Source organism: Ruegeria sp. BH6 (genome assembly GCF_056538105.1).
The window spans coordinates 679,694-737,364 of the sequence record NZ_JBQFSR010000001.1 but is presented as its reverse complement, the minus strand read 5'-3'; the positions used below and the strand labels follow the sequence as shown (position 1 = coordinate 737,364).

The window sequence follows — 57,671 nt, the reverse complement described above, 5'->3', positions numbered from 1 at the left end:
TGCAGCGGGCCACCGGACGAAGTCTGAGCGACTGGCAGGCTGAGACACCGCCGCCCGTTCTGAATTTGACTGACACGGTTCCGATCGTTTTTGACGTGGATAAACAATGGCTTCTTGATCGCATCACCCGGCGGTTCGATCTGATGCTGGACTCTGGCGCGCTGCAAGAGGTCGAAGCGATGCGAGACCTCTATGATCCGACGTTGCCCGCCTTCAAAGCCATCGGCGTTCCTGAATTGCTTGCCTATCTTGACGGTCATCTTACGCTGGACGCCGCCAAAGAGCGTGCAACGATTGCCACCCGCCGATTCGCCAAACGTCAGCGCACCTGGTTTCGCGCACGGATGAAGAATTGGAATCAGATAGATTTCTCAAAACGATACAAGCCGTAGTTCAAACTTCATCTCCGAGAATCCTTTCCAGCGATTCCCAAAAACGCCAATTGTTTCGGTTCACGACAGTATACATCGCTTGAATTAAGACGCTGCGGGCCCAAGACAACAGCAAACACTCCCAGCCATGTCGTTTTTGTGCTATCTACGTCGATTTCGAACATTGACCTCATTTGAATTCTAGGGCGGAATAGCCCCATGGGGATGATGAAAATCCAACGAGTATTCCGAGAACCTGCTGTTCGCCTCAATATGGTCTGAACGGTTCCAACCTTCTTCAATAAAAAGAACATGTCACAGGGAGAGACATCGATGAATAAGCAAACCTTTACCGGAGCACCGATTCACTGGGCGGCAGAGATGCATGCTCAGGAATATCGGGACGGCAAATTAAGCCGGCGCGAGTTTCTGACCCGCGCCACGGGTCTGGGTGTTACTGCTGTAGGTGCCTACGGCATGATCGGCTTGGCAGCGCCTGCCCGCGCCGCGGGCGAAGATACCAGACAAGAAGGCGGCACCCTGCGCGTCCAGATGAGCGTTCGTGCCCTGAAAGACCCACGCACGTATGACTGGTCGGAAATGGGCAACCAAACCCGCGGCACAATGGAATACCTGGTCGAATACAACTCGGACGGTACATTCCGCGGAATGTTGCTGGAAGGTTGGGAAATCAATGATGACGCCACTGTCTACACACTGAAACTGCGCCCGGGTGTGAAGTGGACCAACGGCGATGATTTCACTGCAGATGACGTGGCACGCAATATTGCGCGTTGGTGTGACAAAAGCTCGGAAACCAATTCGATGGCAGGTCGCTTTGCGACACTGATCGACGCGGACACCGGCCAGGCTATCGAAGGCTCGATCGAAGTTGTTGATCCGACGACGGTGAAACTGAACCTGCCAAGCTCGGATATTTCATTGATTGCCGGCATGTCCGACTATCCGTCGGCCATCGTGCATAGTTCGTTCAATGAAAACGACCTACTCAACAACGTCGGAACCGGTCCCTACATCCTTGAAGAGCTGGAAGTCGGGGTCAAATGCACATTGGTGCGCGCACCTGACCACACCTGGTGGGGTGAAGAAGTGTTTGGTCCTGCGACATTGGATCGTATCGAATATATCGACTACGGCACCGATCCGTCGGCATGGCTGGCAGCCCTGGAATCGGACGAAGTCGATATGCTGCACGAATCCGTGGGTGAATTCATCGATGTGATGGACGGCCTCGGCTATGAGAAATCCGAAGTGATCACCATGGGAACCCTCGTGATCCGTCCCAATCAGCTGGCCGAAGTTGACGGCAAACAGGTTTATGCCGACAAGCGCGTGCGCAAAGCTCTGCAAATGGCGGTGGACAACAGCGTTCTGCTTGAATTGGGCTATGGCGGCCGCGGCACGCTGGCTGAAAACCACCATGTCGGGCCTATCCATCCGGACTATGCAGAACTGCCCAAGCAAACGGTCGATCCGGCTGGGGCGAAAAAGCTCATGGAAGAAGCTGGCATGGCTGATTTCGAGCACGAACTGCTGTCGATTGACGACGACTGGCGCCGTAACACAACCGACGCTGTTGCCGCGCAGCTGCGGGACGCGGGCATCAATGTAAAACGCACGGTTCTGCCGGGGAACACCTTCTGGAACGACTGGACGAAATACCCCTACAGTTCAACCAACTGGAACCACCGCCCTCTGGGCGTACAGATCTGGGCATTGGCGTATAAATCCGGTGAAGCTTGGAACGAGTTCGGTTGGGCCAACTCCGAATTCGACGCCATCCTGACCGAAGCCCTGGCCATTGCCGACGCCGACAAACGGCGCGAAGTGGTCGCCAAAGGCGAGGCGCTGATTCAGGAAGAAGGCGTGACCATCCAACCCTACTGGCGCGCGCTGTATCGCCATATGAAAGATGGTCTGGTCGGAACCGATATGCATATCGCTTTCGAACATCACCACTACAAGTGGGGCTGGTCGGCCTAAAACCTGTCAGACAATCAACGGGGGCGCCTGATCCAGGCGCCCCTTTCCAGCCGCAGACAACCCGGCGTCAAGTCGGAAGTCCGAGGCCAGAAAATGGTCCAAAGATCTGCGGAACACCCGAAAAACAGGGGCCATCATGGGACTATTCATCCTCCGACGGTTTGGCGTCATGCTATTGACAGCATTGTGCCTGACGTTCGTGGTCTTCTTTCTGACCAACCTATACCCAAACTTGGAAAAGCTGGCCAAAACCCAGGGCAACCAACGGATGTCCGACGAACAGGTCGAGGCCTGGCTGGGTAATCGTGGCTACCTGCAACCCACGTTGGTCAAATATGGCCAATGGCTGGGCGTGGCACCGGGGTTTTCCAAAACTCTGGATGACGGCACATTCGTGGGCACCTGCACCCGACCCGGATTGACCGAGGAAACCACGCCCCGGTTTTGCGGCATCCTTCAGGGGGACTGGGGCTATTCCACTGTTTTCAAGGATGAGGTCGGTACCATTGTCGCCAAGCGATTGGGCAATACCGGCTACTTGATGATGTGGGTTTTGATCCTGATGGTTCCATCAGCTCTGTTGGTGGGCGTACTGGCCGGGATGCGCGAAGGCTCAGCGCTGGATCGGTCTCTGTCTACGTTCTCAATCATAACGACGGCGACGCCAGAATATGTGTCGGGCGTGATCTTCATTGCCATCTTCACCTCATCCACCGTTGGTCTGAAATGGTTCAAAGGCACTGCAACGCAGGCGATGGACAATCCGACCTTCGAGAACTTTTTCCTGCCGGTACTGACCATTGCGTTGTATGGCATGGGTTATATCGCCCGAATGACCCGCGCCTCGATGACCGAGGTGATGACAGCGCAGTACATCCGCACCGCGCGGCTGAAAGGCGTATCCTTCCCCAACATCGTCATGAAACACGCGCTGCGCAATGCGCTGATCGCGCCCTTTACCGTCATTATGCTGCAGTTCCCATGGCTGCTGAACGGCGTGGTGATTGTTGAGACGCTGTTCAACTACAAGGGCTTCGGTTGGGCACTGGTGCAGGCGGCTGGCAACAACGACATCCAGTTGCTGTTGGCGATTTCGGTCGTGTCGGTCTTTGTGGTGCTGTTGACCCAGCTGATCTCGGATATCGGCTATGTCTACCTCAACCCGCGCATTCGCATTTCTTAAGGAGGGTTAGAACATGGAACCACTTACCTGGACCGGCTCTATCGCCTTCCTGAACCCGCTGTTGATGATCGCAATCGCAGCCCTTCTGGTCTCCATCGTGACTTGGATAGTTGGCAGTATCGTACTGCCCGAGGCGCCGATGAGTGTGAATCTGGACGGCACGCTTAGCTCAGGATCGGGCATGCGTGGGTTGACGCAAAAGGCGCTGCGCTACAGCTTTGCTGCCTGTGTCGCGCTTGCCGTGGCCTATATCGTGCTGGGCATCGTGTTGGGTACCAGCGCGGGGATCATCGGTGCGATCTCACAGCAGTTTCTACCTGTCTGGCTGTCGCTGATCATCCTGTACGCCATGTCGATCGCGTTTAAGCGGCGTCTGGGCCTTTATGGCAAACTGTTCGACAGCCCCATCGGCATGATCGGCTTCGGCCTTGTGATGTTCTGGGTTTTCACCGGCATCTTTGGGGCATTGGACCTGATCGTTACCCATGACCCGCTGTCACAGATTTCTGGGATGAAAAACAAAGTTCCCGGAACACCTCTGCCCAGCCCGGAAGAGGGGGAATACACCTGGTATCTGTTGGGGGGTGACAACCTTGCCCGCGACGTCTTCAGCCGCATGGTCAAAGGTGCCTGGATCGTGGTGCAGATTGCGCCGCTGGCAACATTGTTTGCCTTTATGGTCGGGATCACTCTGGGTCTGCCCGCGGGTTACTATGGCGGTCGGTTGGATACGTTCCTGTCCTTCCTGGCCAACCTTATCCTGGCCTTCCCGGTGATCTTGCTGTTCTACCTGCTGGTGACACCGGAAATCGTAGCGACGGGCGTGCCGAACTATATGGCAGCTGTGTTGTTCGTCTTTCCGATCCTATTCATAGGCGTTCTGCTGAATTCACGCTATTACACGCGACCGAATTTCCGCACACCGCTGCTGATCGGGGTTTTGGGCGTTGCGATCTGGTTCTACCTGTCGCTGATCTCGACCGGTGGTTACATCATCAATACAGATAGCTATCGCATCTGGGGACTGCCGACTTATCTGGACCTGTTCGATATTCCTGGCGGCATCCTGGTGGTGTTCGTATCCGTTGTGTTCGTGAATTCACCCACCGTGTTCCGCATCGTGCGTGGTTTGGCGTTGGACATTAAGACGCGAGATTATGTGGCGGCGGCGCAAACCCGTGGAGAAGGTCCATGGTACATCATGCTGTGGGAAATTCTGCCAAACGCGCGCGGTCCGCTGATCGTCGATTTCTGCCTGCGGATTGGCTACACCACCATCCTTTTAGGAACCTTGGGTTTCTTCGGGCTGGGGCTGCCACCGGAAAGTCCAGACTGGGGTTCGACGATCAACGAGGGGCGCAAGCTGTTGTCGATCTATCTGCACCCTGCCCTTCCGCCTGCGCTGGCCCTGTTGTCACTGGTTCTTGGATTGAACCTGCTGGCGGACGGCCTGCGTGAGGAAAGTCTGAAGGACTGATGTGATCGAGGCCGGGGGCCCTGCCCCCGGACCCCAGAAGTATTTTCGAAAAGATGAAAATGGTCGCTTGATCGATTTCATCAGGGAGTAGGAAACGATGAACAAACTGGCGGAATATGACGGCCCGATCCTCGAGATCGACAAGCTGTCGATTTCCTTCTTTACCCGTCTGCGGGAAATTCCGGCCGTGATGGATTTCTCGGTCAGTGTGCAACCGGGTGAAGCTGTAGGATTGGTTGGTGAGTCAGGCTGCGGCAAATCCACAGTGGCACTGGGTGTCATGCAGGACTTGGGCAAAAACGGTCGGATCGTCGGCGGCACCATCAAGTTCAAGGGGCGTGATCTGTCCGAGATGACCTCGGACGAGTTGCGCGACATTCGTGGCAATGAAATCGCGATGATCTATCAGGAGCCGATGGCCTCGCTGAACCCGGCGATGAAGATCGGCAAACAGTTGATGGAAGTACCCATGATCCACGAAGGCGTCGGCGCGGAAGAGGCCTATGCGCGCGCGCTTGAGGTAGTCACCGATGTACGCCTGCCCGACCCCGAGCGTATGCTGAATTCCTTCCCCCATCAGTTGTCGGGTGGTCAACAGCAGCGGATCGTCATCGCCATGGCGTTGATGTCAAAGCCAGCGCTGCTGATCCTGGACGAACCAACCACCGCGTTGGATGTGACGGTTGAGGCCGCCGTGGTAGAGTTGGTCAAGGATCTAGGAAAGAAATACGGCACCTCGATGCTTTTCATCTCGCACAACCTGGGTCTAGTGCTTGAGACCTGTGACCGGCTGTGCGTGATGTATTCGGGTGAAGCGGTCGAGCGTGGCTCGATTCATGATGTGTTTGACGAGATGCAGCATCCTTACACGCAGGCGCTGTTCCGCTCGATCCCCTTGCCGGGCGCTGACAAGAACGCACGCCCGCTGGTGGCCATTCCGGGGAACTTCCCTCTGCCGCATGAACGCCCGTCGGGCTGTAACTTTGGTCCGCGCTGCGACTATTTTGAGGAAGGCCGTTGCGACACGCAAAACATTCTGATGGAGCCGGTGCCGGGCAATGATCGGCACCACACGCGCTGTCTGAAGTTCCAGGAAATCGATTGGAACGCACCGATCACCATGGCTGAACAGAAGGAAAAGGGCGAAATCGGGCGCACAATTCTGAAGATGGACAATCTCAAGAAATACTATGAGGTGGCCGCGAATGCCCTGTTCGGGGGTGGAGAGACCAAGGTTGTAAAAGCCAATGAAACGTTGAGCTTCGAGGCCCACGAGTCCGAGACACTGGCCATTGTGGGTGAATCCGGTTGCGGCAAATCCACCTTCGCCAAGGTGTTGATGGGGCTGGAAACGGCCACCGACGGTCAGATCCTGCTGGACAACCGCAATATCGAAGCTGTCCCGATTGAGGAGCGCGACACCAAGACCGTGGGCGAGGTTCAGATGGTGTTCCAGAACCCGTTCGATACGCTGAACCCATCGATGACTGTGGGCCGTCAGATCATTCGCGCGTTGGAAATTTTCGGCGTCGGTAATTCCGAGGCTGAACGTAAGCAACGTATGCTGGAACTGCTGGACCTGGTGAAGCTACCCCGCGCCTTTGCGGATCGAATGCCGCGCCAGTTGTCGGGCGGACAGAAGCAACGTGTCGGTATCGCCCGCGCCTTTGCAGGGGACGCCCGCATTGTGGTGGCGGATGAGCCCGTCTCGGCCCTGGATGTGTCCGTTCAGGCGGCGGTGACTGATCTGCTGATGGAGATTCAGCGCGAGCACAAGACCACGCTGCTGTTCATCAGCCACGACCTGTCCATTGTGCGTTACCTCAGCGACCGGGTGATGGTGATGTATCTGGGTCATGTGGTCGAACTGGGCACCACCGATCAGGTCTTTGCGCCGCCCTACCACCCCTATACCGAAGCCCTGCTGAGCGCTGTTCCCATTGCGGATACGTCGATCGAGAAGCAGCACATCGTGCTTGAGGGCGATATTCCGTCAGCTATGAATCCACCGCCGGGTTGCCCGTTCCAGACCCGGTGCCGTTGGAAATCCGAAGTTCCGGGCGGGTTGTGTGAACGCGACGTACCGCCAGTGAAAACTCTGGCCGATGGTCATCAGGTGAAATGTCATCTGGCCGAAGATATTCTGGCCCGTATGGAGCCGGTCATCAAAATCGCCGCGGAATAGGCTTCAAAATTGGTGCAAAGGGCGTCGGTTTCTGATCGGCGCCCTTTGGCATTACTTGAACAAATTTTCCCATAAGCATTTTAGCTAAATGTACCTGGTCAAAAGAGACCTAAGCATCGAATTTAGCTCACCCGCCCCAGATAACCTTCACGTAGTTCTGGGTTTCCTTGTAAGGTGGTACGCCGCCATGTTTCTCAACCGCCTGAGGTCCGGCATTGTAGGCCGCCAGCGCCAGACGCCAGGATTTGAACTTGCGGTATTGCCAGGATAGATACCGCGCGCCACCTTCCAGGTTCTGCTGTGGATCATGCGGATTCACACCCAAAAGCTGCGCCGTACCGGGCATCAGCTGTGCCAGTCCCAAAGCGCCTTTGTGTGATACTGCACGTGGATTCCAACCGCTTTCTTGTTGAACCAAGCGCAGGAAAAGCTCTTCCGGGACGTTATGTTTGCGTGCCGCCTGACGCGCCAGTGTCATATACTGACCGCGATACTTCCCGGTATAGCGTTTGTTAAACTTCGGTTGAGCAGTCTTGGGTTTAAGCCGTTCGGAATCCCGATACTGGGTTGCGGCGCGCGTGTCCAAAATCTTGGATTGTTTAAGGAAAATGTCCTTCCGGCTTTTGGTCGACAACGTTTGTGCGGCCACCGGAACCGAGACCAGAGCAACACATAAACCAACAAAACAACCAACCAGAAAACGCATTAAAGCCAATCTCGCTTAGTCAGGAACCTTATGGAGTATAGATATCTCAGTTTATAATGAAAGCATGGTTAACCGAACCTGAGTAATTTCTTGCTCAGTGTTGCATGCAGTAACTGTGTTTCAACCTAGACGCAGGCCGTATAGGGTCGCTGGGAAACACTGCGCCAGATTCGGCGCGCATACGTCAATTCAGAACGGGGAAATACATGGCGGGTTCAGTCAACAAGGTCATTCTGGTCGGAAATCTTGGCCGCGATCCCGAGGTCCGAACATTCCAGAACGGTGGCAAGGTTTGCAATCTGCGCATCGCCACATCCGAGACCTGGAAAGACCGCAACACAGGTGAGCGTCGCGAACGTACCGAGTGGCACTCCGTCGCGATCTTCAACGAGGGGCTTGTCCGCGTGGCCGAGCAATACCTGCGCAAAGGGTCCAAGGTTTATCTTGAAGGCCAACTGCAGACCCGCAAATGGCAGGATCAATCCGGACAGGATCGGTATTCGACCGAGGTTGTTCTACAGGGCTTTGGCTCTACCCTTGTGATGTTGGATGGCCGCGGTGAAGGCGGCGGCGGTGGCGGCCAGTCGGGCGGTTACGGCGGCGGTCAGGCCGGGGGTGGATACGGCGATCCCTATGGCGGCCAATCCAGTGCCCCTGCCCCGGCATCTGGTGGAATCGACGATGACGAGATTCCGTTCTAAGCGTAGCGGAGGCAAATCATGACATGGTCCTTCTCACTCGGCCGGTTTCTGGGGTCCGAGTTGAGGGTCCATGTCACCTTTTTCCTGCTGCTGGCTTGGGTCGGTTTCGCCGCCTATTCCCGCGGCGGGCTGCCAGCCGCCATCGAAAACCTGATCTTTGTGCTGGCTTTGTTTGCCTGCGTCGTCGCGCATGAATTCGGCCATGCGCTGATGGCACGGCGATACGGCATCAAAACCCCAGACATAACCTTGCTGCCAATTGGCGGTTTGGCGCGGTTGGAACGGATGCCCGAAAAGCCGATGCAAGAGGTTTGGGTGGCCCTTGCCGGTCCGGCGGTGAATATCGTCATCTGGATCATTCTGGTCGCGCTGGGGGCTGGTATGCCACTTGAGACAATGGCGCAGATCGACACCACTGTTCCGGGTCTGTTGAACCGTCTGGCATATGTGAATTTGCTGCTGGCCGCCTTCAATATGATACCAGCTTTCCCAATGGACGGCGGGCGGGTGTTCCGCGCCTTGTTATGTCTCAAAATGGATCGGGTGAAGGCAACAAGGATCGCGGCAATCGCAGGACAGATCGTGGCTGTCGCCTTTGGCTTTTGGGGGCTGAGTACCGGCAACGCCATTCTGGTCCTGATTGCGGTTTTCGTTTTTGTCGCCGCCAATTCCGAAAGTCAGGACGTGGCCATGCGTTCGGTCGCGCGGCGGGTTCTGGCGCGTGATGCGATGATCACTGAATTCCACGCTCTGTCCCCGTCCGATACGCTGGCGACGGCAGCGCAGGCCGTCATCCACACCACTCAGCACGAATTTCCCGTTTTGGATGGTGACGGCGCATTGCTTGGCTTTGTCACCCGCGGTCGTCTTTTTGCAGCCCTAGCCGGGGAAACTCCGCGGTCCGACCCCGCCACGTCGGTCATGGAAACCAATATCCCAAGGGTGCAACTGACCAGCGGGCTTGAGATGGTTCTGGAAACGCTCCACAAGGGCGCACCGGCTATCGCCGTCTGCACGCAGACTGGTAAAATGGTCGGCTATATCACCCGGGAAAACATTGGTGAGTTGATGGTGATCCGGGGGCGCTGATCAGGCCGTCGCCAGGGCGTCTTCCAGCACGGATATTACCGTCTCACGCGGGACGTCCGATGTCACGAAAGCTTCACCGATCCCACGTGCCAGGATGAACCGCAATTGACCGTCGATGACCTTTTTGTCCTGCGCCATCAGATCGACCAAGGCTTCGGCCCCAGGCAGGTCGCCGGGGATGTCATTCAGATCGGTTTTCATGCCCATAGCGCGCAAATGTGCCCGCACGCGGCTGGGGTCTTCCTGTGAACACAGACCCAGGCGCGCCGACAGTTCGAACGCCAGCGCGCAGCCAATGGCGACGCCCTCGCCATGCAGCAGACGGTCGGAATAACCAGTGGCAGCCTCAAGCGCGTGACAGAAGGTATGGCCAAGGTTCAACAGCGCGCGGTCGCCCTGCTCGGTCTCATCCCGCGCCACGATATCGGCCTTCATCTGCACCGAACGGGTTACGGCCTGCACCCGTGCGGCCATGTCGCCACCAGAAACGGCCATTCCGTTGGTTTCCAGCCACTCAAAGAACGCTGCGTCTCCCAGCAGGCCGTATTTCACCACCTCGCCATAGCCTGAAAGGAAATCGCGCTGGGTCATCGACCACAACACCGAAGTATCCGCCAGCACCAGCGACGGCTGATGGAATGCCCCGATCAAATTTTTGCCCTGCGGCGCGTTGATCCCGGTTTTGCCCCCCACCGAACTGTCGACCTGCGCCAGCAGCGAGGTCGGGATTTGCACAAACCGTACTCCGCGTCGCAAAGCCGCAGCAGCGAACCCCACCAAATCGCCAATCACACCGCCACCAAAGGCAACGACGATATCGCGGCGTTCAATTTTCTCAGCCAGCAACCACTCTACAGTGCGTTCGAAATGCGGCCAGCTTTTGGTCGCCTCACCAGCGGGCAAAGTCAGCGATGTCATCTCGATCCCGGCTTGGGCTAAACCGTCACGCAAAGCGTCCAGATGCTGCGCGCCCACGTTCTCGTCCGTCACAACCGCCACTTTGGGCCGGTGCAACAACGGTGCGATCCGTGTACCGGCCTGAGCCAGCAATTCCGGGCCGATTTCTACATCATACGAGCGCTCGCCCAGCTCTACATGTACGGTTTGATGCATTACTTCCGTTCCAAAACATCGGGGCGTGTTGCCAGCGCATCCACCACCCGGTTCACCATATTCTCGATCGAGGTCTCGCCGTCGGACTCGGCGATCAAATCCGCCTTCGCATAAACCGGGACACGCTGTTCATACAAGCCGCGCAAAGTCGCATAAGGATCAGAGGTACGCAGCAAGGGGCGCGTGTCTTTGTGTTTGACGCGATTCCACAAAACTTCGAGATCGGCCCGCAGCCAGACCGAGACCCCGCGTTCCGTGATCATTGTGCGGTTCTGGTCCGCCAGAAACGCGCCGCCACCGGTCGATAGGATGCCTTTTTCCTCATCCAGCAAACGCCCGATAACCTGAGATTCCTTAGCGCGGAAAAACGGTTCTCCGTCACGTTCGAAAATCTCGGGGATGGTCATATTGGCTGCCGATTCGATCTCGGCGTCGCTGTCGAGAAAGGGAACGCCCAGCCGCGCGGCGAGCGCACGGCCCACCGCCGTCTTTCCCGCCCCCATCATGCCTACAAGTACAACCGTTTTGTGCAGTGCAAAGCCCGCATCTGTGTCCGAGCTGTGGGTGTTATGCTTAATTTCGCTCATTTCACTGTGAATGACGTGATCTTAGGAAAAATGCTAGCTATAACTATGACAAAAGAGAAAATTGGGGCAGCGTTGAGCAATGGGCCGTCTAATCAAGTTCCTGTTATATCTGATTTGCCTGGGTTTTATCGGGCTGGTGGCATATGCCTATCTTGGGCCGTTTTTCGGTGCGGATTTCTCGGCGCCGCAAGACGAGATACGAGAGCCGGTAATCCTGAATGTCGAATAAGGCCGCAGTGCTCGCACTGTGTTTGGCCGGTTCGGCGCAAGCGCAGCAGGAACCTCTTTCTGTCATTGATTGGTTGAGCAACCCGCCAGAAAACCTGCCGGGAACCGTTTTGCTGGAACCGCCCGTGACACAGACCGGTGTGCGGCCGGATGTCGAAGTCACACCGCTTGAGGCGCTGTCGCAACCGCTGGGGTTGGTGTCGTCCTCTGTAACGGGCCTGCCTGTGAGCCTATGGCAGAACAGTGATCCCGACCGGTTGGCGCAGCTGATCGCTCGGGTTCCTGTTAAGTACAACCCAGCAATGCAGCGGCTGTTATTCACTCTGCTATTGTCCGAAGCGCGGGCCCCTGCCGGGCCGAGTGCGGAGGAAACCCTCTTGTTAGCTCGCCTCGACCGCTTGATGCAGTTGGGTGCCGCCGATCCGACGCAATCGCTGGTGCAACTGGCCGGACCCACCGACAGCCGCGCGCGGTTTCAGCGCTGGTTTGATGCAACGCTACTGACCGGGGATGAGGATCGCAGCTGCACAGCGCTCATCGCGCAACCGCACCTATCGCTGGATTATGCAGCCCAGATTTTTTGCAAGGCGCGCCGAGGCGATTGGAACTCTGCCGCGCTAACGCTTGAGGCGGCCCATGCGCTGCAAGTCCTGCCCCCCGAGGATCTGGATGTGCTGGACCGCTTCCTGAGCCCCGAGCTGTTTGAGGATGCCGATTACCTTCCCCAGCCCGACAATCCCGATCCGCTGACTTTTCGATTGTTTGAAGCGATTGGCGAACGTTTGCCCTCGGCCCCTCTGCCGCGGGCTTTTGCCAACGCCGACCTGCGCGATGTGGCGGGCTGGAAAGCCCAGATCGAAGCGGCCGAACGCCTGACGCGGATTGGTGCGCTGACCCCTAACCAGCTATTGGGCTTGTATACCGAGCGTGCCCCGGCGGCGTCAGGTGCGGTCTGGGACCGGGTGTCAGCCATTCAGAAATTCGAAAACGCGCTGGAAACCGGTAAACTCGAAGCCATCGCCATGGCATTGCCCCTTGTGTGGGTCCAGATGCGCAGTGTCGGGCTTGAGGTTCCCTTCGCCGATTTATTTGCTGGTCGCCTGTCACAAGTCTCTCTGCCGGATGACAAAGCCGAAAACCTGCGGTGGCGTATCCTGCTGCTGTCCGATCTCTATGAAACCGCAGCCGAGTCTCCGCCGGACAAATCAGAAGATGCGCTTTTTCTAACCGCTTTGGCGCAAGGTGATCCGGGGCGTGCGCGCAGCCCTTCACCTTTGGCCGATGCGGTGGCTCAAGGCTTTGCCTGGGCGGCGCCGATCCCATCGGACATTCAGGCGATGCTGAACAACAACCAGCTGGGCGAAGCTATTCTTGAAACGATGGAAATGTTTGCTCATGGCGCCAGGGGCAATCTGGTCGATCTGACGGCTGCCATTGCGACCCTACGCCAGGTGGGCCTTGAGGATACGGCGCGGCGTGCGGCCCTGAACCTTTTGATCCTGCAGGGCACATGATCATGGCGTCCCCGGCAACTTCTGAGCTTTGGATTTCCTCCTTCCTGCAAGCGCAGGCGGCCGAGCTTGGGGCAGCCAACAATACCCTGTTGGCCTATGGCCGCGACCTAAAGGATTTCGCCGCCTGGCTGCAGCGCCGCAAAACCAACTTTGCCGAGGCAGAGCGGGATCAGATCGAGGCATATCTGATCGACTGCGACACCCAAGGTCTGGCGCAGTCCACCCGGGCCCGACGATTGTCAGCGATCAAACAAATCTACCGTTTCGCGTTCGAGGAAGGCTGGCGCGACGCCAACCCCGCCATTCAGATCAAAGGGCCCGGACGCCAAAAACGCCTGCCCAAAACGCTGGACGTGCCCGAGGTGGACCGGCTGCTGCAAGCCGCCCGCCAGACCGGGCGCACTAAGGCAGACCGGGTGCGGAATACCTGCCTGATGGAAGTTCTCTATGCCACCGGTATGCGGGTGACCGAACTGGTCTCATTACCTGTGTCGTCAGCCCGCGGCGATCCGCGCATGTTGCTGGTGCTGGGCAAAGGCGGAAAAGAGCGGATGGTACCCCTATCTCCGCCTGCACGTGACGCACTGGCGGTCTGGCTAAAGGTGCGGGATGAAGCCGAGGATCAAGTGGTTGCCGATGGCGGCCAGCGATCCAAGTTCCTGTTCCCCTCACGCGGCAAATCCGGGCATCTAACTCGGCATATGTTCTTTCTGCTGGTCAAGGAATTGGCCGTTCAGGGCGGCGTGTCACCGGAAAAAGTCACGCCGCACACGCTGCGCCACGCATTTGCGACGCATCTACTGGCCAACGGTGCCGATTTGCGGTCGATCCAGACCCTGCTGGGGCACGCGGATGTGGCGACCACCGAGATTTACACTCATGTTCTCGACGAACGTCTGGCCGAGCTGGTGTTAGAGCATCACCCACTGGCGAAAGACCCCGACAACAAGGGCTAACCCCTTGATCCGCAGGGGGCGCACCCCCATAACGGATGCAGCAACACCAACAACCAAGGACCAATGGAACCCTCTTCTTCTCTGATCGACGGCGCATTCTGGTTTACCACAGGCGCCATTCTGCTTTTGCTCGTCCTGTCGGGCTTTTTCTCGGGTTCTGAAACGGCATTGACCGCATCTTCACGCGGCAAGTTGCGGGCGCAGGCCGACAAAGGCTCACGCGGGGCGCAAAAGGCGCTGGACATCACCGATGACAATGAACGGCTGATCGGCTCGGTCCTGCTGGGCAATAACCTTGTGAATATCCTTGCCGCCTCGCTGGCCACGGCCTTGTTCACTCGGTTGTTTGGCGAAAGCGGCGTGGCGCTGGCAACGCTTGTCATGACTTTGCTGGTACTGGTTTTCGCCGAAGTTCTACCCAAGACCTATGCCATTACCAACGCGGAAAAAGCGGCAGCATTGGTCGCGCCGATCATCAGTATTGTGGTGACGGTTTTCTCACCCATGGTCGCAGCCGTACGCCTGCTGGTGCGCGGTGTCTTGCGTTTGTTCGGTGTTCGGATCGACCCGGACAGCAACATTCTTGCCGTACGCGAAGAAATCGCGGGCGCGCTGCAGCTAGGCCATTCCGAAGGTGTGGTAGAAAAAGAAGACCGCGACCGCATCCTTGGCGCGCTGGATCTGGGTGATCGGACGGTGGAAGAGATCATGCTTCACCGCTCGAACATCGAGATGATCGATGCCGACGACGCGCCCGAGGCCATTCTGCAACAATGTCTGAAAAGCCCGCACACCCGTCTGCCCGTTTTCCGGGATGAGCCGGAGAACATTGTGGGAGTCGTTCACGCTAAGGACCTGTTTCGCGCCATGTATGCCCATGCAGGTGCCAGTGAAAGTGACACCAACCGGCTAAAAGAATTCGATATCTCCAAAGTGGCAAACGACCCGTACTTTGTGCCGGAAACCACGACGCTGGACGACCAAATGCGGGAATTCCTGCGGATGCACAGCCATTTTGCACTGGTGGTCGACGAATACGGATCATTGCGCGGTTTGATCACGCTGGAAGATATCCTGGAAGAAATCGTGGGGGAAATCGCCGACGAGTTCGATATCGAAGAAGACGTTCCGGTAACCCGCACCGAAGACGGGCAGTTTCTGGTCGAAGGCGCAATGACAATCCGCGACGCGAACCGCGCGATGGACTGGTCATTGCCGGATGATGAGGCCAACACAGTCGCCGGGCTTGTCATACATGAGGCACAGATGATCCCGGTGGTAGGTCAGGTCTTCTCATTCCACGGGTTTCGGTTCGAAGTCACCGCGAAGGACGGCAACCGGGTGACCGAGTTGAAAATCCGACCGCTATAACTCGGCTAAAGAAAAAACCGGCGCCCACCATCGGGCGCCGGTTTCATTTCCGGGGTTACGCGAACCAGGTACGGCTGGCGACATAGCCATCCATCAGGTCACCGTTCGCATGTGCGGACCAACCCGTCACCTTGTCCGAATATCCGTCGATGAACTGATTGAACATCGGGTTGATCAGACCGCCCTCTTCCCAGACGATGCGCGCCATCTGGGCGTAGATGTCTTTGCGCTTGGTTGCGTCCAGCTCAGCACGGGCTTTCAATACCAGCGCGTCGAACTCTTCGTTCTTAAAGTTGGTGTCGTTCCAGTCTGCGGTCGACAGATAGCCAACCGACCACATCTGATCCTGCACCGGACGCCCACCCCAGTAGGATGCACAGAACGGTTTGTTGTTCCAGACTTCCGACCAATAGCCGTCCGCCGGCTCACGCTGAATCTCAAGCGGGATACCAGCCGCTTGTGCCGACAGCTGGAACAATTGCGCCGCGTCAAGTGCACCGGCAAACGCGGCGTCAGACACATGCAGAACGATGGGCGAGCCGTCATGACCCGACGCTTTGTAATGCTCAGCTGCCTTGGCCAGATCGAACTGGCGCTGCTCCATCGACGCATCGAACAGCGGATAGGCTTCGTTGATCGGAATATCGTTCCCGACCGAGCCAAAACCACGCAGAACCTTGTCGACCAGCTCCTCGCGATTGATGGCGTATTTCAACGCCAGACGCAGGTCTTTGTTGTCAAACGGCGCGGTGTCGGTGTGCATGACAAAGATGTAATGCCCCCGGCCCGAGGTCGCGTTGATGGTGACACCCGGCGCGCGGCCAAACAGCTTGGCGGTACGCGGTGGCACCACGTTAATGGCGTGTACCTGACCGGCCTGCAATGCTGCCGAACGTGCAGTGTCATCGTTCAGAACAAGGATTTCGTGGCTGTCATAATGGCCAACGCTTTCATCCCAGTGGTTGGCGAACTTCTCGAACGCATAGCGCACTCCAGGTTCATCTGCGGTCACCTTGTAAGCACCGGTCGAAACCCCATCGCCGGGGTTATCGATCCCGCCACCCGGCTGCATGACCAGATGATAATCCGACATCAGATACGGCAGGTCTGCGTTGGGTGTGGTCAGCGTGATCACCACATAGTCACCGTCGACCCGCACATCCTCGATCCCGCGCATGATGCCCAAAGCACCCGACTGCGAATCTTCGTTCGAGTGGCGCGCCAGGGTCTGCTGTACATCTTCAGGCGTCAGTGTCTTGCCATTGTGGAATTCGACGCCTTTGCGGATCAGGAAAGTCCAGACCTTACCGTCCTCATTCGCTTCCCAGCTTTCCGCCAGGCTGGGTGCGATCCCACCATCAGTAGTCACCACGGTCAGGGTGTTTCCATAGGCCCGCAACGCCTTGGCCGTCACATGCGACGCCGACAGCGCCGGGTCCAGCGAGTTGGTGCTTTCACCACCCGTCAGCCCCAAAACGAAATGGCCCCCTTTTTGGGGCGTCTCGGCCAGACCGGCCTCGGCCCAGATCAGGTTCGCAGCAGTGGCTGTCAGGCCAAGTGCCGCGGCTTTGGCCATGAATTCTCGGCGGCTCAGCGCTTGGGGTTGGGGATCAAACTTGCTCATCTTATGTCCTTGTAGAGTAGTTACACAGGTTCCTTCCCGGACGCCTGGTAGATCGATTCCGTAACAGAACCGCGACACCCTTTAGCGGATGTTTTCCGCAGATGCGATTTGCTGCGGCGACACGTTTTGTCGCATTCGGAATTGCATCCTGATCCCCACTGATCAGACTGACAAAAACACTGACGGAGGCCTTCATGAAACTTGAAACCCGCGTAGCAGTTATTGGCGGTGGCGTCGTCGGTTGTTCCGTGCTGTACCACCTGACCAAACTGGGGTGGTCCGACGTCATGCTGCTGGAACGCTCAGAACTCACCAGCGGCTCAACCTGGCACGCGGCGGGCGGGTTCCACACGTTGAACGGTGACACCAACATGGCCGCGCTGCAGGGGTACACAATCCGCCTGTATAAAGAGCTGGAAGAGATCACCGGTATGTCTTGCGGTTTGCACCACGTAGGAGGCGTGACTTTAGCCGACAACCAGGACCGGTTCGACATGTTACTGGCCGAGCGCGCCAAGCATCGGTTCATGGGATTGGAGACCGAGATCGTCGGGCCGGACGAGATCAAGATGATCGCGCCCATCACCAATACAGACGGCATCATCGGTGCGCTGTATGATCCGCTGGACGGGCATCTGGACCCATCGGGCACCACTCATGCTTATGCCAAGGCAGCTCGGATGGGTGGGGCCACAATCGAAACGCATTGCATGGTGCGCGAGACCAACCAGCGCCCCGATGGCACCTGGGATGTGGTCACCGACAAGGGCACCATTCACGCCGAACATGTAGTCAACGCCGGTGGCCTCTGGGCGCGCGAGGTTGGCGCGATGGCCGGTGTCTACTTCCCGCTGCACCCAATGGAACATCAGTATCTGGTGACAGATTCGATTCAGCAGATCGAAGCGATCATCGACGCTGGCGGAGAACACCCGCATGTCATGGATCCAGCCGGGGAAAGTTATCTGCGGCAAGAAGGGCGCGGGCTGTGCATCGGGTTCTATGAACAGCCCTGCAAGCCGTGGGCCGTCGACGGCACACCGTGGGAGTTCGGGCATGAACTGCTGCCAGACGATTATGACAAGATCACCGATAGTATCGAATTCGCCTATCGTCGCTTTCCTGTTCTGGCCGAAGCCGGGGTGAAATCGGTGATCCACGGACCGTTTACCTTTGCACCGGACGGGAACCCTCTGGTCGGGCCGGTACCGGGGATGCGCAACTACTGGTCAGCCTGCGGCGTGATGGCCGGATTCAGCCAAGGTGGCGGAGTTGGCCTGACGCTGGCGCAATGGATGATCGAGGGCGAACCGGAACGTGATGTCTTTGCGATGGACGTCGCCCGGTTCGGAGATTGGATCAGCCCCGGGTACACCCGCCCGAAAGTGATCGAAAATTATCAGAAACGCTTCAGCGTCGCCTACCCGAATGAGGAACTGCCCGCCGCGCGCCCGAACCGAACAACCCCGATGTACGATATTTTCAGCGATCTGGGCGCTGTCTGGGGTCAGCAATACGGATTGGAAGTCCCGAACTATTTCGCCCAAGGGGACGAGCCGGGCTATGAAACTCCCTCATTCCGTCGCTCGGACGCGTTTGACGCGACGGGGCGCGAAGTGCGCGCCGTTCGCAACAGTGTCGGCATCAACGAGGTCCACAATTTCGGCAAGTACCGCATTACCGGCCCTACGGCCCGCGCGTGGCTGGATCGGATTATGGCCGGGCGCATTCCACAACCTGGCCGAGTGTCTCTGACCCCGATGCTATCACCCAGGGGAAAACTGATCGGGGACTTTACCGTTTCGTGCCTGGCTGAAGGCGAATTTCAACTGACTGCGTCATACGGCAGTCAGGCGTTCCACATGCGCTGGTTCCTGACACATCAGCAGGACGGCGTACAAATAGATAACATCAGCGACCGGTTGAACGGGTTTCAGATCGCAGGTCCAAAAGCAAAGCAAGTCCTGGACGCCTGCACCCGCGACAGTGTTTCGGACCTCAGCTTTCTAGACGTGCGGCGTATGACCGTTGGCATGACCGACTGTATCGTGCAGCGGGTCAGCTATACCGGCGATCTGGGGTACGAGATTTATTGCGATCCGATGGCACAAAGACAGCTCTGGTGGGTTCTATGGCAGGCTGGGCAACCGCACGGGATGGTGCCGTTTGGAATGCGTGCGATGATGAGCCTGCGTCTGGACAAGTTCTTTGGCTCATGGATGAGGGAATTCTCACCTGACTATACCGCCGCGGAAACAGGTCTGGATCGGTTCATATCATTCTCGAAAAACGCCGATTTCATCGGCCGAACTGCCGCCGAGCAAGACCGATCGCAGGGCCCGGCGCGCAAATTGGTGGCATTTGAGGTGGACGCCGACGACGCCGATGTGAATGCATATGAACCGATCTGGTTGGACGGTATGGTTGTTGGCTTCTGCACGTCTGGCGGATACTCGCACCATGCCCAAAAGTCGGTTGCTATGGGGTTCTTGCCCGTGGACCGGGTGACTGACGGATTGCAGGTTGAAATCGAAATCCTTGGTCAACTGTGTAAGGCTAGGGTGATCTCGGAACCACTATTTGACGCAGATGGCGCGCGCATGCGGGGATGACTCTGCCCTGTTGCGGCGGCATGGTGGCGGTATGACACAAATACCCATAATTCTATTGGCCGCTGGGCAATCCAGCCGCATGGGCGGCCAGGACAAGCTGTTGCAGATCATCGACGGCCAACCCTTGCTACGTCGCGCGGCATTGATTGCCGGGCTAGCGGCACCAGTCATCGTTGCATTGCCCTCCGCCCCGCATCTCCGATACCAAGCCCTTGATGGATTGGATCTGCATCAGGTCGAAATTCCGGATGCCCAAGAAGGTATGAATGCCAGCCTGCGCGGCGCACTTGCGCACGTGTCTCCCGAAGCGAGCGGCGCAATGATCTTGCTGGCAGATTTGCCGGACATCACAACCGAAGATTTGCTTGCAGTGCTATCCACGGTCCAGGCCCACCCGGACAACCTGATATGGCGCGGCGCCACAGAGGACGGCAAACCAGGTCATCCGGTCATCTTTGATCGCAGCCTGTTTGATCAGCTCAGCCGTCTGACAGGAGACGAAGGTGCGCAATCCGTGGTGCGCGCGCATGCGGACAAGGTGCATCTGCACGCCCTGCCCGCCCAACACGCATTGCTGGATTTGGACACGCCCGCGGATTGGGCGGCATGGCGCGCAAAGCGGACCATCTAAAATCGACAGGTCTGAAAGTAAATCGGCCCGGTCGATAACGACCGGGCCGGTACCCAAAACAGGACTACCACTTTTCATCAATCCCGGAAACGCGGCCAATAATGTCTGTCGACACTCTGGCTATTCCGCCGCCGAACCTAAACAAGACCCCCTCGTTAACATGCCGCTCAGCGTTTCCAGTGACTGTGACAAGCCTTGGGCACCCCCTAGTGCCTTTGGCTCCCCCTCGCTTGGGCACATTCATCGTCACCCATCCGTTGGATTCAAACAACGTAAAATTGGAAAGAACGGTTAATTTTGCCGATATCAGGATGGTTTTTCCGCAACATTTATTAAAGGCGATTCAACCTTAAGATGAGTGACATTTTTGCTCGAAACACCACATTTCACCATTAAGCATAAACCTAATGTGCTATCTGGTCTAAATGTTATAAATTGTTTTCGATAACCGCATTAACACTTGAAGGTCGACACAACCAAGACGGTATCACCTGAAAATCGGAGTTTGCGACGGCTGACTTGTTAACGATTTTGATTCAATTCAACCTTTTTCGCGCTTTGGCGTCCAAACCGGCAACAATCCACCGATTCGCGCTCAGTGATTCGCACAAATCCTCCGACTCCAATCCTCGTACGTCGCGATAGAACCGCTAATTTGTGGCAAAATTAAGATATCTTAACAATTCGCTCAGGAAACACACAGAGTGAAGGCGCATCTCCTGTTTCAACGCGCGGCCGCACCCGCGTGATATAAACAGGAGATAAAAATGAGCATCCGCAAATCCTCACTTCTTTTGCCCGGGACAGCCAGTTGGGTTGGCGCTGGCGCACTGAGCGCCGCATTGCTGGCGACCACCGCCCTGCCCTCGATGGCCGACGAAGCACTGGCCGATCTTGTTGAAAATGTATCGCCCTCGGTCGTCACCATCATCGCCGAACAAGGTGCCACACCGGTTCCCACGCAGGGACAGGAGTTTGACTTTGACCAACACCCGTTCGGAGAATTTTTCAAACGCTTCGGCGCGCCCGAAGGGTTTAACGCCCCGCAGCGTGGACCGGCACAAGGTCTGGGTTCGGGTTTCGTTTTGGATGAAGCGGGTTACATCGTTACCAATCACCATGTCGTAGACAATGCCGAGTCCGTAACGGTTCGCATGTCGGACGACCGTACGTTTGACGCCGAGGTTATTGGCACCGACCCGCTGACCGACATCGCAGTTCTGAAGATCGACACAGATGAAACCCTGCAGGCGGTTGAACTGGGTGACAGCGACGGCATCCGCGTGGGCGAAGACGTCGTAGCCATCGGCAACCCGTTCGGGCTGCATTCAACCGTGACGACCGGTATCGTATCGGCCAAAGGGCGCAACATCTCGCAAGGACCATATGCTGAGTTCATTCAGACCGACGCAGCCATCAACAAAGGCAACTCGGGTGGCCCGCTGTTCAACATGGAAGGTGAAGTCGTCGGCGTAAACTCGGCGATCTACTCGCCCACCGGTGGCTCAGTGGGTCTGGGGTTTGCGGTGACATCGAACATTGTGGAACACATCGCGGCCGACCTGCGCGATGACGGCCAGGTCAGCCGGGGTTGGCTGGGTGTGTCGATCCAGAATGTCAGCCCCGAGCTTGCGGCAGCCATGGGCATCGATAGCTCAACCGGCGCGCTGGTTGCGGACGTTGTTGCCGACAGCCCGGCCGAGGGCGTTCTGCAACAGGGTGATGTCATTCTGACCTTCAACGATGAAGTGGTCGATTCCAGCAGCGATCTTCCGGTCCTTGTCGGCACCACCAAAGTGGGCACTGACAGCGTTCTGACCGTTCTGCGCGATGGCAAGGAACAACAGATCGAGTTGACCGTCGGCCAGCATCAAAGCGCATCGGCCCAGATTGATAAGTCAGTGGACGAAACCGTCTCTGGCACTGCTTTGGGTGTAACTATTGCACCGCTGACCGACACCAACCGCGCCGAGATGGGTGTGGCTGAAAATGTCGATGGTGTGATCGTCACTGACCTGAAACCCGATAGCCCGGCAGCCAAAGCCGGTCTGCAACGGGGCGATGTGATCGTGAAACTGGGCGGCCAGGAAACCGCAACACCGGACGCGTTGAAGGCCGCTCTGGACAGCGAAAAAACCGACCCCGCGCTTGTTCTTATCAATCGCGGTGGAAACCAGATCTTTGTAGCGGTGGAAATCGCCTGATCTGACACCAGCGCGCGCCACGTGATGGGGAAATCTGGCGGGCGCCTCCTCGGTGGTTTGAATTGTCCGCAAACCGCCGGGACTGCCGGGTGCGATACACCGCACCCGGCAGATTGATTAGCCAACCCATGTGCTTTGCCCAAAAATTGTGTTTAAATCCCGGTAGAAAGGAACTCGCATCATGAGCCGTCGCTTGCTGATCGTGGAAGATGATGAAGATACCCGAGAGTTCATCGCCAAGGGATTTGGCGAAGAAGGTTATGTCATCGAGCAGGCCGAGGACGGCCGGGAAGGTCTTTACCATGCCACCGACGGCGGGTTTGACGCGGTTGTTCTGGACCGCATGTTGCCGGGTTTGGATGGCCTGTCGCTGATCAAATCGATGCGTGCGGCGGGCGTTAAAACGCCGGTTCTGATGCTGACCGCCATGAGCGCCGTTGATGAACGTGTCAAAGGGCTGCGTGCCGGAGCGGATGACTATCTGGTCAAACCGTTCTCGTTCCAGGAATTGCACGCCCGGATCGAGGCCCTTCTGCGCCGACCGCAAGAGGCCGAGGAAAGCCCGACCCTGACTTGCCGCGACCTTGAGATGGACCTGCTGACCCGCAAGGTTACCCGCAACGGGCGCGAGATCACCCTCACCCCGCGTGAGTTTCAGATCCTCGAATTTTTCCTGCGCCGGAAGAACCGCGTGGTATCGCGCACCATGCTGCTTGAGGGGGTTTGGGACTATCACTTCGACCCCAATACCAATGTGGTCGATGTCCATATCTCGAAACTGCGGCGTCAACTGGACGAAGGCGGCGAGCCGCCGTTGATTGAAACCGTCCGGGGCGCCGGTTACATGATATCTGATGGATAACCTGCGACTTTCCTTTAACAATTCACGCACACGCCTCGTACTGGCCAGCATGGTCCTCAGTACCTTGCTGACCGCGACCGTGCTGGCGTTGGTCTATGTAACGGCGAACCGCAGCATCGAAAGCGAGACACGCTCGGTCGTGTCGGCAGAGCTGACCGGATTGGCAGATGAATACGAACGCCGAGGCCTGATCGGGTTGATGCGGGCGATAGAGCGGCGTCTTCCAACCGCCGCAGACCGCGATGCGTTATATCTTCTGACCGATCGCTTTGGCGTCAATCTGGCTGGCAACCTTAAACAATGGCCCGAGAATATCGCAGCCGGAAGCGGCTGGGTCGATCTGGAACTGCGCCGGGCCGAAAATGATGAATTGGTGCCCGTCTCGGCCGCCTCGGTTCGCCTGCCCGGCGGTGAACGCCTGCTGGTAGGACGCGACGCACTGGCGCGGCAGCAATTCGACCGGGTTCTGCTGCGGTCGGTCGGCATCGCGCTGGCAATTGCCCTGGCGCTGAGTGTACTCACCGGTTGGCTATTCACCCGCCTGGTCTTTTCTCGCTTGTCCGATATCGCCAACACGGCAGAGAACATCGTATCGGGCGACCTAACCCGGCGCATGCCCCTGCGCGGCACTGGGGACGAATTCGATCAGGTATCCGGGACGCTCAACACCATGCTGGACCGGATTGAGGAACTGGTTAGCAATCTACGTACAACGTCAAACTCAATCGCCCACGATCTGCGCTCGCCCCTGTCGCGGTTGAAGCAACGAGTTGAAACGCTGTCTGACCCTTCGAAAACGGATCAAGAGCGCGAGATTGATATCGCGCGGGCCAGTGTGGAAATCGACCATGTGTTGCGAGTATTGGGGCAACTGACCGAAATCTCACGCGCCGAAGCTGGTGTTGGTCGGGAACAATTCGAACCGGTCGATCTGCAGCAACTGGTGGCGGATGTAGTGGAGCTTTACGATCCCGTGGCAGTCGATCAGGGTATCCAGCTTGAGGTCACGGGCACAGCAGCGCCAATACCGGGGCATCGCCCGCTGTTGTCCCAGGCCCTTTCGAACCTGCTGGAAAACGCGATGCGCTATGCGCCGCAGGACACCACTGTCACGATCCACCTGTCCGAAGATGGTGTCTATTCAAATCTGAGCGTTCGCGATCGTGGTCCCGGCGTTCCGCAAGAAGACCTGCCGCGCCTGCAAATGCCGTTTGTCACACTGGACCCGGCCCGAACCGAGCGGAATGCCGGTCTGGGCCTGGCCCTTGTCGCTGCGATTTCCCACATGCATGGCGGCGCGTTTGAAGCCAGCAATTGCAATCCGGGGCTTGAAGCGAAAATCAAATTGGCGCGCAAACCCTAAGTGGGCACGCCGTTGATTGCCATTGTCTTGTTTTTATAGCGTTTATCAGCGGTAACATCCTCTCCGAACCAATCCGGCGGAGTGTAGGCCATAGCCTCGGCTTCGGTCTCAAATTCCACCTCGACCAATTTCAGAGGGGCCAGATCGCCCTGAAACACGTCCAACTCGAACGTGCGCCCGTCGGACAACTGGCCTGTGAAACGTTCCTTTTCCACCCGGCGCCCATCAGTTTCCGGCCAGAACGTTTCGAATTGCTCGGCCGTAATTTCAGCCTCACGCTCGACCCGCACCATCGAGCCGCCACCTTTGAGGGTTAGGAAGAACCGGTCATTCTTTTGACGCAGCCGCAGTTCGGTGGAATCGTCGGGCGCTGTCAAATATCCCTGCCGCACGACAGCTTTCTCTGCGCCGCTGAGGCCCGGCAGGTCTGCGACCAAAAACTTGCGTTCAATTTCCATGCTCATTTGCCTAAAATCACTCCGTTTTCCAATTCATTGAACAACGATTGATAGGCGGCGCTGGCGTCACTGCGTCCAGCAAAGATACTGACCGGGGCGCGGTTTTGGCCCATACGTTCGATATCGGCGGCAAAAGGTATTTCGGTTTGCAGGAACCGCTTTTTGTAATGTTTACGCATCTTCTCCATCGTTTCCAGGTGCAAGGTTTTGCGCCGCTCCACCATCGAAAAGAACGCTCTAATCTTCTTCTTGGGCAGCTTTTGCTGGTCAAAGAAGGCCACCAACTGCGCAAGCGTTCGCTCGGACAAAGTGGTCGGAATAACCGGCACCACGATCTGATCCGCCGCTTTAAAAACGTTCTCGGAGAGGGTCGAAAAGTTCGGGGGGCAATCCAGAATGATCACGTCGTAGTCACTGCCGGCAGCGGCCAGAGCCTTTTTCAACCGGGATCGCTTGTTTCGCATACGCGATAGGAACACGTCAAAGTCGCGGAAGGTCAGGTTCGCTGGCAACACGTCCAGCCCTTCGAAATCACTGGCCTTGATAGATTTGGTGAACCGGGAAACATCCTCGAAAAACCGCGCGTCGGTCAACTTTTTTGAAGGTTTTACCCGAAAATAGAACCCCGCCGCACCCTGCGGATCAAGGTCGCACAACAACACGGTGTACCCTGCTTGCGCATAGGCATAGGCCAGGTTTACCGAGGTTGCGGTTTTACCCACACCGCCCTTGTTGCTGTAGCAGGCAATGATCTGCACCAGTCAATCCTCCTTTTGGCGAAACAGGGCTCGGAACAGGTTCTGAATCTCGGGGCTATCGAAATGCCGAAAATTGGCAATCACGTGGTCGCGTTCAGCTTTTTGGCGCTGATCGAGTACGGCGATCAACCCTCCGACGGCCATGGCAAGCGGCGTACTTGTCCGATTCCGGACATCACTTTGAGTGGAAACAAAGTTAAGCAGCGCCTCTTGTTGTACCGAATAGTCATTGAACAAACCCAAATTATCTTGCATTTTTTTCAATGGCTTAATGAGCATTTTGAAATCACGCTTGTCGAACAAAGGCGCAAAGAACTCCATCAGATAGCGCAGCTTCTTGCAATCTATACGCAGCTCATGCACCACCTCGTCTGGAGTTTTCGGGGTAATCCCACGGGCAAGCTTGCATACTTTTCGGTAGCGTTTCCAGATCAACGAACGGGCATAGTCATAAGCTTTGCGCTCGGCGTTGGGTCCGGGTTCCAACCGTTTAGTATCAGCAAAAAGTGCTAGAAGTTGCTTCATCTGTCTGCCATAGGCGGCACTACGCAAACGCCGACTCAGCACAGCGAGTTCGCGGTTGCGCTCTTGTTCAAACTTCACGAACATCGCCTCGATACCGGGATGAAGGTTGGACGGAATCAGATTGAAGTAAATGTCTTTTTCCAGAAGGTAGACATCCAAATCTCGCACCCGCCCGGTAGACGCCATCAGGTCCGAGAATTCGCGTTTTAGTGCGCTTGTCTGCTCTGGCGAAAACACGCCTTTGAACAGGCTCAGCACGGACCGCACGCGCCTGAGCGAGACGCGATAATCATGCAAAAATTCCGTGTCTATATCCGCGACAATTCCCGCCTCGTTCTTGCGCGCGACCTCCAGATAGGTGCGGATGATATCCACCGCCACTTCGATCGAGGGTTCCTGTTTGCCCAACTCGATATCGGGTTTGGCATTGTAGGCAGGGAAATCTGCAAAAAGGCCTTGCATGACCACCTCTGCACCTGACGCGCCAGCCGCCAATTCCTCTAGCGCCGAACAGACCTTTTGAAAGGCGCGTTTATACCCGCGCAGGGGTTGAACGGTCAGGATCGTCACCTGCCCGTGGTGTGTGCCCAAAGTCAGGGCGCGGCCGCGAACTTGTGTTTTTTGCAGATCGTCCAATACGGCAAAAGTGCTGCCTTTGATGGTGCCAGAGCCGATACACATAAGCGCGCGCAACTTTGGGAAATCTTTCAACGCCGCGCGGACAGGTCCATCCGGCAAGTCCTGTACGAACATGCCTGTGCCGCCGCCATCCTGAATCAAAAAGTCCCTGTCGTTCAGCAGCTGCAACGAGCCGCCTGTTTCGATCAATAACCGGCCTTTGGCCCGTAGCGACTGATCATGGCTGTCTAGCAGGTCAAAGGAGCGGGCAGCGGAAAGCGGTTCAAACGCGATCGTCAACCCATTAACTAATCCTGAGAATTCGTCCTGATCGAACTTGCCTGAATGGACGAACACCCTGCGTTTCCGCCCCATCACCCGCGCCTCGTTTTCAAGGCATCAAGGCTTCGTAGTGCCGTGCCATCGAACTGCCAGCGCGGGTTCTTGCCGTGTCTCTTAGCGGTCTCCCGGTTCTTGAACATCGGCACCCTCATGACAGCATGGTGCCATGAAATCGCATACTATTCCGTCTGGCAAGCTTGATGTCTTACTGACCGTGCGTCAGGTCGACAGCCCCTAAACACCCCGCTAAAAGTAGCGCATGTCCGACCCTATCTCCTCAATCCGCAACCTCGGCCCGGCTTACGAACAAGCCTGCGCCCGTGCAGGTATTCATTCGGCACGGGAATTGCGCGAATTAGGTCCCGATAAAGCCTATTCCCGGCTTTTGCAGACAGGAACCAAGCCGCATTTCATCGGCTATTACGTGCTGGTCATGGGGTTGCAGGGCCGCCCGTGGAACGATTGCAAGGGCGATGAGAAAAAGGCCCTGCGGCAGCGGTTCGATGCCATTAAGGCCAGCGTCACCGCGATGCCTGAAACCCAGATGATCTCGGATCTGGATGCAATCGGTGTGCGGGTGTCTGCCGACGACCTCAAGCCGAAAAAAAAGAGCCGCACCCGTAAACGGGAGCGGCTCAAGAATCCGATCTGACGGCGGCTTAGCCGACCAGTTCGATGCCCGAGAAGAAGTAAGCGATTTCAACCGCTGCAGTTTCCGGAGCGTCCGAACCGTGGACCGAGTTTTCACCAACCGATTCAGCAAACTCGGCGCGGATGGTGCCGGGGGCTGCGTCTGCAGGGTTGGTTGCGCCCATGACTTCGCGGTTCTTTGCAATGGCGCCTTCGCCTTCCAGAACCTGAACAACAACCGGAGCCGACGACATGAATTCGCACAGTTCGTCATAGAACGGACGCTCGGCATGCACGTCATAGAACTTGCCAGCCTGAGCTTTGGTCATGTGGATGCGCTTTTGCGCAACGATGCGCAGGCCGGCTTCTTCGAACTTGGCGTTGATCTTGCCAGTCAGGTTGCGGCGGGTTGCATCAGGTTTGATGATCGAGAATGTGCGTTCCAGTGCCATGTCGGCCTCTCCTTAACATAAGGCGCAGGGTCGCGCCGAAATCCATCGCGCGCCGCGTAGCACGGTCTGTCTGATATGAAAAGGACTATGATGCGCAGCGGCTCAGATCGTCTCGGGCAGTGGGTCCTGACGGTCAACCCAGCGCACATAAACCACGGCCAACAGTCCGGCAGAGCTGCAGGCCCACATCATACCCAAAACCAGAAACGGCCCGTTGTCGGGGCTGACCCATAACCCGGTCAGCGAGGTCAGTACCGCCCCAAGCGCCACGATCATCGCACCTGACAAGCCAGCGGCGCTGCCTGCCAGTTTGGGCCGGACAGACATCAGACCGGCCGAGGCATTGGCGTTGGTCAATCCGTTGCCAAAGCCAACAAAAATGGCAGACCCGAAAAACACCCAGACCGAGCCCAGATCCGCAAGAAACAGCAGAAGACCCAAAAGTGGCCCAGTCGACGCGACGATGCGTCCGATCAGGATCATGGTTGTCAGTGGTGTTCTGGCGGCGATCCGACCCGTGATGAAATTCCCCACCATGAAGCCACCGGTGATGATGCCGATCCCCAATCCCAACATCGCGGGGCTTAGATCGAACCATGCCGCCGCCACCAATGGAGCTCCGGTGATGAAACTGTAGAACCCACCGATCGAAAAGGACGCACACAAGGCATAACCCCAGAACCGGCGAGCACGAAAAAGGTGGGGGTATTCACGCAACTGCGCCGCGAAGGTTGAAGAACGGTTGGTATTGGTCTCACCCATATCGACCCACAACAACAGCAGCATCCCCGCTCCCAGCGCCGAGTACAGAACAAAGCCTGCCCGCCAGCCGAACAGGCCGTCCAGCGCACCGCCTAGCATTGGCCCAAGCATCGGGGCCAGCGCCATCGCCATGGCCACATAGCCCAGTTTGCTGGCGGCCTCGTTCGGCGGGTACATGTCCCGGATTGCGGCGCTCGACAGCACAGGCCCGGCAACCACAGCCGCCTGCAACAGACGAAAGCCCAGAAAGGCCCAGATTGATTCAGCCAAAACGCAACCAACCGAGGCCACAACAAAGACCGACATACAGATCAGCAAAACGGGCCTGCGACCAAATCGGTCGGACAGCGGCCCCATGATCAGTTGCAATACTGCAGACACCGCCAGATATCCGGCCACCGACAGGTTCACCAATGCATAGTCGACCTGAAAATCCCCGGCCATTCGGGCCAGCGACGGCAGGAACATATTCAACGTCAACACGGAAATCGCCGTGGCGAACACCAAAGTGACCAGAGAGGGAGGCGAAGAAGCCGCGCGCATGTTAAAACCGTCAAAATCCAACCGGACCAGCGCTAGCACATAGGCTGACCGATGAACATGCCAACCCGCTGGCGGCGTCTGACATGCTCTGTTATGAGCGGCCCATGTTACGGATCGAAGACATCACCTATGCGGTCGAAGGCCGCCCCCTGTTTGACGGTGCCAGCGCCACCATTCCCGATGGCCACAAGGTTGGTCTGGTGGGGCGTAACGGCACTGGCAAGACCACTCTGTTCCGCTTGATCCGGGGCGAGTTGGCGCTGGAATCGGGCAATATCGTGTTGCCGAAACGCGCACGGATCGGCGGCGTGGCGCAAGAGGTCCCCTCGTCCGACGTGTCGCTGATCAACACGGTACTGGCCGCCGACACCGAACGCAGCGCCCTAATGGCCGAGGCCGACAGCGCCGAAGACCCCGCACGCATTGCCGAGATTCAAACCCGGCTGGCGGATATCGACGCGTGGTCTGCCGAATCCCGCGCGGCCTCGATCCTCAAGGGTCTGGGATTCGATGACGGAGATCAATTGCGCCCCTGTTCCGATTTCTCGGGCGGTTGGCGGATGCGTGTGGCACTGGCGGCGGTGTTGTTTTCGCAGCCCGACCTATTGCTGCTAGACGAACCGACCAACTATCTGGACCTCGAAGGCGCACTGTGGCTGGAAAGCTATCTGGCGAAATATCCGCATACGGTGATCATCATCAGCCACGACCGCGGGTTGCTGAACCGTGCGGTGGGCTCGATCCTGCATCTGGAAGACCGCAAACTGACCTACTACGCGGTGCCTTATGACAAATTCGCTGAACGCCGGGCGGAGCGACTGGCCCAGGCGGAATCTGAGAACGCCAAGGCCAAGGCCCGCATCGCTCACCTGCAGAGCTTCGTGGACAGGTTTCGGTACAAAGCATCGAAAGCCGTTCAGGCCCAGTCGCGCCTGAAGATGATCGAACGCATCCAGCTGGTCTCGACCCCACAAGAGGCCGCTTTGCGGGCGTTTTCATTCCCTGAGCCCGAGGAACTATCCCCCCCGATCATCCAGATCGAAGGCGGTGTGACTGGCTATGGCGAAACCGAAGTGCTGCGCCGTCTGAACTTGCGCATTGATCAGGACGACCGCATCGCGTTGTTAGGTAAAAACGGTCAGGGTAAATCGACGCTATCCAAGCTGCTATCCGACCGCCTGCCCCTGATGGCGGGGAAGATGACCCGCAGCAACAAACTCCGCATCGGGTATTTCGCACAGCATCAGGTGGATGAGCTGCACGTGGACGAAACACCGCTGGACCACCTGCGCCGTATGCGCCCAGATGAGGCACCGGGCAAGTGGCGCTCGCGTCTGGCCGGGTTCGGGCTGAACGCGGATCAGGCGGAAACGCTGGTTGGGCGCCTTTCGGGCGGTCAAAAGGCCCGCTTGTCGTTGCTGATCGCAACCATCGAAGCGCCTCATATGCTAATCTTGGACGAACCGACCAACCACCTGGATATCGAAAGCCGCGAGGCGCTGGTCGAGGCGCTGACTGAATACTCCGGCGCAGTCGTTCTGGTCAGCCACGATATGCATCTACTGTCACTGGTTGCTGACCGGCTGTGGCTGGTCTCGGACGGAACGGTCAAACCCTTTGACGGAGACCTTGAGGCTTATCGCGCCATGCTGCTGGCCCGTGACAAACCGGTCAAAGAGAAACCCAAGGCAGCGAAACCCAAACGCCCTTCGCGTGATACGATGCAGGCCCTGCGCGCCGATCTGCGCAAATGCGAGGACCGGATTGAAAAGCTGACGGACATGCATGAGAAACTGTCCGCAAAACTAGCAGATCCAGCATTGTACGAAGACGACCGCATCAACGATCTGGAAACCTGGAATCGGAAATTTGCCGAAGTGGTTGAAGCCATGAAAAAGGCCGAGACTTTGTGGGTGGCAGCCGCCGAACGACTTGAACAGGCAGAAACAGCAGCATGATAGACAGCGCATTCCTTATCACCGCATTCACGACGCTTTTCGTGGTCCTCGACCCGCCGGCCCAAACGCCTATCTTTGTGGCGTTGACCCAGGGCATGGACTGGCACACCCGTCGCTCAATCGCGATCAGGGCCTGTTTGACAGCAGGTGTGATTTTGGCCGCCTTCGCCGCCTTCGGTGAGGCCCTTCTGGGGTTTGTAGGCATCTCGATGGAAGCGTTTCGCGTCGCGGGGGGCGTTCTGTTGTTTCTGACCGCGCTCGACATGCTGTTTGAACGCCGCACCAAACGTCGGGAAAACAGTGCCGAGGAAGAGGAACATCCGGATCCATCGGTATTTCCGCTGGGTATTCCACTGATCGCTGGCCCCGGCTCGATTGCGACCATGATCCTGCTGGCAGGTCAGCAGCCCGGTATTCAGGGCTTGGCCGTGGTCGTCGGAGTAATGCTGATCGTGTTGGCAATGGTCTTTGTGATGTATCTGACATCTGGGGCGGTGGCACGTGTATTGGGCAAAACCGGGCTGAATGTGTTGACCCGGCTGCTGGGTATGCTGCTGGCGGCGCTGTCGGTTCAGTTTATTTTGGACGGGCTCAAGGCCTTTGGTTTTGCGTCGTAAATCCCCATATAGATTAAAGTAAGCGTGGTAAGGGGTACGGCATGGACGGCGACAGCATTGGACGTTTGGTATATCTGGCCGTGCTTGGTGCGGCGGTGGTGGCGTGGTTCGTCTCGCAGAACCGTCAGTCTCTGAACAAGACCATGCAACAGGCGATGGCCTGGGTGTTCATTTTCGTCGGTGCCATTGCCGTTGTCGGACTGTGGGAAGACATCCGGTCAACCGTTGGCCCTGCCCCGCAGATGACTGTCACTGGCGAAACGATCGCGGTGCCTCGGGCACGTGACGGCCATTATTACCTGCCCGTTGTGGTGAACGGAGAGCCGATAACCTTTCTTGTCGACACCGGTGCCAGCCAGATCGTGCTGAGCGATCAGGACGCCCGACGCATTGGTATTGACCCTGACCAACTGAACTATCTCGGCCGCGCCTCGACCGCGAATGGAGAGGTCCGCACCGCACCCGTTCGGCTGGATAGCCTTGAGCTGGGGCCGATCACCGATCACAACGTCTCGGCCTGGGTCAACGAAGGCGATTTGCGCCAATCGCTGCTGGGCATGGATTATCTGCATCGCTTTTCGAATATCCAGTTCGCGGATGGCCGTCTGATCCTGTCTCGTTAAAGGGTCTGCGGCGGCATTTCCGAATTGAGAACAAAATAAGAACATGCTAGGCTGCGGGCATGTCTACAAACCTTCTTGGCCGCAAACCTGCGCGTGAGGCGCCGGGGCTGACCCTACACCCTCAGATCACTCTGCAACTGGCCCGCGTGCACGAGGCCTGCGGCCCCGCCCGGCGCAGCTTTGCCATGTGGTTGGCCGGTCAGGCGCAGGGGCCGGTGCTGTGGATTTCCCCAGCGTGGGAGTCCGGCCAATTGAACCCGGACGGGATGATGCCCTTTGCCGATCCTGCCCGGTTCCTGTTCGTCCGCCCCACCCGCGCCGAAGACCTGCTGTGGTGCATGGAAGAGGCGCTGCGCAGCGGGGCCATTCCGCTGATCATCGGCGACCTGCCGGGCGCACCAGGGCTGACGCCGGTGCGGCGCATGCATCTGGCTGCTGAACAGGGTGGCACGATGGGGCGGGCGCCGCTGGGGCTGCTGCTGACGCCCGGCGACGGTGGCGCGCAGGGGGTCGAGACCCGCTGGCACATGGCCGCGAACCATCAGGGCGAGGCCCGCCGCTGGACCCTGACCCGCCGCCGCGCCCGCGCCCTGCCTCCGGTCAGTTGGCACGCCACCCAGATCAAACCGCGCGCCGGGCTGAATCTGACCCGGACCGAAGCCGAAGATGTTTTGGTGTGACACATCACGCAGTTCACGCAACTTGTGACTGGCAAAAGCCGGACCCCCGACCTAGCGTGCCAGCATGAGCCATCCAATCCATGACAGCCGATATTCCTGGCTTCGCCTTCTGATCACGCTTGGCATCGCCATGGTGGCGAATGCCGGTATGTGGGCGGTGGTCGTTGTGATGCCCGCCATCGAGGTACAGTTCAACGCCGGAAGAGCCGAAGTGTCGATGCCCTACACGCTCGCCATGATCGGCTTTGCGTTGGGTAATATGTGGCTGGGGCAACTGGTGGATCGGCTGGGCGTGACCAAAGCGCTGATCGGGGCTTCTGTGCTAAGTGCAGTCAGCTATCTATTGGCGACATTGGCCCCGAACATGTTGATGCTCTCGGTGGCGCATCTATTGATGGGCTTGGGCGCATCCATCGGGTTTGGCCCCTTGATCGCGGACATTTCCCATTGGTTCATGCGGCGACGCGGGATCGCCGTCGCGCTGGTCGCCAGCGGAAACTACCTGTCTGGGGCCATCTGGCCCACCCTGCTGGCCGGAATTCTGGCCCGAGACGGGTGGCAGCAAGTCTATCTGACATTGGCCATCGTGACACTGATCGTTGTTATACCTCTTTCCTTACTACTAGGTCGTAAGGTTCCGGACGAAGCCCACAGTACTGCAGCAGCCACTGCTCAAATTAATACGCGCAGCGTTGGAATACCTCCGCGCACCCTTCAATACATCCTGGGTCTGGCCGGGATCGGCTGTTGCGTAGCCATGTCCATGCCACAAGTTCATATCGTGTCCTATTGCGTCGGGCTGGGCTATGGCCCTGCGGTCGGGGCCGAGATGTTGTCACTAATGCTGTTGGGTGGCGTCCTCAGCCGGATCGTTTCGGGGTTGGTCGCCGACAAGTTGGGTGGAATCAGGACCTTGCTTATCGGTTCTACCCTGCAATGCATCGCCCTGTTTCTATTCCTGCCCTATGATGGGATGGTCTCGCTTTATGTCATCAGTATGCTGTTCGGGCTGGCGCAAGGTGGGATCGTGCCCAGCTATGCCTTAGTGGTGCGCGAATACATGCCCCCGAAAGAGGCCGGCGCACGGGTGGGGTTCGTCCTCATGATGACCATCATGGGTATGGCTTTGGGCGGGTGGATGTCCGGGTGGATATACGACGTGACGGGAAGCTATCAGTTGGCCTTCGTCAACGGCCTTCTTTGGAACGGGTTGAACATCGCCATCCTGCTGGTGCTGCTGCACCGCTCGCGCCCTCGCGGGCACGGGGCGTTGGCATGAGCCTGCTGTCCCGGCGCATCGTTCTGGCCGGGTTGGTCGCCTTGCCCATGGCGCGTCCAGCCCAAGCTGCGCTTACTCAATACGAGCTGGTGTCACAGGGCACATCCGTCGACTTTACCTTTGATCTGTCAGGCCTTGCACAATCCGGAACCATGCCAATCCAGTCGGCGGATATTCAGATCGACCTGAGCAATCTGATCAACAGCCGCGTCAGCGTGACCCTGAACGCGGCTGAAGCCCGCACCAGATTGCCCTTTGCCCGAACCGCAATGCTGAGCGCCGGGGTGCTGGACGTTGAGAACTTTCCAACCATTCACTTTACGTCAACCAAGGTGCAGCTTGGCGAAGGCGGTCGAATTTCGCGCGGGGCAGAGATTACCGGAGACCTGACCCTGCGCGGCGTCACCCGCCCGATCACCCTGCAAGCCAACCTTCACCGGCCGCCCGGCAGCGCCGCAAATATCCTGGATATGCTCTCGATCCAATTGACCGGCTCGCTCAACCGTCACGACTTTGGGGCGTCCGGCTATGCCGATCTGGTACAGGACACCGTCGGGCTAGACATCCGGGCTGAAATCAAAAAAGCCGAATAGGCAAAAAACGACGTCCCCGCGTCGATTAGGCGCGCGCATCACCGGCAAAATTCGCCAAGGTGCCCCCATCATGCGTACGATCATTTCTTTTGCCGCCCTCTTTCTTTCAGTCATTCTGCTGCAACTTTCCACAGGTGGCGTCGGGCCGCTGGACGCCATCTCGGGCATTACACTGGAATTCACGACCGAGCAGATCGGTCTGCTGGGCTCGTCCCATTTCCTAGGCTTTTTCATTGGTTGCTGGTGGGCCCCGAGACTGATGGGGAATGTCGGCCACTCTCGCGCCTTCGCGGTCTGCACGGCTTTGGGCGCAATGGGGTTGATCGGGCATACCCTGACCGACAACCCCTATCTATGGGCCGCATTGCGGATCGCTTCGGGCACCTGTGTGGCGGGCTGCTATACTGTGATCGAGGCCTGGCTGAACGCCAAGGTCACCAACGAAACCCGCGGCCGGGCGATGGGGACCTATCGGTTCGTTGATATGGGGGCGTCACTGGGGGCACAGTTGATCATCGCCGTGCTGCCGCCCGCCTCATACGTGTCTTATAACCTGTTGGCGATTTTGTGCTGTGCCGCCCTGTTGCCGCTGACCCTGACCCGCGCCAGTCAGCCGATCACTCCTAACGCCCCCCGCTTGCGGCCCAAACTGGCCTGGCGCAGTTCACCCCTTGCTGTGGCAGGTGTGATTGTTGCGGCGCTCAGCTCAGCCTCGTTCCGAATGGTCGGTCCGGTTTATGGGCAAGAGGTCGGACTAGGCGTGGATCAGATCGCGTTCTTCCTGGCCTCATTTGTTCTGGGTGGGGCGCTGGCGCAATATCCGCTGGGATGGTTGGCCGACAAATTCGACCGGCGCTGGGTACTGATCTGGTTGTCTGGTGCTGCCGTGCTTAGCTGTGGCGTAACAATGGCCGCCAGCGGAACCGGCACCTTGGGCGTCATGCTGGCCGCTGCCATTTTTGGCCTGACAACTTTCCCGATCTTCTCGGTGTCATCGGCGCACGCAAATGACTTTGCTACCACCGAGGAACGGGTCGAATTATCAGCCGCGTTGATGTTCTGGTACGCGCTGGGGGCTATTGCTTCGCCCTACATTTCGTCCACCCTGATCCAGCAATTCGGTCCAAGTGCCCTGTTTGCCTTTGTGGCAGCCGGGCATCTGGTTTTGATCGTGTTTGGCCTGGCCCGGATGCGGTCCCGCCCAACACCGGACGAGCGGACCAACTATGTTTACGCCCCACGCACTTCGTTCACCATCGGGCGGTTGTTGAAAAAGTCGCGCGAAGATTAAAGGGCCGGGAAATCCCGGCCCATTATTCCGTTATTGCTGTGTCGGCGGTGTTTCGTCTTCCACCACCTCGGCCACTTTGGCGGGTTCAACCGTCTGCTCCAGCGCGCCGTTCACCACGCCACCGACGCCTTGCTCCATCGACAAACCAAGTTCTTCACCCAGCTTCTTGAGTGCGGGCATCTGCACCGCCATACCCATGATCGAATCCAGCGCCTGATTGACCACCGGCTTGTCGCCATTGGCAGCCCCGCCTCCATTGGCAGCGCCGATGCCGCCGACCTGATGGATCTTGATCGAGTCGATCTTTTCAGCCGGCTTCACCATTTCCGAGATGATCGACGGCATGGTTTCGATCCGGGTCAGATCAACCTTCATACGGATCTGTTCGGGCGACAGGGCATTGTCTGCCTCAACAATCGCGCGCTTACCTTCCGCTTCTGCCAGCATGTCGTTCTTCTTGGCCTCGGCGCGGATATTCAGCGCGTCCGCTTCGGCCTGCGCTTCTTCGCGGCGGGCTTCGGCGCGGTCGGCAGCGGCCTCTTTCTCGGCCTGTGCGGCCAAACGGATAGCGGTGGCCTGACGTTCGGCTTCACGCGTGGCTTCGATCAGTACGATCTGCTTCTGACGCTCGGCCTCGGCCACTTCGCGAGCAGTTGCCACGGCTTCGGTCGCCTTAGTCGCTTCAGCACGAGCCAAGTCAGCAGAGGCACGCGCGCGGCTTTCCTCTTCGGATTTCTGCGCGATGATGATCTGGCGTTCTTGCTCAGCCACTTCCAGTTCCCGCTCTTTCGCGATTTCGGCATCACGGATATTGCGCTCACGCTCGATCTCGGCGGCACGAATGGCTTCCTCACGGGCGATCCGGGCGCGTTCGGTTTCACGCACCGAATCTTCGGTTCGCGCCGCAATTTCAGCCTCTTGTGCCACGCGCAAGGTTTCCACCTTTTGCGTCTGCTCGATTCGCGCCTGCGCTTCATCCTGCTCGATCAGCAGCTTCTGACGTTCCGCTTCCATCGCGGCACGGCGAACCTCAACCTCAGCTTCAGCGTCGATCTGCGCGCGTTCTTTCTTGGACACGGCGATAACCTCGGCCAGTTTGCGCATACCTACCGCGTTAAACGCGTTGTTCTCGTCCAAGGCCTCAAACGGCGTCTGGTCCAGCGCCGTCAGCGAAACAGATTCCAGCGACAAGCCGTTCTTCAACAGGTCTTCGGACACCGCATTTTGCACCTCTTGTACAAAATCAGCGCGGTTTTCGTGCAGACCATCCATGGTCATCTGTGCGGCCACAGCCCGCAAACCGTCGATCAACTTACCTTCGATCATCTCGCGCAATTGCTCGACGTCAAAAGTGCGACCACCAAGCGTTTGAGCCGCGCGCGAAATACCTTCTTCGGTTGCCATTACCGAGACGTAGAATTCCACGCCAACGTCCACACGCATCCGGTCCTTGGTGATCAGAGCAGCCTCGCCGCTGCGCTGCACTTCAAGGCGCAAGGTCTTCATGTTGACCGGGCTGACCTCGTGCAGCAGCGGTACGATGATGACGCCGCCATCCATGATGACTTTCTTGCCACCTGCCCCGGTTTTCACCAGACTGACCTCTCGGGTCGCGCGGCGATACAGACGGCCAAGAACAAGGCCGATGAACAAAACGACTGCTAATAAGGTCACAACTGTGACGGCCAGGAATGGTAGTTCCATGCTAAATCCTCCAGGTTGGGGTTTGAATTTTGTTAGTCTGACAAGCCGACCAGAACGAACCGGTCACGCCGTCGGTCACGCAAAACCAGCACTTCGGTGCCTTGTTTCAGCGCATCCTTGTCCTGCAGCGGTTCCGCGCGAAGGTAGTGAGAGTTTCCAAAACGGTCGGTGACGCGGACCTCAGCCGGACGCCCGCGCGAGGCCGTTCCTTGCGTGATCACGCCCCGACGGCGTGCAAGCATGCGTTCCGACATCGCCTCGGTCTCGGTTTTCGGCAACAGGCGGGCAAAGACACCACCAAAGCCGCGCGCAAACCACAGGGCAAAGGCACCGGCCGGAAGTGCCGCCATCCAGCTTGGCAGGTCAAAGCCCAGCAGATCGCGCAGCGCCAATTGCAGGCCAATTCCCGACAGTCCGAATCCAGCCAGCAGAACCGCCAGCCATATCATGAATGGCACCTTGCCGATCCCAAGCCACGCCAACGGACCCGAAGGGGCTGCGCCCGGTGCGTCCGCCTCAACCTCGGCCAGTTCGAATTCGCCCAGATCAACATCCGCGTCGACATCCAGGTCAAAATCACCAATGTCCAGATCGGGACCGTCAACCACATCCAGGTCAACCTCGGCCTCGCCTGCCAAAAGACTTCCGCCCAGAACCAATGCGATCAGTTCCAGCCCAAGAAGACCGAACAGAAGCGCAAGCGCCAGAGTAAAGGGCACAAACGCACCCTCAAGCAGAAAGTCGAACATCAGTAGACTGCCCTCATTTTGTGTATACTTTTGTATACATTAGATAGGTAGCGATAACACAGATTCAAGTAGCTGTGATTCCGTTATTCAACCTAGGGGTATTGTGGACCACCAGCCGGATGCAATCGTATTCCTCTGCTAGATGGATTTTCGGGGTTGTTGTTGTTTTAATTCGCCCCTGAGTAAAAGCCGGGCTTTTGCTGGCCTTCCACATAAGATAGACGGGCGCGCAGATAGATACGTGGAAACGCAAAATGGCTCGGATTCTCATCACCTCGGCGATCCCTTACATCAACGGGATCAAGCACCTCGGCAATCTGATCGGCTCGCAATTGCCTGCTGATCTGTACGCACGCTTTCAGCGTGGCCGGGGGAATGAGGTCATGTTCCTGTGTGCCACCGACGAACACGGCACCCCGGCTGAACTGGCGGCTGCCAAGGCTGGCAAGCCTGTGGCTGAATACTGCGCCGAGATGTACGGCGTTCAGGCCGACATCGCCAACCGCTTTGGTCTGAGCTTCGATCACTTTGGCCGTTCTTCCAGCGATCAAAACAAGAAGCTGACCCAGCATTTTGCAGGTAAGCTGGATGACGCCGGACTGATCCGCGAAGTCACGGAAAAGCAGGTTTATTCCAATGCCGATGGCCGCTTTCTGCCCGACCGTTATATCGAGGGCACCTGCCCCAATTGCGGCTATGAGCGCGCGCGCGGCGACCAGTGTGAAAACTGCACCAAGCAGCTGGACCCGACCGACCTGATTGAGCCGCGCAGTGCGATCAGCGGTTCTACCGATTTGGAGGTGCGCGAAACCAAGCACCTGTATCTGCGTCAGTCGGCCATGAAAGATCAGCTGGACGCCTGGATTGACAGCAAGACCGACTGGCCGATCCTGACGACCTCCATCGCAAAGAAGTGGTTGCACGATGGCGACGGTCTGCAAGATCGCGGCATCACCCGTGATCTGGATTGGGGCGTACCGGTCAAGAAAGGTGATCAGGACTGGCCGGGGATGGAGGGTAAAGTCTTCTATGTCTGGTTCGACGCGCCCATCGAATACATCGCCTGCGCCAAGGAATGGGCCGACGCAAACGGCAAAGCCGACGCCGATTGGCAGCGCTGGTGGCGCACCGACAAGGGCGCGGATGACGTGCGCTATGTGCAGTTCATGGGCAAGGACAACGTGCCCTTCCATACACTGTCCTTCCCGGCCACCATTCTGGGTTCGGGTGAGCCGTGGAAGATGGTCGACCACCTGAAATCGTTCAACTACCTGAACTATGACGGCGGCCAGTTCTCGACCTCTCAGGGCCGCGGCGTCTTCATGGATCAGGCGCTTGAGATTCTACCCGCTGATTACTGGCGCTGGTGGCTGCTGAGCCATGCGCCCGAAAGCAGCGACAGCGAGTTCACGTGGGAGAACTTCCAGCAATCTGTGAACAAAGACCTTGCGGATGTTCTGGGCAACTTTGTCAGCCGGATCACCAAATTCTGCCGGTCTAAATTCTCTGAGGCCGTGCCCGAGGGCGGTAGTTTTGGTGAACGTGAAAAGACCCTGATTGGCGATCTCACAAAACGCGTTCGGGCCTATGAAGGACATATGGAGGCGATGGAGGTTCGCAAATCCGCGCAGGAATTGCGGGCGATTTGGGTCGCGGGCAACGAATATCTACAGGCCGCTGCCCCTTGGTCAACCTTCAAAGAAGATCCGGAACAGGCCGCAGCTCAGGTACGTCTGGGCTTGAACCTGATCCGCCTGTATGCCGTTCTCAGCGCCCCCTTCATCCCCGAAACGTCGGCCCGGATGCTGAGCGCGATGAATACTCTGGACACCAGCTGGCCCGACGATGTCGCGGCTGCGCTGAACGCACTGCCCGCTGGGCATGCCTTTACGGTACCAGACGTGCTGTTCGCCAAAATCACTGACGAACAGCGCGAAGATTGGGAAAACCGGTTCGCCGGCGCGCGCGAATGATCCGATGCAACATCTGAATTTGGAAACGGGGGCCAAACGGTCCCCGTTTTCCGTTGTCTCAACTGAAGCCAGCAATGCGACCACAGGCAAATCGGCCTAAGTCGGCCTTTTGACGAGAGAATTCCCGCAAGTCTCCGCCCGTTCGTCGTATTCAAGAAGCTTGAGATATAATCCTAAAAAGGTCATCCTGACCTGAATTCAGTCGACTCGCCGGGGCGACCAACCTGCCCGGGCGCAAAATCCTTAAAATGAACGAGGCGCCTGCCATGTCCCTTGCATTGAAGAACTTGAATATCCGTCACAGCGGACCGGTCCAGGCCTTTGCTGTCTTGGTTTGTCTGGGCATGGCACACACAGCCACAGCACAAGACCAAAGCGACGCCCCGCCGCCCAAAGTTTCGATCGCGGCTGCGTATACTGAGGAAATCACCGAAGAGGCCAGCTTTATCGGCCGCGCCGAGGCCCTGAACAAGGCCGACATCGTGGCGCGCGTCAGCGGGTTTCTGGAAAGCCAGAACGTTGAAGATGGCGCGCTGGTGAAACAGGGCGATTTGCTGTTCACCATTGAGCCCGACCTTTATGAAGCGACGGTAGAAGCACGCAACGCCGACCTCGACAAGGCCGAGGCCAATCTGGAACTCGCCAAGGTCGAGCTGGCCCGTAAACAAGAGCTGTACGAACGAGACGCCACCCCTGAATCCGAACGCGATATCGCACGCGCAAATGAACTGGTGGCCGAAGCACAAGTCAAAGCTGCCAAAGCCGCGATCCAGCAGGCCGAACTTGATCTAAGCTACACCAAAATCCACGCCCCGTTTGACGGGCGCATTGGTCGGGTTGCAATCAGCGTCGGTGACGTGGTCGGTCCGAACAACCCGCCGCTGGTCAATATCGTCAGCGAGGCACCGATCTATGTGAATTTTTCACTGAATGAAAAGCAGTTTACCTCGGTTCTTGAAACCGTGGGTGAGAACCCCGCATCCCTAAGCGAAAGCGACAAAAGCCCGAATGTTCATATAGATCTGCCAAACGGCTCAGAACTAGACGAAACGGGCAAAATCGTGTTTGTCGACAACCGGATCGACCCTCTGACCGGTGCCATTACGATGCGTGCCGAATTCTCGAACGCCGACCGGTTGATCGTGGACGGTGCATTTCTGAACGTGCGGATCGAGGCCCTGCAACCTACGCTTGAGGTTCTGGTGCCACAGGCCGCACTGCAACGCGATCAGAGGGGTGAATTCGTTCTGGTCGTCAATGACCAGCAAATGGTCGAACAGCGTTATATCACCACCGGCGACAACGAAGGCACGGCGGTGATCGTCAAGGACGGCCTGCGCGAAGGCGAAAGCGTCATTGTCGAGGGCCTGCAAAGGGTTCGTCCCGGGGTTGCCGTCGATGCCGTCGTGGCATCTGAGCAGCCGGGAGAGTAACAGATGTTCTCAGCCCTGTTCATCAGCCGGCCCAAGCTGGCGCTTGTTATTTCGCTTGTCCTGACCATCATGGGCGCCATCGGCTATCTGGTTCTGCCAGTGGCCCAGTTCCCGGACATCACGCCACCCGTGGTCAGCGTGACCACCACCTATACCGGTGCAAACGCTGAGACCGTTGAGAACACCGTTGCCGCGCCCATTGAGGCGCAGGTGAACGGTGTGGATGACATGATCTACATGACATCTACCTCGGCCGATAACGGCTCGTATTCATTGAATGTCACCTTCGAGGTCGGCACCGATCCCGATATCGCCTCGGTGAACGTGCAAAACCGCGTAGCACAAGCGATGTCCTCGCTACCGGCCGAAGTGACATCTTCGGGCGTGGTGACGCAGAAGGCGTCCACCAACATGCTGCTGCTGGTGACGCTGACCTCGCCCGAGGGAACGTATGACAGCGTGTTTCTGTCGAATTATGCCTCGATCAACCTGAAAGACGCACTGGCGCGCGTTCAGGGCGTTGGTAAGGCGGACGTTCTGACCAATCTGGAATACGCCATGCGGATCTGGATGGACCCGGATCAAATGGCCGCGTTGTCCATTACTCCGGGCGACGTGATCAACGCCATCCGCGAGCAGAACGTCGAAGTATCGGCAGGTTCGATCGGTGCCCCACCAGTGCCCGAGGGGCAGACATTTCAGTATACGATCAAGACCAAGGGCCGCCTGACCTCGGCCGAGGAATTCGGCGAAATTGTCATCCGCACCGGCGATGCAGGATCTATCGTGCGGGTCAAAGATATCGCACGGGTGGAACTGGGTGCAGAATACTATGCGGCGTCCGGCTATTTCGATAGCGTTCCGGCCACCGTCATTGGTATATATCAGGCCCCTGGCGCAAACGCGCTGGCGGTTTCTGAACGTGTCGAGGCCGAGTTGCAGCGGCTGTCTCGCAGCTTCCCCAACGATGTGGAATATGACGTTCCCTTCAACACCACCGACTTTGTCGAGCAATCACTGAACGACGTGGTGACGACCCTGATCTTGACGTTCACGTTGGTAATCTCGGTTGTGTTTGTCTTTCTGGGCAGTTGGCGGGCGACGATCATCCCGGCTGTTGCGATCCCGGTCTCTCTGATCGGTACGTTCGCGTTTTTGCTGCTGTTCGGAATGTCACTGAATACGATCTCCCTGTTTGCGTTGGTTCTGGCCATCGGCATCGTGGTGGATGACGCGATTGTTGTGGTTGAAAACGTCGAACGGATCATCGCGGACGAAGGCTTGCCCCCAGCCGAAGCAACCCGAAAGGCCATGGGACAGATCACCGGCCCTGTGATTGCGACCACGCTGGTTCTGCTGGCCGTGTTCGTACCGGTAACTTTCATGCCCGGTATCTCGGGGCGTCTGTATTCACAGTTCGCGGTAACCATCTCAACCGCCGTTGTGATTTCCTCGATCAACGCGCTGACCCTGTCGCCAGCCTTGTGCGGCCTTGTTCTGAAGGCGCGTTCGGGGCCACCCAAGGGGTTGCTGGCCGTGTTTGAACGCTTCATCGGCACAATCCGCAGCGGCTATGTCGCCATCGTGCGCAAACTGTTGATCCTGCCGGTCGTCGGTCTGGGCGTTATCGTTGCGCTGGCGATGGGCACCGGGACTATCATGTCCAACACATCCAGCGGCTTCCTGCCGCTTGAGGATAACGGTTACCTGTTTGTCGACATTCAGCTGCCAGACGCGGCAACGCTGGAACGGACCGAGGTCGTCTCGGCCCGTGTGGATGACCAAATTCAGCAGATCCCCGGCGTTTCAAGTACCGTTCTGATCAACGGATTTTCGATCCTGAATGGCACCACCACAAATGGCGCGGCGATCTTTGTGAACCTCGAAAACTGGGATGATCGTCAGGACGATGACCTGAGTGCGGATGCTATTCTGCAAAAGGTTCTGGCGATTGCGTATGGGGAATCCGCCGCCTCGATCGTGGCCTTTAACCCGCCGCCTATTCAGGGCCTTGGCAATTCGGCCGGTGTCGAGATGGAGGTGCAACAAACCGGGGGCGGAACACCGCAGGATCTGGCCTCGGCTGTGGGGTCGTTCGTCTACGCGGCGAACCAGCGGCCCGAAATCGGGCAGTCCTATACGACCTTCCGCGCAAACGTGCCGCAGTTGTTCGTCGATCTGGACCGCGAAAAAGCCAAAACACTGCAAGTGTCCGTGGCCGAAGTGTTCCAGACCATGCAGGCGCAGTTGGGGTCGTACTACGTCAACGACTTCAACCTGTTCGGACGGGTGTATCGCGTGATGATCCAGGCCGATGGCAGCTATCGCGACAATGTCGAAGATATCTCGAACCTTTATGTCCGCTCGGAACAAGGTGAGATGGTGCCACTGGGTACGCTGATCGACGTGGAAAACGTGCTGGGACCAGTGCTGCTTAAGCGGCACAACCTGTTCCGGTCGGCGACCGTTACAGCTGTACCAGCGCCGGGCTTGTCCACTGGCGATGCTATCAACGTGATGACCGAGGAATCAGCGACCGCCCTGCCCCCGGGATACGCGTTCGAATGGACTGGTACGGCGCAGCAGCAGTTGGCCTCGGGCAGTCTGGTGATTGTGATCCTGGGGCTGGCGATCTTGTTTGGCTATCTGTTCCTTGTGGGGCAATACGAAAGCTGGTCGATGCCGGTGTCGATTCTGCTGTCGGTGATTGTGGCCCTGTTCGGGGCGGTGGCCGCCGTGGCCATCGTGGGCAGTGATATCAACCTCTACACACAGATCGGGATGATCATGCTTGTGGGGTTGGCATCGAAAAACGGCATTCTGATCGTTGAGTTCGCGATGGAGCAACGGGCAAATGGCCTTTCGATCCGGGATGCCGCCGCCGAGGCAGCCTATCAGCGTTTTCGCGCGGTGATGATGACCGCCCTGTCCTTCCTGCTGGGCGTTGTACCGCTGCTAGCAGCGAGTGGTGCGGGTGCGGCCAGCCAGAAAGCGATCGGTGTTGCCGTCTTTGGCGGGATGCTGGCAGCCACGCTGGTTGGTGTCATTCTGGTGCCGGTTCTCTATGCCCTGATGCAGAGTCTCAGGGAATGGATCAAGGGCACCAAGAACGACCCCGGTCCCTCGGAAGAAACAGCGTAATAATAAAAGCCCCGCCAAATCGGCGGGGCTTTTTCTTAGGCAGCAGCCTGAGCGCCGCGATGGTCCATCCAATCCTGTATCCGGGCGATCTGCTCAGCGCTCAGACGCAAGCCCAGCTTGTTTCGACGCCAGACGACATCCTCGGCCGTGCGGGCATATTCTTTATCCATCAGCCATTCCAACTCGCGCGCAGTCAGTGTGGCACCGAAGTCCTCTCCCAAGTCTTGGGCGGATTTCGCATCCCCTAGAATGATTCTGGCCTCGGTGCCGTAGGCGCTCACAAGACGCTCGGCCCAGGCGCGCTCCAAAAAGGCAAAGTCAGCTTCCAACCCAGCCACCAGATTTTGCACCCCGTCGACAGGGAAATCTCCGCCAGGCAAAGCCACACCAGCCGTCCAGGGACCGGGTAAGTCCGGGAAATGCTCGGCTGCTTTCTCCAACGCACTCTCGGCCAGACGTCGGTAGGTTGTGATCTTGCCGCCGAAGACATTCAGCACCGGTGCCCCGCCTTGCGCGTCCACTTTCAACGTATAGTCCCGAGTCGCGGCGGTGGCGCTACTGGCACCGTCATCGTACAGCGGGCGGACACCTGAGTATGTCCAGACGATTTCATCTCGCGTCACCGGCGTCTTGAAATATTTGGTCGCAAACGCGCACAGATATTCCTGTTCCGCCTCGGTACACACCGGAGATTCAGATGGATTCGGATGATCCTGATCTGTCGTGCCGATCAAGGTGAAATCACGTTCGTACGGGATGGCGAAAATGATGCGCCCATCCTCGCCCTGAAAAAAGTAACACTTGTCGTGGTCAAACAGCCTGCGGGTCACGATATGACTGCCCCGCACCAACCGGACGCCCTCGCGCGAATTCACGTGGATTTTCGATTGAATGATATCCCCAACCCATGGACCACCAGCGTTGATCAGCATTCTAGCCTTGATAACGCGTGTCTCGTCACTGTCGCGGTCCCGAACCGTCACCTCCCACAGGTCGTCTACGCGCTTCGCCGCCAGAACCTCGGTGCGAACCATAATATTAGCACCGCGTGCCGCGGCATCGCGGGCATTGAGAACGACAAGGCGCGAATCCTCGACCCAGCAATCGGAATACTCATAGGCGGTCTCAAACTTGTCCTGCAGCGGTCGCCCTTCGGGTGCTGTTTTCAGGTTCAGAGACGCCGTGCCCGGTAGAATTTTACGCCCACCCAGATGGTCGTACATGAACAACCCCAACCGGATCAGCCAGGCCGGACGACGACCCTTCATCCAAGGCATCACGGTGCTTAACAGGCGCGAGGTCGGCGTTTCGGAATCGAAACGCATGTCTGCGTGGTACGGCAGCACAAATCGCATCGGCCAGCTGATATGCGGCATCGCCTGCAGCAAGGTCTCACGTTCGATCAGAGCCTCGCGGACAAGGCGGAATTCAAAGAACTCCAGGTACCGCAATCCGCCGTGAAACAGTTTGGTCGACGCCGACGAGGTTGCCGAGGCCAGATCGTTCATCTCGGCCAGAGTCACCGACAGCCCGCGCCCCGCTGCATCGCGTGCGATGCCGCATCCATTGATGCCGCCGCCAATGATAAAAAGGTCTGATATCTGATCGTGTGACTGTTCCATATCTGGATGATTCCCGTTTGCCGAAAACGCGCGCTCATTAACCGTACAGGCCCGCGCTTCGTCAATGTTTGTTTTCGTTTTTGTTCGTTTTGCCACACAATACTTGCTTTTTTGTGCATTCGCCCAGCACATTATTGCAATTCAACGGAAACAGAACAAAAACGAACACATCATAATTGGAGCCAACCGTGTCCCTTTCCTTTCGCCAGTCAGACATTCTGAACATCGCTAAACAAGATGGCCGCGTGATGGTCGAAGACCTGGCGCTGCGGTTTGATGTGACGGTTCAGACCATCCGACGCGATCTTTCGGAACTTGCTGACATGGGCAAACTGGACCGCGTGCATGGAGGTGCTGTCCTTCGTTCCGGGGTGTCGAATATCGGGTATGAGGATCGCCGTGCCCTGAACGCAGACGCCAAGACGCGCATCGCGCAACTTTGCGCGCAGGATATTCCCGATGGCGCATCTGTGTTCCTGAACATCGGCACCTCGACCGAGGCTGTTGCCCGGCAATTACTGAACCACAAAGACTTGATGGTGGTGACCAATAACATGAACGTCGCCAATATTCTGGTCGACAACCCAAACTGTCAGATTGTTGTGGCGGGCGGTGTGCTGCGCCGTTCGGATGGGGGACTGGTCGGCAACCTGACGATTGCTACCATCGAACAGTTCAAGTTCGACTATGCCATCATCGGATGTTCGGCGTTGGATGCCGAAGGTGATCTGATGGATTTTGACTTTCAAGAAGTCCGGGTCAGTCAGACCATCATTGCCCAAGCCCGCCGAACCTGCGTGGTGGCCGATCACTCCAAATTCCAACGTTCAGCCCCCGCCCGAATTGCCTCATTGTCCGATGTCGATGTGTTCTATACCGACAAAGCCCTTCCCAATTCTCTGACCAAGAAATGTTCCGAATGGCGAACACAATTAAAGCTGTGCGCCTGACCCCAAGCAATTCGCATTAAACGGGAATTTCCTTCGCGACTTCTTGCCAGAACCAAATTCACCTGACACACTCCCCCATATTGCAATCGTCGCACGGGAGGGGAGAACCGAGCCATGATAGCGCTTTTATTTGCGTTACTTACAGCCACGATGGGACTGAATTACTTTAATCGGACAACAGCGGCCAACGTGCTGTTCTTTTTCACGCTGGCGTTGAGTGTATATTGGCTGAAATTCCATGCCACCAGCCAACTGACGATCCAATTGTAAGGGGGCCGCGATGACACCGGAACTTTCACGCAATCTCAACGCTCTTGGTATGCTGGCTGTCAGTCTGGTGTTGGTGCTGGCCTATTTCTACCAGCTTAAACTCGATGAACTGCCCTGCCCTCTGTGCCTGTTGCAAAGGGTTGGACTGGTGGCCGTGGGCGTTGGTCTAGGCCTGAACCTGCTGTACGGAGCGCGGCCGCAGCACTATGCGATCATGCTGCTTGCGGCACTGTTCGGCGGCAGCGTCGCCGTACGCCAGATTCTGCTGCATATCGTACCGGGTACAGGTCACTATGGGTCACCGGTTCTGGGGTTGCACTATTATACCTGGTCCGCGATCTGCTTTTTCCTGATCTTGCTGGGTACGGCCTTTATGCTGCTGTTTGACCGGCAATACGCCGAAAACATTCAACAACCGCGTTTTGGTGGCAGCGTACTGGCCAAAAGCGCGTTCTTTATCATGCTGGGGCTGGCGGCGCTGAATGCGGTCTCGACACTGGTGGAATGCGGGCCTGGAATCTGCGCAGACCCACCCACGAGCTACAAATTGATTGACGAACTGGGCACCGACGGCTGAGGATAGGACAACCTGCCCAAAAGGAGGCACGAGCATGGGACTATTGGGGCAGCCACTTGGCTACTATGACTACCTGACTTTCGTGGCATTGATCCTGCTTCTTGCGGCTGTGATGGCGCTGATCCTGTTCATCATGGGGTTACCGGGGCGGATCGCGATCAAACGCAATCACCCCCATGCCGAAGCCGTCAAGATCATGGGGTGGATGGGTTTTCTGGCTGTTGTGCCGTGGGTGCATGCCTTTATGTGGGCCTTCCACGATGGCGTCACAGTCGACATTCGGCGCACACCCGATGACGAAAAAGATGCGATCCGCAAGGAAATCAAGCGGTTGGGCGGAACGGTGAACGAAGAATACAGCGATCCGCTAGACCCCGACGAGACGCAGAAAAGCTAAGGCCAAAGGAAGTCACAGAATATGTTTGTCGCCCTCGGCATTACGCTGTTCTACATCATTTTCGTCTGGTTCATTTTCTTCAAAGCGAAGTTACTGAAGTTCAACATCACCTGGGGTGTCGTTTCATTCTGGGTCGGCGCGCATCTGCTGCTGATTTTCCTTGTCGCACTGCGCTTTTTTCAACCGTTTTCGCTCGACAGCCACGTGGTACGTTCGACCATCCAAATCGTGCCGCGACTGACTGAACCGACGATCCTAACCGAGGTGCTGGTCGAGCCGAATACCGAAGTGAAAAAGGGCGATCCCCTCTATCGCTTTGACGACACGGTATTCGCTTTGGAAGTTGAAGAGGCGACCGCTCAGCTGGTGGCAGCCGAGCAGAATGCCAAAATCCTGGAACAGGACGTGATTGCGGCGTCCGAGGCCATCGAGCGCGCAAATGCGCAGCTGGCTTACGCCCTGACCCAACAGGCGCGGTACGAGAACCTCGTGCCCGCTGGTGGCGCAAGGCAGGACGAATTAGATCGCTGGGATGAGCAGGTCACCGAGGATCAGGCACAGGTCAAAGAGGCCGAGGCCAATCTCGAAAAGGCTCAACTGGCGCTGGATTCCCAGATTGACGGGGTCAATACCGGCATCCTTCAGGCGCAGGCACAGCTGGATAAAGCCCAGTATTTTCTTGATAACACGACGATCTATGCACCCGAAGACGGCATGATCGTCTCGCAACAGGCGCGTCCCGGTCTGGTTGTTGGCGATATCCGGCTGGGTGCAATTGCCAGTTTCGTGACCAAGGACAATCCCTACATTCTGGCCACCTATCGCCAGCAGAACCTGAAATTTGTCGAACCCGGTCAGGAGGTGGAGGTCGCGCTGGACCTTTATCCCGGCGAGATTCTAACCGGAAAGGTCGAAGCAATCTGGTGGGCCACACGTCAGGGTCAGTACCTGCCCTCAGGCCGCCTGCCCGGCTTTGAGTTTCCAAAACTACCGGGTCGCATCGCGGTGCAGATCTCGGTCGACATCCCAGACGGTCACACATTTCCCGCCGGCGGCCACGCGGCGGTCGCCATCTACACCGGTCAGGGCAAAAGCTTTGAATTCCTGCGCCGCATCAATATCCGCCTGTATTCCTTCGCCAACTTCATCCGACCACTGGATATCTGAGGACACATGACATGACCCGGGCCAGACTTCACCGCAGATTGATCGGCACCGCCCTATGCGCGGCCCTGCTGGTCGGCTGCACGCCAGTTGGCCCGGATTTCGTGCGCCCGAACTCTCCGGTCGTGAAAGAATGGATCGAGGTGAACAGTCCCAGCGTCGGACCCAGCGGCCTAACCTCGCGCAGCGCGCCGGTGGTGAAATGGTGGGAGACGTTCAACGACCCCACCCTGAACAAACTGGTTGCAGAGGCTTATGCCCAGAACCTTGATCTACAGGTGGCAGGTGCCCGTGTCCTGCAGGCTCGCGCGCAGTTGGGGATCGCGTTCGGCGAGCTGTATCCGCAATCGCAAGCCATCGGCGGATCAATCGAGCGGCGCCAAATCAGTGACAATCTTGGGCCGATTTCGGATGTAAATCGGATCATCCCCTTAGATACCGAGTTTTCGACATCTCAGGTCGGGTTCGATGCGCAATGGGAGCTGGACGTCTGGGGTCAGCAAAGGCGCGGCGTTCAGGCGGCGCGGTCCAATCTGGCGCTGCAGGTGGCGAATTACGACGACGCCCTGGTGACGCTGACCGGCGACGTTGCAGCACTGTACGTGAACATCCGCGCGTTGCAGGAATCTCTGGCGGTCGCGCGTGAGAACATTCAGCTGCAACAGGCATCCGCTGACCTGACCCAACTGCGCTTTGACAACGGGGTGACGACCGAGCTGGACGTACAGGAATCCACTGCCTTGTTGAACAATACCAAGGCGCTGGTCCCAGAGATTGAAAGCGACTTGCAACAGGCCAAGAATGCGCTGGCTGTGTTGCTGGGGGCAACGCCCTCGCGCATGACCAGTCTGCTGGGTAATTCGGGACGCATCCCTTCAGCCCGGTCGAATGTTGCCGTGGGTGTTCCGGCCGAGCTGCTGCGTCGCCGTCCCGATGTCCGCGCGGCCGAGTTGGCGGCGGCAACGCAATCGGCCGAAGTCGGCATTGCGATGGCTGATCTGTACCCGCAATTCATTCTGTCAGGGTCCATCGGCTTGCAAGCCTCGGGCGGGCGGGATTTGTTTTCCGCAGCCAGCTCAACCAGTCTGGCCAATGCAGGTGTGGTCTGGAACGTGCTGAACTACGGCCGGATCAAGAACAACGTCCGTGCGCAAGACGCGGCTTATCAAGCACTGATCGCCAACTACCAAAACACTGTTCTAACCGCCTATTCCGAGGTGGAAAGCGCGATGGTCGCCTACGCCCAATCGCGCAAGCAGGTGGGCTTTTACGAAAACAGCGTCACAGCGTCGCGCAAGGCCGCCCAGATTGCGGTGGATCAATATCGCGACGGTATTGCCGATTATTCCCGCATCCTGAACACTCAGACCGCGTTGCTGCGGTCGCAGGCCAATCTGATCGAGGCGCGGCAACAGGTCTCAAGCAATCTGGTTGCCGTGTACAAGGGGCTGGGCGGCGGCTGGCAGATTCGCCAAAATCAGGAATTCCTACCTGAAACCGTGCTGGCCGAGATGGCATACCGCACCGATTGGGGCGACCTGCTGCAACAAGACCCAACGCGGGCAAGCCTCAACTAATCGCTATTTGGTCAATCCGCGCAGCCCGCCGGAAATCAGGATGTTCACTTCATACAGGATGCGCGGCGCTGCAAAACCGCCCGGGCTGGCCAGATAATTCGGGCTCCATTCCGGGTCGAACTTCTGCTTGAAGGATCGCAATCCTTCAAAGTGATAAAACTGTTCGCCATGCTCATAGACGAACCCGCCGACACGGTTCCAGAACGAAGCCAGTTGCCGGTTCTCGATCCCCGAAAACGGCGCCGCGCCCAGCGAGAACCAGTGGAACCCCTGCTCTGCTCCCCACGACATCATCTCGGCAAACAGCGCGTCCATAATGAAGTTCGAGCCGTCAGGTTCGTAACGCATCAAATCCAGCGACAGTTCAGATTTATGGCCGCCTTGGAACAGATTGGCAAAAGCCACGATCTTGCCTGTGTCCCCATTTCGCAGCACGGCAAAATCGAAATAGGACAGGTAGTCATCGTCGAACCCGCCAAGGGCAAATCCCTTTTCCTCACCCGCTTTATGCTCGAGCCAGTCGTCAGAAATTTTGCGTAGCTCCGGCAGGACCGGGGTCAGTTCTTCCTTCGGGATGATCTCGAACACATACCCTTCACGCTCGGCCCGGTTTTTGGCCTGACGGAACCGTTTCCGGGATTTGCCATCCAGCGAGAAATCTTGCAGCGGCACCCGCGCGACCTCACCGATTTTCAAGATGGACAGACCCAGATCCAGAAAGGTTGGCAGATATTTGGTAGAAACGCTGTAAAACGCACAGAGCTTGCCCTCGCGATCCGCCATTTCGCGCAGCTGCCAGATCAGTTGTTGACCGGCTTTTTCATCGCCAACCGGCTCTCCCTTGGTGATTAGAGCGTTGCCGGTGTCGGCATAAGCAAGAAACGCGGATTCATCGGGCGCGATCAGAAACTGCTTGTCACCGGTCAGTGAAATCTGCGCTTCGGTATCTTCGCTTTCCAATGCCAACCGTTCGACGGCAGGCGGTATTTCTGTGCGTACCGGTTCAGGGATTTCCCGCCCGAAGAGTGAGTTCACAGCCACCACACCGAGTATAACCGCTACCACCAGGCTGGAACGCAGGAACCGTGAGGCGTCGCCGCTCCACGCGAAATCCCACCACAGGGCGTTCTGGTATTCGACATGCGAATAGGCAAACAGCCCGATCCAGAAAATGACCGCCAACAGGGCCACTACGCTGACCAGCCACGGGATGTTCAGCCGAAAAATCGACGCGCCGCTGACCCGGTAAAACGCACCCCGGAATGTGGCCAGCACCGCGATTGAGGCCAGCATGCCGATCGCCTCGTGCGTATCCAACCCCTTGGTCAACGAGGCAACGAAACCGGCTACCATCAGCAACATCGCCACGATCCAGGCACGATAAAGTTTGCGGAACAAACCGCGCGAAATCAGGATCAGAAGAACACCTATTGCACTGCCTGCCAGATGTGAGGCTTCGACAAAGGACAAAGGCAGAAAATCTCGCAAAACACCAAGGCTTTGACTGCTGGACGGTAAGGCCCCGGACACCAACAGGATGATCCCGGCAACCGCAGTCACGCCTGCGGCAACCATCGGCACAATCGGCCGGATCGCGCGATAGACCCATGTGGCCGCGCCACTGATATGGTGGCGATGCGTCAGCGCCGAGGCCACAGCAATTGACACGCTGGCAATGACAAAAGGCAGAAATGTGTAGACCAGACGATACAGCAGCAAGGCCGCGATTACGTCAGACCGGCCAGAGGCACCCAAACCTGCAATCAATGTCGCCTCGAACGCGCCAATGCCGCCGGGCGCGTGACTTACGATCCCAACGGCAATAGCCCCGATAAAGATCGTGAAGAAATAGGGGTATCCGACCCCAAGGTCATCGGGCATCAGGGTATAAAGCACCATCGAAGCGCCAAACAGGTCCCCGATCGCGGCCAGCGTTAGCAAGCCTGCCAGTTTGCCGCCAGGCAGGTTGAACCCAAATCCGCCATAGGCCAACTTGCGCCCGCCCCGCGCGAGCCAGAGGAACAAGGCCACCAGCGCGGCCAGCAGGCACAGACCGATTATCGTCTCAGTCGTGTCGCTGATCGGCAGAACATTTGAAATACCATCGGGATGCAGGGTAAGCAGTATACCCAGCAACAGCACCAGCCCGGACCAGAACGCGATCCAAGAGGTTGCGATGACGCCGGCAACCCGGCTTAGGTCCAACCCAAGCGAGGCGTAGATGCGATAGCGGATCGCCGTTCCGGTAATGTAGGAAAAGCCAAGGCAGTTCGATACGGCATAGCCACTGGCTCCGGCCATGCCAGCTACGGTCAGGGGAACCTCTCCGTCCGCCACGCTTTGCACGGCCAGCACGTCGTACATGGACAAGGACAAAAAGCTGAAACAGGTCCAGCACAGGGCGATGAACATCAGTTTCCAGGATGTACTTGCCACATCCACCTTAACATCGGCCCATTTCACGTGCTGGGACAGTTCGTGCAGTACGACCAGCGCAATCAACGTCACCAGGATCGGAACCGCAATTCTGACCGCGGGCTTTTCAAGGAACCCGGTAACCCGCTCGGCCAGACGAACGGCCCAAAGCTCTTTGTCAGTCTCCTGCGTGGTCATGGTTCCCCCCGGCTCTGAGGCACTGCAACGATCCTGTGCGTGGATCGGCGACGCAGGGCAACATTGGCACAATTTCCTTGAACGTCAAAGCACTACAAGGGATCAGACCCGCCCTTTACGCGTGGACAGCAACAGATTGGTCTCGGACCGCGTTATCCCCTCCATCCGCCGGATCTGAAACAAGACCTCGTCCAGTTCCGCCAAAGTTTCGGTGCCGATCTCGGCAATCAGATCCCAACTGCCGTTGGTCGTATGCACGGCGCGCACTTGGCGCAGGGCCGCGATTCTGGCCATCGTGCGTTCGGTCCCGCGGCCTTCGATCTCAAGCATCATAAGGCCCCGCACCGGGCTTTCCGCCACATCCAAACGGGTCAGGACGGTAAAGCCCACAATCTCACCCGATTGTTTCAGACGCTGCAGGCGGCTGCGCACCGTGGTGCGGGTGACGCCCAGCGTCTCGGCCAGTTCAGACAGCGAGGCCCGCGCGTCCCGGTGCAGCGCATTCAGCAACCTACTGTCCAAATCGTCCATAGCCATTTCTCATTTCGCTTATTGAGGTTTCATTTTGAACATTTTGCTCTCTTTTCGCAACCCACCCTGCGGAACTAAACAAACATATGGACAACAAACACGTAATATTGGTCGGCGCCCCGATGGACGCTGGCAAGCGTCGTCAGGGCTGCCGTATGGGGCCTGACGCCTATCGAGTGGCCGGTCTGGATCAGGCTTTGGCCAATCTGGGTCATCAGGTTTCAGACATTGGCGATGTCCACCCGGACAGCACGGATGTGGCTGAGGACACACATCTGTTCGCCCTGCCCGAGGTTATCGGCTGGACCAACGCGCTAAGCCGTGCGGCGCAGGAAACTGCCCCCAAGGGTCTGCCGATCTTTATGGGTGGCGACCACGCGCTGTCGATGGGAACCGTCGCAGGGATGGCCGCCCATGCCCAGCAGATCGGACGCCCTCTGTTCGTGCTTTGGCTGGATGCCCATAGCGACTTTCACACCCCCGACAGCACTGGCAGCGGCAACCTGCACGGTACTCCTGTCGCCTATTTCACCGGCCAGGCGGGTTTTGATAATTTCCCAACCGTACCCGCACCAGTTCCAACAGATCGCGTGGGCATGATTGGCTTGCGCTCGGTCGATCCTGCCGAGCGCGCACGGCTTGAGGAAGATCACGCCATGCTGGCCGATATGCGCAGCATTGACGAACACGGTATCAAAGCCCCATTGAACGCGTTTCTTGATCGGGTCCGGGCGGAGAATGGCATCCTGCATGTCTCGCTGGATGTCGACTTTCTTGATCCCTCGATCGCCCCTGCCGTCGGCACCACCGTCCCCGGCGGCGCGACCGAACGCGAGGCGCATCTGGTGATGGAGCTGCTGCACGAAAGCGGCCATGTCTGCTCTTTGGATCTGGTCGAGTTGAACCCGTTTCTGGACGAACGCGGCCGTACCGCAAAACTGATGGTCGATCTGGCCGCCTCTTTGTTGGGCCGCCGCATCTTTGACCGCCCAACACGGAGCTTCTAATGCACTCATTGCAAGCCCCCCCTGCCGTCGTGATGATCCGGCCCCACGCGTTTGCTTCTAACCCTGAGACGCGCGACGACAACGCGTTTCAGACTTTGGCCAACCGCTCGGCCGCGGCCACCTCTGCTCAGGCGCGTGATGAACATGATCAGGCGGTCGCATTGCTGCGCGATGCGGGTGTAAAGGTTCATGTCTTCGACGATCACGGGGACCTCGACACACCCGACAGCGTATTTCCGAACAACTGGTTCTCGACCCATCCCGGCGGGCATGTGGCGATCTATCCGATGTTTGTACCGTCGCGCAGGCGGGAACGCCGCGCGGACGTCATTGAGATGCTGAAACAGGAATACCGTGTTCAGGACGTGATTGACTATTCCGGGCTTGAGCAGGACAAACTGGCGCTGGAAGGCACCGGAGCAATGGTTCTGGACCACGTCGGCCGCGTCGCTTACACAGTCAAATCCAACCGTGCCGATCCCGTTTTGTTGGAGCGTTTCTGCACCCATTTCAATTATGAGCCTATTGTGTTCGAAGCACATGATGCCGAAGGGCGAGATGTCTATCACACCAATGTTCTGATGGGCATCGGCAGCGAGTACGCACTGATCTGTCTGGACATGATCACCGATCCGGAACGGCGCGCGACCGTAAAAGCCCGGTTGGAAGAATCCGGTCGTACGGTCATTGACCTGACCCACGAACAGATCGCCGAATTTGCGGGCAACGCCATCGAACTCAGCGGTCGGGATGGCCTGGTTTTGGCGCTGTCGAGCCGGGCGCTTGCCGCCCTGACCCCGGATCAACTCGCAACAATCGAAGCCAGCGCAACGCCGCTGCCGCTGTCGGTTCCCACAATTGAAACTGCCGGTGGATCCGTGCGCTGTATGATTGCAGGCATCCACCTGTCCCGTCGATAGGAGACCCCAATGCAACCATCAGAAAAGGCGCTTGTGCCCTTTGTATCCGTCGACAACATGATGCGTCTGGTGCATCACGTCGGGCTTGAGAAGATGATCACCCAAATCGCGGCCCAGATCGACGCCGACTTCA

The 57,671-nt window shown here is 57.8% G+C and carries 50 protein-coding genes (2 of these 50 running past the window's edge); 36 read left to right on the top strand and 14 right to left on the bottom strand.

The window, feature by feature from the left end:
* The 5 genes from miaA to ACR0B8_RS03630 all read left to right on the top strand — a co-directional run.
* Positions 1-392, top strand: partial view of a tRNA (adenosine(37)-N6)-dimethylallyltransferase MiaA gene (gene miaA / locus ACR0B8_RS03650; RefSeq protein WP_170348475.1) — the final stretch only. It extends 514 nt beyond the left edge of the window; 392 of the gene's 906 nt are visible here — the last part of the coding sequence; its start codon lies beyond the left edge, outside the window; its stop codon occupies positions 390-392.
* A gap of 312 nt (positions 393-704) precedes the next feature.
* Entirely contained in the window at positions 705-2,375 is a 1,671-nt protein-coding gene (locus ACR0B8_RS03645; protein WP_170513607.1) for an ABC transporter substrate-binding protein, read from the top strand.
* A 136-nt stretch (positions 2,376-2,511) separates the two neighbouring features.
* Positions 2,512-3,558: an ABC transporter permease gene (locus ACR0B8_RS03640; RefSeq protein WP_170348473.1), complete on the top strand. Its 1,047-nt coding sequence runs from the start codon at positions 2,512-2,514 to the stop codon at positions 3,556-3,558.
* Positions 3,559-3,571: 13 nt separating this feature from the next.
* A complete protein-coding gene (locus ACR0B8_RS03635) occupies positions 3,572-5,035 on the top strand; it encodes an ABC transporter permease (protein ID WP_170348472.1) in 1,464 nt (487 codons plus the stop codon).
* Positions 5,036-5,132: 97 nt separating this feature from the next.
* Positions 5,133-7,220: a dipeptide ABC transporter ATP-binding protein gene (locus ACR0B8_RS03630; RefSeq protein ID WP_170577484.1), complete on the top strand. Its 2,088-nt coding sequence runs from the start codon at positions 5,133-5,135 to the stop codon at positions 7,218-7,220.
* Positions 7,221-7,347: 127 nt separating this feature from the next.
* Here the strand turns inward: ACR0B8_RS03630 and ACR0B8_RS03625 are convergent, their stop codons facing one another.
* Positions 7,348-7,926: a lytic transglycosylase domain-containing protein gene (locus ACR0B8_RS03625; protein WP_170348470.1), complete on the bottom strand. Its 579-nt coding sequence runs from the start codon at positions 7,924-7,926 to the stop codon at positions 7,348-7,350.
* A gap of 206 nt (positions 7,927-8,132) precedes the next feature.
* Here ACR0B8_RS03625 and ssb point away from each other — a divergent pair, with 206 nt between their 5' ends.
* On the top strand, positions 8,133-8,627 hold the full coding sequence (ssb, locus tag ACR0B8_RS03620) for a single-stranded DNA-binding protein (protein ID WP_226688548.1): 495 nt from the start codon (positions 8,133-8,135) through the stop codon (positions 8,625-8,627).
* A gap of 18 nt (positions 8,628-8,645) precedes the next feature.
* Positions 8,646-9,716, top strand: a complete 1,071-nt coding sequence (locus ACR0B8_RS03615) for a site-2 protease family protein (RefSeq protein ID WP_226688549.1) — start codon at positions 8,646-8,648, stop codon at positions 9,714-9,716.
* Here ACR0B8_RS03615 and aroB read toward each other — a convergent pair whose 3' ends face one another.
* Both aroB and ACR0B8_RS03605 read right to left on the bottom strand, forming a co-directional pair.
* The gene (gene aroB, locus ACR0B8_RS03610; protein ID WP_226688550.1) at positions 9,717-10,829 is read right to left on the bottom strand and encodes a 3-dehydroquinate synthase; all 1,113 of its coding nucleotides are present in this window, start codon (positions 10,827-10,829) and stop codon (positions 9,717-9,719) included.
* Positions 10,829-11,416, bottom strand: coding sequence for a shikimate kinase (locus ACR0B8_RS03605; RefSeq protein ID WP_170409554.1), 588 nt, complete (start codon positions 11,414-11,416; stop codon positions 10,829-10,831). Before ACR0B8_RS03605 ends, aroB begins: the two co-directional genes overlap by 1 nt.
* A gap of 79 nt (positions 11,417-11,495) precedes the next feature.
* Here ACR0B8_RS03605 and ACR0B8_RS03600 point away from each other — a divergent pair, with 79 nt between their 5' ends.
* The 4 genes from ACR0B8_RS03600 to ACR0B8_RS03585 all read left to right on the top strand — a co-directional run bounded on the left by ACR0B8_RS03600 (position 11,496) and on the right by ACR0B8_RS03585 (position 15,485).
* Entirely contained in the window at positions 11,496-11,645 is a 150-nt protein-coding gene (locus tag ACR0B8_RS03600) for a hypothetical protein (RefSeq protein ID WP_170348465.1), read from the top strand.
* Complete coding sequence (locus tag ACR0B8_RS03595; RefSeq protein WP_226688551.1) at positions 11,635-13,158, top strand: hypothetical protein; 1,524 nt, start codon at positions 11,635-11,637, stop codon at positions 13,156-13,158. Before ACR0B8_RS03600 ends, ACR0B8_RS03595 begins: the two co-directional genes overlap by 11 nt.
* Positions 13,159-13,160: 2 nt before the next feature.
* Entirely contained in the window at positions 13,161-14,114 is a 954-nt protein-coding gene (locus tag ACR0B8_RS03590) for a tyrosine recombinase (RefSeq protein WP_170358108.1), read from the top strand.
* 63 nt (positions 14,115-14,177) lie between these two features.
* Positions 14,178-15,485: an HlyC/CorC family transporter gene (locus ACR0B8_RS03585; RefSeq protein ID WP_170358106.1), complete on the top strand. Its 1,308-nt coding sequence runs from the start codon at positions 14,178-14,180 to the stop codon at positions 15,483-15,485.
* A 55-nt stretch (positions 15,486-15,540) separates the two neighbouring features.
* Here the strand turns inward: ACR0B8_RS03585 and ACR0B8_RS03580 are convergent, their stop codons facing one another.
* Complete coding sequence (locus tag ACR0B8_RS03580; protein WP_480657723.1) at positions 15,541-17,109, bottom strand: ABC transporter substrate-binding protein; 1,569 nt, start codon at positions 17,107-17,109, stop codon at positions 15,541-15,543.
* 194 nt (positions 17,110-17,303) lie between these two features.
* Between ACR0B8_RS03580 and ACR0B8_RS03575 the strand changes: the two genes are divergently transcribed.
* The 5 genes from ACR0B8_RS03575 (at position 17,304) to ACR0B8_RS03555 (ending at position 24,781) form a co-directional block, all read left to right on the top strand.
* Positions 17,304-19,721, top strand: coding sequence for a GcvT family protein (locus ACR0B8_RS03575; RefSeq protein WP_480657725.1), 2,418 nt, complete (start codon positions 17,304-17,306; stop codon positions 19,719-19,721).
* Between the two features lie 31 nt (positions 19,722-19,752).
* Positions 19,753-20,352 (top strand): nucleotidyltransferase family protein, encoded by a 600-nt coding sequence (locus ACR0B8_RS03570; RefSeq protein ID WP_226688553.1) that lies wholly within the window; start codon positions 19,753-19,755, stop codon positions 20,350-20,352.
* A gap of 767 nt (positions 20,353-21,119) precedes the next feature.
* Positions 21,120-22,556 carry a DegQ family serine endoprotease gene (locus ACR0B8_RS03565; RefSeq protein WP_170374973.1) on the top strand — a complete coding sequence of 479 codons (1,437 nt, stop codon included), beginning with the start codon at positions 21,120-21,122 and terminating at the stop codon, positions 22,554-22,556.
* Between the two features lie 181 nt (positions 22,557-22,737).
* The gene (locus ACR0B8_RS03560) at positions 22,738-23,418 is read left to right on the top strand and encodes a response regulator transcription factor (RefSeq protein WP_480657727.1); all 681 of its coding nucleotides are present in this window, start codon (positions 22,738-22,740) and stop codon (positions 23,416-23,418) included.
* Positions 23,411-24,781 carry a sensor histidine kinase gene (locus ACR0B8_RS03555; protein WP_226688554.1) on the top strand — a complete coding sequence of 457 codons (1,371 nt, stop codon included), beginning with the start codon at positions 23,411-23,413 and terminating at the stop codon, positions 24,779-24,781. The genes ACR0B8_RS03560 and ACR0B8_RS03555 overlap by 8 nt, the downstream gene beginning before the upstream one ends.
* On the opposite strand, the gene ACR0B8_RS03550 is transcribed toward ACR0B8_RS03555, so the two are convergent.
* From ACR0B8_RS03550 to ACR0B8_RS03540, 3 genes are read right to left on the bottom strand one after another with little or no spacing between them, the layout of a single operon-like run.
* A complete protein-coding gene (locus ACR0B8_RS03550) occupies positions 24,778-25,245 on the bottom strand; it encodes a CYTH domain-containing protein (RefSeq protein ID WP_170358093.1) in 468 nt (155 codons plus the stop codon). The genes ACR0B8_RS03555 and ACR0B8_RS03550 overlap by 4 nt on opposite strands.
* Positions 25,242-25,997, bottom strand: coding sequence for a ParA family protein (locus ACR0B8_RS03545; RefSeq protein ID WP_226688555.1), 756 nt, complete (start codon positions 25,995-25,997; stop codon positions 25,242-25,244). The genes ACR0B8_RS03550 and ACR0B8_RS03545 overlap by 4 nt, the downstream gene beginning before the upstream one ends.
* Before the next feature lie 3 nt (positions 25,998-26,000).
* Positions 26,001-27,497, bottom strand: coding sequence for a CHAD domain-containing protein (locus ACR0B8_RS03540; protein ID WP_226688556.1), 1,497 nt, complete (start codon positions 27,495-27,497; stop codon positions 26,001-26,003).
* A gap of 244 nt (positions 27,498-27,741) precedes the next feature.
* On the opposite strand from ACR0B8_RS03540, the gene ACR0B8_RS03535 reads away from it, so the two are divergent.
* Entirely contained in the window at positions 27,742-28,134 is a 393-nt protein-coding gene (locus tag ACR0B8_RS03535; protein WP_170358087.1) for a TfoX/Sxy family protein, read from the top strand.
* Positions 28,135-28,141: 7 nt separating this feature from the next.
* On the opposite strand, the gene ndk is transcribed toward ACR0B8_RS03535, so the two are convergent.
* Complete coding sequence (gene ndk / locus ACR0B8_RS03530; RefSeq protein ID WP_008757405.1) at positions 28,142-28,564, bottom strand: nucleoside-diphosphate kinase; 423 nt, start codon at positions 28,562-28,564, stop codon at positions 28,142-28,144.
* Between the two features lie 102 nt (positions 28,565-28,666).
* Entirely contained in the window at positions 28,667-29,869 is a 1,203-nt protein-coding gene (locus tag ACR0B8_RS03525) for a multidrug effflux MFS transporter (protein WP_170348451.1), read from the bottom strand.
* A 104-nt stretch (positions 29,870-29,973) separates the two neighbouring features.
* Between ACR0B8_RS03525 and ACR0B8_RS03520 the strand changes: the two genes are divergently transcribed.
* The 7 genes from ACR0B8_RS03520 to ACR0B8_RS03490 all read left to right on the top strand — a co-directional run bounded on the left by ACR0B8_RS03520 (position 29,974) and on the right by ACR0B8_RS03490 (position 36,910).
* The gene (locus ACR0B8_RS03520) at positions 29,974-31,827 is read left to right on the top strand and encodes an ABC-F family ATP-binding cassette domain-containing protein (RefSeq protein WP_480657730.1); all 1,854 of its coding nucleotides are present in this window, start codon (positions 29,974-29,976) and stop codon (positions 31,825-31,827) included.
* On the top strand, positions 31,824-32,444 hold the full coding sequence (locus tag ACR0B8_RS03515) for a MarC family protein (protein ID WP_480657732.1): 621 nt from the start codon (positions 31,824-31,826) through the stop codon (positions 32,442-32,444). The genes ACR0B8_RS03520 and ACR0B8_RS03515 overlap by 4 nt, the downstream gene beginning before the upstream one ends.
* A 41-nt stretch (positions 32,445-32,485) precedes the next feature.
* On the top strand, positions 32,486-33,067 hold the full coding sequence (locus tag ACR0B8_RS03510) for a retropepsin-like aspartic protease family protein (protein ID WP_170348448.1): 582 nt from the start codon (positions 32,486-32,488) through the stop codon (positions 33,065-33,067).
* Between the two features lie 59 nt (positions 33,068-33,126).
* Positions 33,127-33,747 carry an ImuA family protein gene (locus ACR0B8_RS03505; protein ID WP_170348447.1) on the top strand — a complete coding sequence of 207 codons (621 nt, stop codon included), beginning with the start codon at positions 33,127-33,129 and terminating at the stop codon, positions 33,745-33,747.
* A 64-nt stretch (positions 33,748-33,811) separates the two neighbouring features.
* Positions 33,812-35,026, top strand: a complete 1,215-nt coding sequence (locus ACR0B8_RS03500; RefSeq protein WP_170358083.1) for an MFS transporter — start codon at positions 33,812-33,814, stop codon at positions 35,024-35,026.
* The gene (locus ACR0B8_RS03495; RefSeq protein WP_170358081.1) at positions 35,023-35,619 is read left to right on the top strand and encodes a YceI family protein; all 597 of its coding nucleotides are present in this window, start codon (positions 35,023-35,025) and stop codon (positions 35,617-35,619) included. Before ACR0B8_RS03500 ends, ACR0B8_RS03495 begins: the two co-directional genes overlap by 4 nt.
* A gap of 70 nt (positions 35,620-35,689) precedes the next feature.
* Complete coding sequence (locus tag ACR0B8_RS03490) at positions 35,690-36,910, top strand: MFS transporter (protein ID WP_170348444.1); 1,221 nt, start codon at positions 35,690-35,692, stop codon at positions 36,908-36,910.
* A 30-nt stretch (positions 36,911-36,940) separates the two neighbouring features.
* Here ACR0B8_RS03490 and ACR0B8_RS03485 read toward each other — a convergent pair whose 3' ends face one another.
* On the bottom strand, positions 36,941-38,614 hold the full coding sequence (locus ACR0B8_RS03485) for a flotillin family protein (protein WP_170358079.1): 1,674 nt from the start codon (positions 38,612-38,614) through the stop codon (positions 36,941-36,943).
* 32 nt (positions 38,615-38,646) lie between these two features.
* Positions 38,647-39,363: an OB-fold-containig protein gene (locus tag ACR0B8_RS03480; protein WP_170358077.1), complete on the bottom strand. Its 717-nt coding sequence runs from the start codon at positions 39,361-39,363 to the stop codon at positions 38,647-38,649.
* Between the two features lie 254 nt (positions 39,364-39,617).
* On the opposite strand from ACR0B8_RS03480, the gene metG reads away from it, so the two are divergent.
* The 3 genes from metG to ACR0B8_RS03465 all read left to right on the top strand — a co-directional run bounded on the left by metG (position 39,618) and on the right by ACR0B8_RS03465 (position 45,910).
* Positions 39,618-41,336: a methionine--tRNA ligase gene (metG, locus tag ACR0B8_RS03475; RefSeq protein ID WP_480657735.1), complete on the top strand. Its 1,719-nt coding sequence runs from the start codon at positions 39,618-39,620 to the stop codon at positions 41,334-41,336.
* Between the two features lie 266 nt (positions 41,337-41,602).
* Positions 41,603-42,769, top strand: a complete 1,167-nt coding sequence (locus ACR0B8_RS03470; protein ID WP_170358073.1) for an efflux RND transporter periplasmic adaptor subunit — start codon at positions 41,603-41,605, stop codon at positions 42,767-42,769.
* 3 nt (positions 42,770-42,772) lie between these two features.
* A complete protein-coding gene (locus tag ACR0B8_RS03465) occupies positions 42,773-45,910 on the top strand; it encodes an efflux RND transporter permease subunit (RefSeq protein WP_170374950.1) in 3,138 nt (1,045 codons plus the stop codon).
* 35 nt (positions 45,911-45,945) lie between these two features.
* Here ACR0B8_RS03465 and glpD read toward each other — a convergent pair whose 3' ends face one another.
* Entirely contained in the window at positions 45,946-47,532 is a 1,587-nt protein-coding gene (gene glpD / locus ACR0B8_RS03460; protein WP_226688559.1) for a glycerol-3-phosphate dehydrogenase, read from the bottom strand.
* Between the two features lie 188 nt (positions 47,533-47,720).
* Here glpD and ACR0B8_RS03455 point away from each other — a divergent pair, with 188 nt between their 5' ends.
* From ACR0B8_RS03455 to ACR0B8_RS03430, 6 genes are all read left to right on the top strand, one after another.
* Entirely contained in the window at positions 47,721-48,482 is a 762-nt protein-coding gene (locus ACR0B8_RS03455; RefSeq protein ID WP_170548436.1) for a DeoR/GlpR family DNA-binding transcription regulator, read from the top strand.
* Positions 48,483-48,596: 114 nt separating this feature from the next.
* Positions 48,597-48,752, top strand: a complete 156-nt coding sequence (locus ACR0B8_RS03450; RefSeq protein WP_170331252.1) for a DUF5993 family protein — start codon at positions 48,597-48,599, stop codon at positions 48,750-48,752.
* Positions 48,753-48,762: 10 nt separating this feature from the next.
* Entirely contained in the window at positions 48,763-49,329 is a 567-nt protein-coding gene (locus tag ACR0B8_RS03445; RefSeq protein ID WP_226688560.1) for a disulfide bond formation protein B, read from the top strand.
* A 34-nt stretch (positions 49,330-49,363) separates the two neighbouring features.
* A complete protein-coding gene (locus ACR0B8_RS03440; RefSeq protein WP_170348435.1) occupies positions 49,364-49,726 on the top strand; it encodes a DUF3302 domain-containing protein in 363 nt (120 codons plus the stop codon).
* A 21-nt stretch (positions 49,727-49,747) separates the two neighbouring features.
* On the top strand, positions 49,748-50,893 hold the full coding sequence (locus tag ACR0B8_RS03435) for an HlyD family secretion protein (RefSeq protein WP_170358063.1): 1,146 nt from the start codon (positions 49,748-49,750) through the stop codon (positions 50,891-50,893).
* A gap of 11 nt (positions 50,894-50,904) precedes the next feature.
* Positions 50,905-52,467: an efflux transporter outer membrane subunit gene (locus ACR0B8_RS03430; protein ID WP_170358061.1), complete on the top strand. Its 1,563-nt coding sequence runs from the start codon at positions 50,905-50,907 to the stop codon at positions 52,465-52,467.
* A gap of 3 nt (positions 52,468-52,470) precedes the next feature.
* On the opposite strand, the gene mprF is transcribed toward ACR0B8_RS03430, so the two are convergent.
* Together mprF and ACR0B8_RS03420 are read right to left on the bottom strand one after the other, a co-directional pair.
* Complete coding sequence (gene mprF / locus ACR0B8_RS03425; protein ID WP_480657739.1) at positions 52,471-55,080, bottom strand: bifunctional lysylphosphatidylglycerol flippase/synthetase MprF; 2,610 nt, start codon at positions 55,078-55,080, stop codon at positions 52,471-52,473.
* Positions 55,081-55,182: 102 nt separating this feature from the next.
* Entirely contained in the window at positions 55,183-55,611 is a 429-nt protein-coding gene (locus ACR0B8_RS03420) for an Lrp/AsnC family transcriptional regulator (RefSeq protein WP_058280995.1), read from the bottom strand.
* A gap of 86 nt (positions 55,612-55,697) precedes the next feature.
* On the opposite strand from ACR0B8_RS03420, the gene rocF reads away from it, so the two are divergent.
* The 3 genes in view from rocF to ACR0B8_RS03405 are tightly spaced (at most 9 nt apart) and all read left to right on the top strand, a layout consistent with a single transcriptional unit that may run on beyond the window.
* Positions 55,698-56,618, top strand: a complete 921-nt coding sequence (rocF, locus tag ACR0B8_RS03415) for an arginase (protein ID WP_170358057.1) — start codon at positions 55,698-55,700, stop codon at positions 56,616-56,618.
* Entirely contained in the window at positions 56,618-57,538 is a 921-nt protein-coding gene (gene ctlX / locus ACR0B8_RS03410) for a citrulline utilization hydrolase CtlX (RefSeq protein WP_170358055.1), read from the top strand. Before rocF ends, ctlX begins: the two co-directional genes overlap by 1 nt.
* Positions 57,539-57,547: 9 nt before the next feature.
* Positions 57,548-57,671: the 5' portion of an ornithine cyclodeaminase gene (locus ACR0B8_RS03405; protein WP_170358053.1), read on the top strand. It continues 917 nt past the right edge of the window; the window shows 124 of its 1,041 coding nt (coding positions 1-124); it begins with the start codon at positions 57,548-57,550; its stop codon lies off the right edge, out of view.

Bases quoted from the DNA above. Each gene is read 5' to 3' on its own strand.
- ACR0B8_RS03645 (WP_170513607.1), top strand. From the start codon at position 705: ATGAATAAGCAAACCTTTACCGGAGCACCGATTCACTGGGCGGCAGAG.
- ACR0B8_RS03640 (WP_170348473.1), top strand. From the start codon at position 2,512: ATGGGACTATTCATCCTCCGACGGTTTGGCGTCATGCTATTGACAGCA.
- ACR0B8_RS03635 (WP_170348472.1), top strand. From the start codon at position 3,572: ATGGAACCACTTACCTGGACCGGCTCTATCGCCTTCCTGAACCCGCTG.
- ACR0B8_RS03630 (WP_170577484.1), top strand. From the start codon at position 5,133: ATGAACAAACTGGCGGAATATGACGGCCCGATCCTCGAGATCGACAAG.
- ACR0B8_RS03625 (WP_170348470.1), bottom strand. From the start codon at position 7,926: ATGCGTTTTCTGGTTGGTTGTTTTGTTGGTTTATGTGTTGCTCTGGTC.
- ssb (WP_226688548.1), top strand. From the start codon at position 8,133: ATGGCGGGTTCAGTCAACAAGGTCATTCTGGTCGGAAATCTTGGCCGC.
- ACR0B8_RS03615 (WP_226688549.1), top strand. From the start codon at position 8,646: ATGACATGGTCCTTCTCACTCGGCCGGTTTCTGGGGTCCGAGTTGAGG.
- aroB (WP_226688550.1), bottom strand. From the start codon at position 10,829: ATGCATCAAACCGTACATGTAGAGCTGGGCGAGCGCTCGTATGATGTA.
- ACR0B8_RS03605 (WP_170409554.1), bottom strand. From the start codon at position 11,416: ATGAGCGAAATTAAGCATAACACCCACAGCTCGGACACAGATGCGGGC.
- ACR0B8_RS03600 (WP_170348465.1), top strand. From the start codon at position 11,496: ATGGGCCGTCTAATCAAGTTCCTGTTATATCTGATTTGCCTGGGTTTT.
- ACR0B8_RS03595 (WP_226688551.1), top strand. From the start codon at position 11,635: ATGTCGAATAAGGCCGCAGTGCTCGCACTGTGTTTGGCCGGTTCGGCG.
- ACR0B8_RS03590 (WP_170358108.1), top strand. From the start codon at position 13,161: ATGGCGTCCCCGGCAACTTCTGAGCTTTGGATTTCCTCCTTCCTGCAA.
- ACR0B8_RS03585 (WP_170358106.1), top strand. From the start codon at position 14,178: ATGGAACCCTCTTCTTCTCTGATCGACGGCGCATTCTGGTTTACCACA.
- ACR0B8_RS03580 (WP_480657723.1), bottom strand. From the start codon at position 17,109: ATGAGCAAGTTTGATCCCCAACCCCAAGCGCTGAGCCGCCGAGAATTC.
- ACR0B8_RS03575 (WP_480657725.1), top strand. From the start codon at position 17,304: ATGAAACTTGAAACCCGCGTAGCAGTTATTGGCGGTGGCGTCGTCGGT.
- ACR0B8_RS03570 (WP_226688553.1), top strand. From the start codon at position 19,753: ATGACACAAATACCCATAATTCTATTGGCCGCTGGGCAATCCAGCCGC.
- ACR0B8_RS03565 (WP_170374973.1), top strand. From the start codon at position 21,120: ATGAGCATCCGCAAATCCTCACTTCTTTTGCCCGGGACAGCCAGTTGG.
- ACR0B8_RS03560 (WP_480657727.1), top strand. From the start codon at position 22,738: ATGAGCCGTCGCTTGCTGATCGTGGAAGATGATGAAGATACCCGAGAG.
- ACR0B8_RS03555 (WP_226688554.1), top strand. From the start codon at position 23,411: ATGGATAACCTGCGACTTTCCTTTAACAATTCACGCACACGCCTCGTA.
- ACR0B8_RS03550 (WP_170358093.1), bottom strand. From the start codon at position 25,245: ATGAGCATGGAAATTGAACGCAAGTTTTTGGTCGCAGACCTGCCGGGC.
- ACR0B8_RS03535 (WP_170358087.1), top strand. From the start codon at position 27,742: ATGTCCGACCCTATCTCCTCAATCCGCAACCTCGGCCCGGCTTACGAA.
- ndk (WP_008757405.1), bottom strand. From the start codon at position 28,564: ATGGCACTGGAACGCACATTCTCGATCATCAAACCTGATGCAACCCGC.
- ACR0B8_RS03525 (WP_170348451.1), bottom strand. From the start codon at position 29,869: ATGCGCGCGGCTTCTTCGCCTCCCTCTCTGGTCACTTTGGTGTTCGCC.
- ACR0B8_RS03520 (WP_480657730.1), top strand. From the start codon at position 29,974: ATGTTACGGATCGAAGACATCACCTATGCGGTCGAAGGCCGCCCCCTG.
- ACR0B8_RS03515 (WP_480657732.1), top strand. From the start codon at position 31,824: ATGATAGACAGCGCATTCCTTATCACCGCATTCACGACGCTTTTCGTG.
- ACR0B8_RS03510 (WP_170348448.1), top strand. From the start codon at position 32,486: ATGGACGGCGACAGCATTGGACGTTTGGTATATCTGGCCGTGCTTGGT.
- ACR0B8_RS03505 (WP_170348447.1), top strand. From the start codon at position 33,127: ATGTCTACAAACCTTCTTGGCCGCAAACCTGCGCGTGAGGCGCCGGGG.
- ACR0B8_RS03500 (WP_170358083.1), top strand. From the start codon at position 33,812: ATGAGCCATCCAATCCATGACAGCCGATATTCCTGGCTTCGCCTTCTG.
- ACR0B8_RS03495 (WP_170358081.1), top strand. From the start codon at position 35,023: ATGAGCCTGCTGTCCCGGCGCATCGTTCTGGCCGGGTTGGTCGCCTTG.
- ACR0B8_RS03490 (WP_170348444.1), top strand. From the start codon at position 35,690: ATGCGTACGATCATTTCTTTTGCCGCCCTCTTTCTTTCAGTCATTCTG.
- ACR0B8_RS03485 (WP_170358079.1), bottom strand. From the start codon at position 38,614: ATGGAACTACCATTCCTGGCCGTCACAGTTGTGACCTTATTAGCAGTC.
- ACR0B8_RS03480 (WP_170358077.1), bottom strand. From the start codon at position 39,363: ATGTTCGACTTTCTGCTTGAGGGTGCGTTTGTGCCCTTTACTCTGGCG.
- metG (WP_480657735.1), top strand. From the start codon at position 39,618: ATGGCTCGGATTCTCATCACCTCGGCGATCCCTTACATCAACGGGATC.
- ACR0B8_RS03470 (WP_170358073.1), top strand. From the start codon at position 41,603: ATGTCCCTTGCATTGAAGAACTTGAATATCCGTCACAGCGGACCGGTC.
- ACR0B8_RS03465 (WP_170374950.1), top strand. From the start codon at position 42,773: ATGTTCTCAGCCCTGTTCATCAGCCGGCCCAAGCTGGCGCTTGTTATT.
- glpD (WP_226688559.1), bottom strand. From the start codon at position 47,532: ATGGAACAGTCACACGATCAGATATCAGACCTTTTTATCATTGGCGGC.
- ACR0B8_RS03450 (WP_170331252.1), top strand. From the start codon at position 48,597: ATGATAGCGCTTTTATTTGCGTTACTTACAGCCACGATGGGACTGAAT.
- ACR0B8_RS03445 (WP_226688560.1), top strand. From the start codon at position 48,763: ATGACACCGGAACTTTCACGCAATCTCAACGCTCTTGGTATGCTGGCT.
- ACR0B8_RS03440 (WP_170348435.1), top strand. From the start codon at position 49,364: ATGGGACTATTGGGGCAGCCACTTGGCTACTATGACTACCTGACTTTC.
- ACR0B8_RS03435 (WP_170358063.1), top strand. From the start codon at position 49,748: ATGTTTGTCGCCCTCGGCATTACGCTGTTCTACATCATTTTCGTCTGG.
- ACR0B8_RS03430 (WP_170358061.1), top strand. From the start codon at position 50,905: ATGACCCGGGCCAGACTTCACCGCAGATTGATCGGCACCGCCCTATGC.
- mprF (WP_480657739.1), bottom strand. From the start codon at position 55,080: ATGACCACGCAGGAGACTGACAAAGAGCTTTGGGCCGTTCGTCTGGCC.
- ACR0B8_RS03420 (WP_058280995.1), bottom strand. From the start codon at position 55,611: ATGGACGATTTGGACAGTAGGTTGCTGAATGCGCTGCACCGGGACGCG.
- rocF (WP_170358057.1), top strand. From the start codon at position 55,698: ATGGACAACAAACACGTAATATTGGTCGGCGCCCCGATGGACGCTGGC.
- ctlX (WP_170358055.1), top strand. From the start codon at position 56,618: ATGCACTCATTGCAAGCCCCCCCTGCCGTCGTGATGATCCGGCCCCAC.